Source organism: Streptosporangium album (assembly GCF_014203795.1).
In the GTDB taxonomy this organism is placed as follows: domain Bacteria; phylum Actinomycetota; class Actinomycetes; order Streptosporangiales; family Streptosporangiaceae; genus Streptosporangium; species Streptosporangium album.
The window spans coordinates 453003-507882 of record NZ_JACHJU010000004.1 but is presented as its reverse complement, the minus strand read 5'-3'; the positions used below and the strand labels follow the sequence as shown (position 1 = coordinate 507882).

Genomic DNA, 54880 nt, shown 5'->3' with positions numbered 1-54880 from the left:
TGGCGCTACGGTCTGGACAGCGCCGACGAGGACCTCGCCGAAGACGTCCGCCTCCGGCTGAACCGCGACGCCTGACCGTCTCGGCCTGGGTTGGCGGTCCGCGCCCCGGATCCCTCGGGGGCGCACCACGGCGGCTGGTCCGGAGGTCCGGCTCCTTCCGGACGCGCTCACCACCGGGCACGGCTTCCACCCGCCACGAGACCCCGCGGCCACACGCCGGAGCCGGCGGCGTCAGCGGGTGTGAGGCACAGCGGTAAGACGGGCCCGGCATGGGCTCATCCGACGCGCAGCGCCTCCAGCATCCGCGACAGGGCGGTCCTGGTGTCGGCCAGATCCGCAGGTTCCGCCGATCCCGCCAGCCACAGGGCCGCCTCGTTCATCGCGCCCGACAGCAGGTGGGTCAGCGGCGCGACCGGCTGTGAGGCGATCGTTCCCTCCTCGATCAGGCTGGTGAGCGCTTCGGCCAGGTGGCGAGCCGAGGCGGCCTCATCCAGTGCGCGCCATTCGTTCCAGCCCAGTACGGCGGGGCCGTCGACGAGCATGATCCGCTGGACGTCCGGGTCGGTGCTGGCGGTGAGGAACGCCTGGCATCCGGCGGTGAACCGCGTCCACGGATCGTCTTGGGCCTCGGCGGTCGTGGCCACCGTCTGGGCGACCTGTTGCTGCACCTCCTCCAGGACGGCACGGAACAGTGCGGCCTTGCTGTCGAAGTGGTGGTAGAGCGCGCCCTTGGTGACCCCGGCGGCGCGGACGATCTCCGACAGTCCTACCGCGCCGTAGCCCCGGGTCGCGAACAGGCGTCTGCCCTCGCGTAGGAGGGTCTGCCTGGTCTGTTCCCTCTGCCGTGTCCTGCTGCCGTCGGTCACCGCGCTCCCGTCCATTGACATACCGGTGGTACGTCAATATGTCACCTTCACATACCGACGGTATGTGAAGGGGTTCGCATGACACTGACCAGCTTCTATCCAGTCATCTGCACCTCGCGGCTCCAGGAGTCCCGTGATTTCTACACCGGGCTGCTGGGGTCCTGATCGACGTCATAACGCCTATCGAGCCCGCCGCGACGTATGCCGATCGGTACGTCAGCCCATGACGACGAGCCGGCGAGTTCCACCGCTGGCTTCGCCCCCGGCCTTGGCCGGCTGTGCCGTTGAGGCGTAGCGCCGGTTGCGATCAGTCGCGGCTGCGCCGGCGGCTGATCGCGTGAGCGATGTTGATCACGACAATGCCGCCCCAGGCCAGCAGCAGCCCCGCGGTGCCCGCGGTGCTCCCCGCGATCCCGGTCAGCGGGATGCCGAGGCCCATCGAGCCCAGCGCGATCGGGATGGACGGGTCGCCCCCCTTGCGCTGCCGGGGCGGCTGCTCAGGATGGGGGGCCTGGTAGGGCCGGCCTCCGGCGAGGTGCATCTCGGTCCGCACACGGGCGGCGATGCTCGCGTCGAGGCGGTCCACGAACGACTCCACCAGTGCGGACTCGTAGTCAGGGCCGAGTTCGCGGCGGGCCTCGATGGTGGCACGCATGTCCTGTCGGATATCTTGGTGATCCTGCACGTCCCGATTATTCACCGGCGCGTGTCTCGTGGCATCAGTCGTTAGGACGAGATCTGTGTCCACCCGGAGCGCCGCGTCCGTCATGGACCTCACGACCCCGCACGGTCCGGCTGTGGCGGAGATCGACGAGGTCGCCGACCCGCGGTTCCTGCTGGTGCTCACCCACGGTTCGGCCGGGGGAGTGGACGTCCCGGACCTGCTGGCCGTACGGGACGCGGCCGTGGGGATCGGTGGGGTGGTCGCGCGGGTGCTCCAGCCGTTCCGGATGCGAGGCGCCCGTGCTCCGGGCTCGGCGGTGAAGCAGGACGAGGCGTGGGCGACACTGGCGGGTGAGCTTCAGGGGCGCTATCCGGGTCTGCCTCTCGTGCAGGGAGGGCGGAGCAACGGAGCCCGGGTCGCCTGCCGTACGGCCCGCCAGGTCCGGGCCGAGGCGGTTGTCGCGCTGGCCTTCCCGCTGCACCCGCCGGGCAGGCCGGATCGGTCACGTGCCGGGGAGTTGCGCGCGGCGGGCGTGGACGTGCTGGTGGTCAACGGGGACCGCGACCCGTTCGGCGTGCCCGAGGCCGCGGACGCCACACGCCTGGTGGTGCTGCCGGGGGAGGGCCACGACCTCAAGAAAGACCCCGCCCGCGTGGGCGAGGTCGTCGCCGAGTGGCTCGGCGTGAGGATGCGGTCAGGCTCGGCGTGACGGTCAGGCGACGCCGGCCAGTGGCCGGTGCGGCTCGATGACGGCGCCGTCGGGCAGGAGCTCGCCGGTGTCCTCGAACAGCACCACACCGTTACAGAGCAGGCTCCACCCCTGTTCGGGATGGGCTGCCATCGTGCGGGCGGCTTCGCGGTCCAGCGCCTCGGCGGACGGGCAGGACGGCTGGTGCGGGCACATCGGCGTGCCTCCGGATCTCTGTTGTCGGCTCGCTGGAATCGGCATCGGACAGGCGGCGGGCACCGTCACCGATGGGACTCCGTTCCCACCGGCACGGGGGACGAGCATCTGGGTTGACATAGGGTCGTGCGCGCCTCGGGCTGGGTGAGGCCCGCACATCAAGCAGATCGAACATGCCATCAGATCACGCTCTCGAACGGGCGGATCTGACCGCACGCACCAGTGTGGGATCTGGTCGCACCCGGCGACATAGCCCGTTAGGACTGTTTACGAACGCGGAAAGGGTGAGTTCCCTGGGCCATGATGGGGTGTGACCTACGACACAGCATGCCTTATGGACTGATACCAGGCCAAGTGCGACACGCCGTCAGGCCGGTAAACGATCGATTGCATGTTCGTGACATCGCTCAGGGAGTGGCCAGGCCTGCCAGGAGCGCGTTCAGGCCAAGGTCGAAGTCGTCGTCGGCGGCCGCGCTGCCGCCGCCCTTCGACGGGGGCAGCCAGGGGCTGTCGTCGTCGCCCGACGGTTCGGCCCAGCCGGACTGCTGCACCTCCACCGCCACCGCGCCGAAGACGTAGGCCCGCATCGCCCGCACGGCCCGCGCCGCGTCGGGTAACCCCGCGTCGGCGAGCTGGTCGGTCTGTTCTCGCACGGCGATCGCCGTGCGGCCCTTGGCCGGCTTGGTGAGCGCCAGCGCCAGCACCCCGGGATGCTCCCTCAGCGCGGCCCGGCTCGCCCGGCACCACGCCCTCGCGCTGTCCTGCCAGGTCTCGCCGGGCTCGACATGGATGGAGGTGACGTGCTCGGCGAGGGCGTCCATGAGGGCGTCCTTGCCGCGTGGCAGATGGTGATAGATCGCCATCGCCTCGACCTGGAGTGCGTCGCCCAGGCGCCGCATCGTCAGCCGCCGCAGCCCCTGGCTGTCGGCGATGTGCAGTGCCGCCTCGATGATGCGCTCCCGGGAGAGCGGAATGGGCGGTCGCTTCGCAGGCATGAAGGTCATCCTGCCACCACTTACCTTACTGCGTAAAGGTAGGCGCGCCGGACAGGGCGACGCCTGAGTGCGTGAGGGGGGGACGGACGGCATAGGCTACGGCTGTGATCTGCCGGGGAATGCCCGGCGACGGGTGAGAGAGGGCAGACGATGGCGTTTTTCCGACCGAGCGTGAGCCGGGAGGCGGAGGTTCGCTACCACGCTGACCAGGAGGTCGGGAAGGGCTTCCCCGAACTTCTGGAGAAGGCGCGTGCGGCGGAGGTCGCGCTGCACCGGGTGCAGGAGGCGTCGACCTCCGCCGAGGAGCGCCGGGCCGCGGGCCTGGCCCTGGACAAGGCGCTGACCGAGGCGCTGCGCGCGGCCGAGGCCAGCCAGCGGGCGACGTTCGGTGTGAAGTCCTACGACGACCGGATCCGCCGCCGCAAGGGCCGGGCCACCCCGAAGGGCGCCGAGTGGACCGACGAGGTCAACCGGCTGCGCACTCTCCGCGAGCAGAACCGCCTGACCGGCATCGCCCGCGTCCCGCGCCCGGTGGCCGCGTCCGCACGCTGACCGCGGCCCGTTCTCGGAGCGGGTCTCTTGACACCCACCGCGTAGCTACGCGGTGGGTGTCTCTCTTTTTCCGGCGAGCCCATGGCGGGCGGAGCCTGGGGCGACCTCTGCGGATCAGAGCATCCGCCGAGACGCCCCCAGGCGTTCAGACGGTGGCGTAGCCGAGCACGTGATCGCGGAGCAGCCGTCCGGCGGCCGGGTCGCGCCGCCGGAACGCCTCCAGGATCGGCTCGTGATCTGCGGCGTTCTCGTGAAGCTCGGCGCGGAACAGGCGGATGGACAGGTGGGTCCATACCTCGATGCCGAGTGACTCCCACACGGCCCCCAGCACCCTGTTGCCGGAGGCGTGGACGATCTCGCGGTGGAAGGCCACGCCATACTCGACCTGGCCGGCCATGTCACCGCCGCGGGCGGCCTCGTGCAGGCGCGCCACGTGCCGGGCCAGGACCTCCGGATCCACGGACGGCAGGGCGAGATCGGCCGCCGTCTCCTCCAGGCCCGCCCTGACCTGGTAGATCTCGCGAAGGGATGGCGGCGGGATCACCGGTGTACCAGACGGTGTCGATGTGGATGCGGTCCATGACCCAGCGGGCTCCGTCGTGTACCAGGTCCACCGCGTAGCGGTCGTTGAGCATGGCTTGCCGGTTGTGGTCGGCCCTGAGCAGGTGCTGGGCCTGTACCGTCGCGGTGAGCCGGGCGGTGCCACCGTCCACTTGTACGCGGGGGTCGGTGACCGCGTGGGTGGTGTCGACCCGGTCGCCGAGCATGCCCAGGAGCAGGTTCACGATCGTGTCACGACCGACCATCACCGGGACGTAGGCCCCCCACGTGGCCGTCGAGGAGCGGGAGTCCAGCTCGGCATCGGCGGCGAGGGGCGATTCCAGCAGCTCCCGGCCCTGCAGGTCCAGCCCCAGAGCGAACCGATACAGCGCGTCAGTCGCCTCTTGACGATTCTTCAGCTCACCGACGACAGTCTCGGTCTCGCGAGTGGGCAGTGCCCGATCACCGGTCACGTACATGGCCTCCCTGTGTTTGTTCTCGCGGCGGCGGGCGAGGCGATGGGAGCGCCGGTGGCTTCGGTGCTGCCAGGACCCGAACGTCCCGCCCGCGTGGCCGTCAGGATCGATGCCGAGGAACGGACGGCCCCTCATCGGATTGACCCGATGAAGGGGTGCCGTCCTCAGGCGATGGCCTCCGCGCCGTCGCGCACCACGAACTCACCGGTACCTGTGGTGCCGAACCCTGCCTGACGCAGGGTGAGCGAGACCGCACCCGCACCCCCGCCCAATACCTCGGACTCGGTGATGCGGTAGGTCGCGGGGATGGCGCCGTCGGCGAACAGACGCTTGCCTTCGCCGACGACGACGGGGAACTGGATCAGCCGGTAGGTGTCGACGAGCCCGGCGTCGTGCAGGGTGCGCGCGAGCTGCCAACTGCCGTGCACCTGCAGGTCGCCGCCGGGCTGTTCCTTGAGCCTGCGCACCTGCTCGACGATGTCACCCCGCAGCACCGTGGTGCTCCCCCAGGCCGCGTCGGCGTCGGACAGGGTGTTGCTGACCACGTACTTCTGCCAGCCGTTGAGGGCGGTGGCCACGATGTTGCCGGGATCGGTCACCCGCGACCAGTAGGTGCGCATCATCTCGAAGGTGGAGCGGCCCAGCAGGAAAGCGTCGGCCTTCCTGAACCACTCGCCCATGGGGTCGAGCTGGCCTGCCTCGGTGTGGGGCACCATCCAGCCCCCGCGTTCGAAACCGTTGCTGGGGTCCTCCTGGACTCCGCAGGGCCCTGCATGACTCCGTCGAGGCTGACGAAGGTGTTGACACTGAGTTCCACGATGTTCTCCCTCGATATGCGGCTGTTAGCGCTAGATCAGGATGTAATGCGGCAGAAGACGCAACAAGGGGTGATAATGGAACGACCTTTTAACCCCATTCAACGATCGGGGGCCCAGTGCTCGAACGGCTTGAACTCGAAGCGTTCCTGGCGCTGGCCGAGGAACTGCACTTCGGTCGCACCGCCGAGCGCCTGCACGTGAGCACCGGCCGGATCAGCCAGACGATCAAGAAGCTGGAACGGCAGGTCGGGGCGCCGCTGTTCGAACGCACCAGCCGCAGGGTGACCCTCACCGCGATCGGCCGGCAACTTCACGAGGATCTACGGCAGGCCCATCAGCAGTTGGAAGCCGGACTGGCCCGGGCCGTCAACGCGGCCGTCGGCATCCACGGCACGCTACGCGCCGGCTACTCCGCCCCCTGGAACGGCAACCTGATGATCAAGGCTGCCGACGCCTTCCACTCCCGCCACCCCGACTGCGACGTCCACATCCAGGAGGTGCAACTGCACGACCCCCTCGGCCCCCTGCGCGCCGGCGCACTCGACCTCCAGCTCACCGAGTTCCCCATCGACGAACCCGACATCACCACCGGCCCCGTCATCGCCCACGAACCCCGCGCCCTCATCGTCTCCGCGGACCACCCCCTCGCCCGGCGTGACTCGGTCTGCCTCGAAGACCTCGCCCACTCCCCGCTGGTGACCATCACCGGAACCATCCCCCCATACTGGCTGGAGGAGCACTACCCACTCCACACGCCCGCGGGCCGGCCCATCACCCGCGGCCCGGGCGCCACGTACTGGCAGGAATTGCTCTCCCTGGTCGCCACCGGCAAAGGCATCTCGCCCATCTGCGCCCGCGCCGCCCACTACTACAGCCGTCCCGACCTCGCCTTCATCCCCTTCAGCGACGCACCGCTCATCGTGTACGGCCTGCTCTGGCCATCGGACAGGGAGAACGCCCGCGTCCGCGCCTTCGTCAAGACCCTCAGCGAGATCGCCGGCATGCCGCCCCCTCGGCCTGCGCTGCCCGCAGGTGGCCCTGGGTAGGAAGAGCCATGAGGATCGGCTCCGGCGGCCCACAGGACATGGGCCGCCGGGCTCATCCGTCCGAAGCCGGGGCCGGTCAGCCGGCCGGGCTCGCGTGACGGGCCACTACTTGAGGCAGTCCTGCGCGTTCAGGATCAGGATCACACCGACGACCATGTTCTTCGACGCTAGGAAGACGTAGGACGCCTTGGGGTTGCCCGGCACGGCGGCGAAGGTCCCGTACAGCGCGTTCTGCTTCAGGTTCGGGTAGGCGGCCTTCAACTGCGCGGGGGTGGAGCCCCTGCCGATGCCCTGAGGCGTCTTGACGTTGCCTGGCGCGGAGATCGTGACCACGCCCCGCTTCCTGGAGATGAACAACCCCGCCCGGTCGCCGCCGTACCGCTGAGCCTTCAGGTCCCAGGCCGAGCACGTGGTGGGGGCGTTGATGGTCTTGCGGACGATCTTCCCGGTCGCCTTGGCCCGCGCGGCGGACATCCCGAGCTTCACGCTGCCGTACCCGAACGGCCCGATCGTCATCTTCTGAGCCGCGGGGGCGGCTGAGGCGGCGTTCGCGGCGGGCGCGACGCCGGCCAGCGCGACCCCTCCAGCAAGCACCGTCACGAGCGCCGACCGGCCGATCCGCATGCCTATGGTCTGTTTCATAGTGTTTCCTCCATGATCACGAGCTCCACACCATAGTTCGGGTGCGGGGCCGCTCGCGGAGGATTCAGCGCTATGCCTCCATGCCGGGGGCGCGGGCGCAACTGCTGTCCAGCGGCACGGCGATGCGCTGGGCGCTGGACGCCCAGCGGATGCTCGCCGACGACTGGGAGGTGGCCTCCGACGTGTGGTCGGTGACCTCCTGGAGCGAGCTGCGCAGGGAGGCGATGGCGTGTGACGCGGACGCCCTCGCCGATCCGGGCGGCCGGTCGCGCCTGCCGTATGTCACCTCGGCCCTCTCGGGCGCGGCCGGACCGGTGATCGCGGTGAGCGACTGGATGCGGGCCGTCCCGGACGACCTGCCCGAGGCCCGCGCCCGAGCCCTCGCCACCTGGCGGACCCACATCGGCGGCCTGGCCAAGGGGCTGCTGGACACGGGGCCTGAGGAACATCGGAGCCGGATCGCGTGCTAAGCGCCTGTCCTGGGCGGGTTGCCGGCGGAGAGTATCTGTGCGGCAGCCGGGCGGTGCCCTGACCACACGTCCCCAAGAACATGACGGAGCGCCGCCGCGATCTGCTCACGGCGGCGCCTCATACGGTCCGGTCAGCTGGCCCAGTCGAGCAGCGGACGGGTGTTGCTGGGATGGCGCAGCTTGGAGAGGGACTCCTTCTCCAGCTGACGGATGCGCTCGCGGGTCAGGCCGAGGTGCTTGCCGATCTCGTCGAGGGTGTGGGGCTTGCCGTCGACGAGGCCGAAGCGCAGTGCCATGATCTTGGCCTCCCTGGGGGAGAGGTTGCCGAGCACTCCCCGCAGCTGCTCGCCGAGGAGCTGGCGGTCCACCACCTCCGAGGCCTCGGGCGAGTCGACGTCCTCGATGAGGTCGCCGATGGTGGTCTCACCGTCCTCACCGATCGTGGCGTTGAGGCTGATCGGCTGGCGGCTGGTGCGGAGCAGCTCCTCGATCTGGTCGGGAGTCTTGTCCAGCTCGACCGCGAGCTCCTCGGGCGTGGGCTCGCGCCCGAGACGCTGGTGCATGTCGCGCTCGATGCGCGACAGCTTGGAGAGCATCTCCAGCACGTGGACAGGGAGGCGGATGGTGCGGGCGGAGTCGGCGAAACCACGCTGGATGGCCTGGCGGATCCACCACATGGCGTAGGTGGAGAACTTGTAGCCCTTGGTGTAGTCGAACTTCTCCACCGCGCGGATCAGGCCGAGGTTGCCCTCCTGGACCACGTCGAGCAGGGCCATGCCACGGTCGGTGTACTTCTTCGCGACCGAGACCACCAGGCGGAGGTTGGCCTCCAGCATGTGGTCCTTGGCGCGGCGGCCGTCCTTGGCCACCCACTCCAGGTCGTCGCGCGTGACGGCGGAGAGCCCCGGCTCGGCTTCCAGCTTGGCCTCGGCGTAGAGGCCGGCCTCGATCCGCTTGGCGAGCTCGACCTCCTGCGCGGCGGTCAGCAGCGTGCGGCGGCCGATCGACTTGAGGTAGGTGTGCACCGAGTCGCCCATGGCCGAGGACTGGTCGTCCAGGTCCATGGTCTGCTCGGCCTCAAGATCGGTCTCGTCGGGGCCGGTCCACTCCTCGTCGTCGATCTCGGGCTTGGCGTCCTTGGCCGTGGCCTCGGTGCCGCCGGTCGCCTTCCCCTTGGAGACGGTCTTCTCCGTGGGGGCGGCCTTCGTCTTGCGGGTGGCCGTCTTGCGGGTGGCGGCCTTGGCCGCCGGCTTCTTGGGCGAGGCCGCGAGCGTGGGCTCGTTCTCGGCTGCCAGGCTGACGCCGGCCTCGGTGAGCTCTCGCAGAATCGACCTGCCCTCGGTCGGGCTGATCCCTGCCTCCGCGAAGGCGCGACGCAGCTCCGCGAGTGAAAGGTGGCCCTGGTCTCGCCCTCGGTCAATGAGCTGATCAAGGGTCGTCGGGGCCTCAGGTGAGGCCGCAGCGGCGGTTTGGGGCATGAGGACACCTCCTCCAACACGGAGTAGTCTGTTTACAGATTGTGGGGGGTGAGGCGGCGAGGGAGCCGCTCTGCGCACCCGTATCAATAACCCCACTCAAGAACTTTCTGTTCCCGACTTGACGGGGAAAATATGATGGGTGGATCGCGGTTGCCGCGATCCACCCATTAGCGGGTGCCTGGCAGGGCTATTCGGTGACGTTCACGTTGCCTTCGACCGCCGGCATGGGCAGCGGGTCGGCGTCCTCGAGGCGCTGTTCGGTCCAGTAGCGCCCGACCTGCTGCGGGTCGGGGTTGACGTCCTTGGAGACCACGTAGTCCTCCGCGGGCGGAGTCGTCCCCGGCGACGGTGGGGCCTCGGGCGGGCTCTGGGAGGCCGATGTGTTCTTCGGGGCGGGCTGGTCGCCCTCCACCGCGGGGGTGACGGGGTCGTGGCTTCTGCCGATCCCGCCCGCCGAGGCCGCCGCCGCGACGGATATGCCGCCGGCGAGGATCACGCTGACGATACCTGCGGAGACCCATGTCCTGCGGGTGACGTTCATCGAGCTCCTCCTTCCTGCTTCGGCTGTCTGTTGGACGTGCGAAAGCACCTCATGGTTCCCGTTGAAGACCATAACGGAGGCCCGCGAGGTCCGGCTTGCCATTGGGCAGAAGCGGTATTTCGGGTAGGACGACCAACTCGGCGGGGGCGGCGTAGGCGGGCAGCCGTTCCTTGGCGAAGGCGCGGAGCTCGGCCAGGGACGGGGGGGTGGCGGAGACGACGACGGCGACCACCCGCTCGCCCCATTCGGGGTCGGGGCGGCCGACCACGACGGCGTCGATGATCGCGGGATGTTCGGCCACGACGGCCGCCACGGCCGCGGCGACGACCTTCTCTCCGCCGGTGTTGACGACGTCGTCGGCCCGGCCCAGCACGCGGAGCCGGCCGCCGGCCAGGGTGCCGAGATCGGAGGTGCGGAACCGGCCGCCGTCGCGGACGGCGGCGGTGAGGTCGGGACGGAGCCGGTAGCCGGAGAACAGCATGGGGCCGCTGATGCGGATCCGGCCGTCGTCCCCGATCTTGAGATCTACATCGTGAAGGGGCTCGCCGTCGTAGACGCACCCACCGCAGGTCTCGCTCATGCCGTACGTGGTGATCACCCGCGCCCCGGCGGCACGGGCGGCCACGAGCAGGTCCGGGGGAGCGGCGGCGCCGCCGAGCAGGATCGTCCTGAAAACCGACAGATCCGCGGAGAGCAGCCGGCGCAGCTGGGTCGGCACCAGGGAGACGTGCTCGGCGCCGCTGGTGAGCACCGCCTCGGGGGAGAAGCCGTCGTGCACGATCGGCTCGGTCTCGCTCAGCAGCGACCTGACCAGCACCTGCAGTCCCGAGACGTGGGAGGGCGGCAGGCAGCAGAGCCAGCGCTCGCCGGGCCGCGCGTCCAGGCGGCGCAGCGAGGCCGAGGCGGAGGCGCGCAGGGCGGCGGCCGAGAGCTCGACCCCCTTGGGGGTGCCGGTCGTGCCGCTGGTGGCGATGACCACGGCCACCTCGGGGGAGACCCCCACGCCGTGCTCCTGCCGTACTCCGTTGACGTGGCTGGGGCGCAGCGCGGCCAGTGTGGCGCGCAGCGCCCGCGCGGGCAGGTCGGGGGAGAGGGGCAGCACGGCGGGCCCCCGGCCGTCGAGTGCCGCGGCGACGGCCGAGAACAGCTCGGGTCCGGGCGGCAGCACGACGGCGTGCAACTCCCGCGGAGGGGAAGGTCGCTCCGGGTGCACGGAACCTGTCATCACAGTCGTAAGGTTAGTGCCGACAAGCCAGAGGACAGCCGGGGCGGACCCCGGTGCAGCTGAGAGGGGCGAAACGATCGTGAGCACGGAGCGGGTCGAGCCGGGCACGAGCGAGCGGGTGGCGGGCGAGGCGAGTCCCGTGCCGGCGAGCGTCCAGGTGCGTGCCGCCGACTGGAAGCGGTCGGGCGACTACGAGGACATCGTCTACGAGACGGCCGACGGCATCGCGAAGATCACGATCAACCGGCCGGAGCGGCACAACGCGTTCCGCCCGACGACGCTCTTCGAGCTCAAGAACGCCTTCAACGTCGCCCAGGAGGACTCCGAGGTCGGCGTGATCGTCTTCACCGGCGCGGGGGACAGGGCCTTCTGCTCCGGCGGCGACCAGAAGATCCGCGGCAACGACGGCTATGTCGACAAGTCCACCCCGCACGTGGGCCGGCTCAACGTGCTCGACCTGCAGGTGCAGATCCGCCGCTGCCCCAAGCCGGTCATCGCGATGATCGCGGGCTACGCCATCGGCGGCGGCCACGTGCTGCACGTCTGCTGTGACCTGTCCATCGCCGCCGACAACGCGGTCTTCGGCCAGACCGGCCCCAAGGTGGGCTCCTTCGACGGCGGTTACGGCTCCTGGCTGCTCGCCGAGACCGTCGGCCTGAAGCGGGCCCGCGAGATCTGGTACCTGTGCCGTCAGTACGACGCGCAGACCGCCCTGAACTGGGGCCTGGTCAACGCGGTCGTCCCCCTCGAACGGCTCGAGGAGGAGACGGTCTCCTGGGCGCGGGAGATGCTGGAGAAGTCGCCGCTGGCGCTGCGCATGCTCAAGGGCGCCCTGAACGCGGTGACCGACGGGGCCGCGGGCATGCAGCAGTTCGCCGGCGACGCGACCCTGCTCTACTACATGAGCGAGGAGGCGCAGGAGGGCCGCGACGCCTTCAAGGAGAAGCGCGCCCCCGAGTTCGGCAAGTTCCCGCGCCGCCCGTAACGGCGCAGAGGGTGCCGGTCCGCAGGTGTGTCGTCCTCCCCGGACGGACACGGAGGCTCCGGCACCCCGTCAGATGGAGACACCCGCCCGGGTGCGATGGCTAGAGGAGGCAGTGCGGTTGAACCCCGCCACCGCGCTTGCGACAGTACTGGTCGACGAACTGGTGCGCTGCGGCCTTACGGATGTGGTGCTCGCACCCGGTTCGCGCTCGACGCCGCTGGCCCTGGCCGTGCACGCCGACAGCCGGATCCGGCTGCACGTTCGCATCGACGAACGCTCGGCCTCCTTCCTCGCGCTGGGCCTGGCCCGGCGCAGCGAGCGTCCGGTCGCCCTGATCTGCACCTCCGGCACCGCGGCGGCGAACTTCCACCCGGCGGTCATCGAGGCGCACGAGTCGGGGGTGCCGTTGCTCGTGCTCACCGCCGATCGCCCACCCGAACTGCGTGACACCGGTGCCAGCCAGACCGTCGACCAGATCAAGCTGTACGGCACGGCGGTCCGCTGGTTCAGCGAGGTCGGCGTGCCCGAGGACCGTCCCGGTCAGGTCGCCTACTGGCGGTCGCTGGCCTGCCGTGCCTACCAACGATCGCTGGGCCCGTCCGACCCCGGCCCGGTCCATCTGAACGTGGCCTTCCGCGAACCGCTGATCCCGGACGGCGACGCCTCCTGGTGCGAGCCCCTGGAGGGCGACGCCGGCGGGCCCCGGGTCCGGGCGCGGGTGGCGCCCCCCGCGGTGGCGCTGCATCTGCCGCCGACCAGGCGGGGTGTGCTGGTCGTCGGGGACGGGGCGTCCAACGTGCGCAGATACGTCGCGGCGGCGGGCATGGCCGGATGGCCGGTGCTGTCGGAGCCGAACGGCGGCGCCCGCTACGGCGACCACGCCATGTCGGCCTACCACTTCCTGCTCGGCACCCCCGAGTTCGCCGACCGGCACCGGCCCGAGCTGGTGGTCACCCTGGGGCGCCCGAGCCTGTCCCGGCCGCTGCTGAACTGGCTGAGGCACGCCGACGAGCACATCGTGGTCGCCCCCGACCTGACCCGCTGGCCCGATCCGACCCGCTCGGCCACCCAGGTGGCCCCGGCGGTGGAGATCACGGTCGCGGCGGGAGACGACACCTGGCTGCACTCCTGGCGCCGTGCCGACGGCGCGGTCAGGGCCGTGATCGACGAGGTGCTGGACGGTACCGGGTTCAGCGAGCCCCGGCTGGCCCGTGACCTGGTGGACCTGTTGCCCAACGGGTCGCTGCTGTTCTCCGGCTCCTCCATGCCGATCCGTGACCTCGACCAGGCGATGCGTCCCCGCAGGGGTGTGCGGATCCTGGCCAACCGGGGTGCCGCCGGGATCGACGGCGTGGTGTCCGCCGCGATGGGCGCGGCCCTGGCGCACAACGGCCCCGCCTACGCCCTGATGGGCGACCTGACCTTCCTGCACGACCAGAACGGCCTGATCCTCGGTCCCCGCGAGCCCCGCCCCGACCTGTGCGTGGTCGTGGTGAACAACGACGGCGGCGGGATCTTCTCGTTGCTGCCCCAGGCGGCGCTGCGTGATCCGTTCGAGCGGCTGTTCGGCACCGGGCACGGGGTGGATCTGGCCCATGTGGCCGCCTCCACCGGCACGCCGTACACCTCCGTCGACGCTCCCGACCAGCTGTCCAAGGCGCTGCGGGGCGAGGGGCCGCGCGTCGTGGAGGTCCGCACCGAACGGGAGTCCAACGCGGTGCTGCACTCCATGATGCGTGACGCGGCCCACGCCGCGATCAGCGAGGTCATGTGACGTCGCGGCGCAGCGTGATCAGGCGGGCGGCGAGCACGGTCGCCGCGACGTAGGCGGCGAACAGCAGCCCGCCGCCCCAGGCGGGCAGCAGCTCGCCGCCCCGCAGGGTCATGCCGCCGACCGCGCGGGCCGCCCCGGCCGGCAGCCAGCGACCGATTTCCGGCAGGAGCATGGTGAGCAGGTAGTCGCCGACGTTGAACCAGACCAGTGCGATGGTGACCGCCGCGATCTGGTTGCGGACGAGGGCGCCGAGCGCGACGCCGAACACGGCGTACAGGGCGGTGCTGAGCGTCGCCCCGGTCAGGACGGCCGGCAGTCCCGGCGTCGTCACCGGATGTCCCCCGGCGGCGAGCAGGGCGGCGCCCGCGACGGACGTCACCAGCGTGGACACGGCCGCCATGAGCAGGCCGATGATCCCGTAGGCGGCCAGCTTGGCCGTCACCACCCGGCCTCGCCCCGGGGTGACCAGGAAGGACCAGGTGATCGTCTGGTGGCGATACTCCCCGGACATGCCGAGGATTCCCAGGATGAGGGCGAAGACGTAGGCCTGCTGGGCCATGTTGTAGACGTTCTCCACCCTTTGGCCGAGCGGTATCGAACGGTCCAGGCTCATCAGCGACACCCCCGCCAGCGCCCACAGCGCGCAGAACACCGGGGAGATCGCGGCCAGGATCCAGGTGGTACGGCTCGCGCGGGCCTTGAGCAGCTCCGCGTGGATCAGGCGCTTCATCCGGTCACCTCCAGGTAGAACTCCTCCAGGTCGGAACCCGCGGGCGACGGGCCGGAGAAGAGGAGCCCCCCCGCCGAGATGATGATCACTTGGTCGGCGATCTGCTGGATCTCCGTGAGCACGTGGGTGGAGACCAGGACCGTGCGCCCCTGGTGGGCGTAGGCCCGCAGGAAGCCCCGCAGCCAGCGCATGCCCGCCGGGTCCAGCCCGTTGGCGGGCTCGTCGAGGACGAGGATGTCCGGGTCCCCCAGGAGCGCGGTGGCCAGGGCGAGCCGCTGACGCATGCCGAGAGAGAAGCCGCGCACCCTGCGATCGGCCGCCGCGGTAAGGTCGACCTGGTCCAGGACGTGCGCCACGCGTGCGGAGGCCAGCCCGGCGGCGACGCGGAGCGCCTCCAGGTGGGTGCGGGCGGTCAGGCCCGGATGGAAGGCCGTCGCCTCCAGCACCGCGCCGACCGTGGTGATCGGCCTGACCAGCTCGCGGTACGGCACGCCGTCGATGGTCGCGGTGCCCGAGGTGGGGGTGACCAGACCCAGGATCATGCGCAGCGTGGTGGTCTTCCCCGCTCCGTTGGGGCCGAGAAAGGCGGTGACCGTGCCGGGCTCGACGGTGAACGACAGGTCGTCGACGGCGCGGACGCCGCCGAACGACTTGCTCAGATGGGTGACGCCGATGGCTGACATGACCCCAACGGTGGTCGAACAGGGGGCGGGAGCGCATGGCGCCGGAAGTGGAGATCGGGACGTCCATCCGCCGGTACACGGACGTGCGCCCAGGGGTGGAGGGGTCTCCACCCCTGGGTCCATGGCCGCCATCCCGTGATGTCGGTAGTTTTACGGCGTGGCCTTCTTCCGTCGCCCCTCCGTGCGCTGGGCCTTCGCCGTCCTGCTGGTGGGGAATCTGCTCTTCAGCGTGGTCTTCGCGGTGGTGGACGCCACGGCGCGCTGGGGATGGCCGGGCCTCGCGCTGGTACTGCCCCTCGGGGCGGTCACCCTCCTGTGCTGCGTGTGGTCGCTGCCACGAGACGATCGCGCGCGCAACGCCGTGCTGCTGGCGGTGACCCTGCTCGGTGCCCTGGCCCTGCACGCGCTCATCCCCTACAGCGGCATGGCCTTCCTCTACACCGTGATCTACGTGGCGCCGTTCAGGACCGGCGTCCGCGCCGCGGTGGCACTGGTGGTGTGCGAGGTCGTGGCCTTCGTGGGAATCTCCCTGCTGACGGGGATGGGCCACATGGACGTGCTCGGCAACGCGCTGGGCCTGGCCTACTCGGTGGTCCTCGCCTTTTTGATCAGGCAGCTGGCGGTCACCCGGCGGCAGTCCGTGGAGGTCGCCGAGGCACGGGCCCGGGAAGCCGTGTCGGCTGAGCGGGCACGGCTGGCCAGGGAGGTCCATGACATCCTGGCCCACTCGCAGTCGGCCCAGATCGTGCATCTGGAGGGGGCCCGGCTGTTGCTGGAGCGGGGAGGGACGCAGGACGGCGTGGCGGCGCTGGACCGGGTCAACCGTGCCGTACGGCTGGCACGGAGCGGGCTGGAGGAGACGCGCCGGGCGCTGGACGTGCTCCGCGGTGAGGAGTTGCCGCTGACCGAGCGGCTGGAGCGGCTGGCCATGGAGTTCCGGTCGGCGACCGGAGGCTCCTGCGCGGTCTCGATCACCGGGGATCTCGACTGCCTGAACGCCGGGGCCAGGCTGGCGGTGGCCAGGACCGCCCAGGAGGCGCTGACGAACGCGCGCAAGCACGCGCCGGGCGCGGCGGTGTCGGTGGTGCTGCGCCGCCTTGAGGGCTGGTGCGAGCTCCAGGTGCGTGACACCGGCGGGTCCCCGGGCCGGCCGGCGTGGTCCGGAGGAGGGTATGGCCTGGTGGGCATGCGGGAACGGGCCGAGTTGATCGGTGGATCGCTGGCGGCGGGAGCGGGAGCCGAGGGGTTCAACGTGGTGCTGCGGGTGCCGGTATGACGTGGCGGGGGAGCGGCGCGCGGGCGGGCGCCGGGTGGTCGGTGAGCGGTGCTGCCGTGGGGAGCGGGGCGGTGCCGGCCGCGGGAGGCGGCGTCGCGGTGTGGAGGGAGAGCCGATGACCGTGCGGGTCCTGGTCGCCGACGACCAGACCGTCGTCCGGGAGGGGCTGGTCCTGCTGCTCGGCCTGCTGCCGGGTATCGAGGTGGCGGGGACCGCCGCCGATGGGCAGGAGGCGGTACGGCTGGCGGCTTCGCTCCGGCCCGACGTGGTGCTGATGGATCTGCGGATGCCCCGGATGGACGGGGTGGAGGCCACCCGCCGGATCCGGGCCGCCCACCAGGGCGTCCAGGTGGTCGTCCTGACCACCTACTCCGACGACGAGTCGGTGTTCGCCGCGCTGGGCGCGGGGGCGCGTGGCTACCTGACCAAGGACACCGACGCCGAGTCGCTGGCCTGCGCCATCGCCACCGTGGTCGGCGGCCAGGCCCAGTTCGACCCGGGGATCCAGCGACGGCTGGCGGACGCGGTGACCAGGATGCGCCGCGCGCCCGACCTGCCCGACGGGCTCACCCCCCGCGAAGGCGACGTGCTGCGGCTGATCGCGGAGGGCCGGTCGAACGGTGAGATCGCCGGTGAGCTGTTCATCTCGGAGGCGACGGTCAAGACCCACATCAACAACCTGTTCGCCAAGGCCGGCCTCCGTGATCGCGCCCAGGCGGTGACCTATGCCTTCCGCCACGGCCTGATGCCCGGACCGGAATAGCGGGGTCGACGGAATAAGGTGGCGGTCATGCATGTCGACGAATGGCTCCAGGCGATTCCCCCCGTGTGGATCTGTGCCCTGGTGGCCCTGGTGATCGGGCTGGAGAGTCTGGGCATCCCGCTGCCCGGGGAGATCGTCCTGGTCAGTTCCGCGCTGCTGGCGGCCAAAGGCGTGGTCGATCCGCTCTGGGTCGGGATCTGCGCCAGCGCCGGAGCCATCGTCGGCGACTCCATCGGTTACGCCATCGGCCGCAAGGGCGGCCAGCCCCTGTTCGACCGGCTGGGGCGCAGGTTCCCCAAGCACTTCGGGCCGGCCCACATCGCCAAGGCGGGGCACTACTTCCACCGCTACGGCATGTGGACGGTGTTCTTCGGCCGGTTCATCGCGCTGCTGCGCATCCTGGCAGGTCCGCTCGCCGGAGCCCTGCGCATGCCGTACTGGAGGTTCCTCGTCGCCAACGTGCTCGGCGGGGTGGCCTGGGCGGGCGGGACCACCGCTGTCGTCTACTACCTGGGCCGGGTCGCCGAGAAGTGGCTCAAGGGCTTCTCCTGGGTGGGGCTGGGGCTCGTGGTGCTGTTCGGTGTGGTGACCACGCTGCTCGTCAAGCGCCGCGCCGCCAGGCTGGCCGATCGGGAGAACGAGGAGTCCGCGGCGGCGGGGTGACTACCAGACCTGGGGATGTGCGGGGCGCGGTGATGCGGTCACGGTGAGGGAGTATCACTCATCGTGAAGGGAAGCGTCATGCGACCTGAGCCCACTATGGCCGCCCGTGAAACGGTGGCGACCTACAGCACCTACGAAGAGGCCCAGCGGGCCGTGGACAGCCTGTCGGACCAGCGGTTCCCTGTCGAGCACACCATGATCGTCGGAGTCGATCTCCGGCTTGTCGAAAGGGTGCTCGGGCGGCTGACCTACCTGCGCGCAGTCGGGATGGGGGCCGCGACGGGCGCGTGGATCGGCCTGCTGATCGGCCTGTTCCTCGCCATCTTCACCCCCGGACGGTTTCCCTTCCTCCTGGTGCTGTGGGCACTCATCTGGGGTGCCATCGCGGGGGCGATCTTCGGATTGATCGGTCACGCGCTGACCGGCGGCAAGCGGGACTTCCTGTCGTCCAGCGCGATCGTCGCCAACCGCTACGAGATCTTGGTCGATGCCGACCACGCGGCGGAGGCGCGCAGGCTCCTCAACATCGGCACCCCACACACGTTTTAGCTCTAGCGGCACGGTTCCGTGGCGGGAGAAGGCTCCCAGACAACGGAGGCGCGGGTCGGGCTGCTCGCCTCTCCCGGTGCGGTCACCGAACTCGCCCGGAACGTGCTGCCGGGGCTCGAAGATCGGATTCATGAGCGACTGCCAGGGGTCCGCCGGCGGGTCGAGGCCGCGTACACCTACCATCCGGACCCGCAGCTCACCGGGGAGCAGAACTACCAGGTCTGAGGATGTGGCGAGCGCGCCGGGCGACGAGTGTCGACAGTACAGCCCACACTGGAGGTCAGCATGGCTAGAGCTGTCGGGATCGACCTCGGCACCACCAACTCGGTGATCGCCACGATGGAGGGCAACCAGCCCACGGTCATCCCCAACGCCGAAGGGTCGCGGACGACGCCGTCGGTCGTGGCCTTCACCGAGCAGGGGGAGCGCCTGGTCGGACAGCTCGCCCGGCGCCAGGCCATCCTCAATCCCAAGGGGACCATCTACTCGGCCAAGCGGTTCATCGGGCGCCGTTACGACGAGGTCACCAGCGAGATGAACGCCGTGTCGTTCGACGTGGTGGCCGGGCCGGACGGGGCCGTCCGTTTCCAGGTTCACGGCAAGCAGTACGCGCCGGAGGAGATCGCCGCGCAGGTCCTGCGCAAGCTTGTCGACGACGCCGCGAAGTTCCTCGGGGAGAAGGTCACCGAGGCCGTCATCACCGTGCCCGCCTACTTCAACGACTCCCAGCGTCAGGCGACCAAGGATGCCGGGAAGATCGCGGGCCTGGAGGTGCTGAGGATCATCAACGAGCCGACCGCGGCCGCCCTCGCCTACGGTCTGGACCGCAAGGAGAACGAGACCGTGCTGGTCTTCGACCTGGGCGGCGGGACGTTCGACGTCAGCATCCTCACCATCGGCGACGGCGTCGTCGAGGTGCGGTCGACCTCGGGTGACACCCATCTGGGCGGCGACGACTTCGACCGGCGCATCGTCGACTATCTCGCCGACGAGTTCCAGCGGGACACCGGCATCGACCTGCGCAACGACCCCCAGGCGCTGCAACGGCTGTTCGAGGCGGCGGAGAAGGCCAAGGTCGAACTGTCCGCGGTCACCCAGACGCAGATCAGCCTGCCCTTCGTCACGGCGGACGCCTCGGGACCCAAGCATCTGAACACCACGCTGCGGCGGGCGACGTTCGAGGAGATCACAGCCGATCTGCTGGAACGCTGCAAGGGGCCCGTCAAGCAGGCCATAGCCGACGCCAAGCTCACCTCGGACGACATCGACGAGGTGATCCTGGTGGGCGGCTCGACCAGGATGCCCGCCGTGCAGAACCTGATCCGCCGCATGACCGGTGGCAAGGAACCGAACATGACGGTCAACCCCGACGAGGTCGTGGCGATGGGCGCGGCGGTCCAGGCGGCCGTCATCAAGGGCGAGGTGCGGGACGTCGTCCTGCTGGACGTGACGCCGCTCTCGCTCGGCATCGAGACACTCGGCGGGATCATGACCAAGGTCATCGAGCGCAACACGACGATCCCGGCCCGCCGTACCGAGGTGTTCAGCACCGCGGAGGACAACCAGAACGCGGTCGACGTGGTGGTGCTCCAGGGGGAGCGCGAGCGCGCCGCCGACAACCGGGCGTTGGGCCGGTTCCGGCTGGAGAACATCAGATCGGCGCCGCGCGGTGAACCCCAGGTGGAGGTGACCTTCGACGTCGACGCGAACGGGATCGTGAACGTCTCGGCCAAGGACAAGGACACCAACGCCGAGCAGCGCATCACCATCAGCGAGAGCTCCAACCTCGACCAGAGCGAGGTCGAGCGCATGGTCTCCGACGCCGAGCAGCACCGTGACGAGGATGTGCGGCTGCGGCAGGCGGTCGACGCGCGAAACGAGCTCGACAGCGCCGCCTACCAGGTGGAACGGCGGCTGAACGAGCTGGGGGACGCGGTGCCCGTCCATGAGAAGGCGCGGGCGGAGATGCTGGTGAACGACGCCCGTGAGGCGGTCAAGCAGCAGGACACGCCAATCGACCGGCTCCGGTCCCTGACCTCCGAGCTGCAGCAGATCTACCAGAGCCTCGCCGCCGTCTCCGTCGGCCAACCCGCGGGGGGAGCCCAGGGCGCTCCAGGAGCTCAGGGAGCTCAGGGAGCTCGGGGGGGCGGCGCGGGTGGGGACGATGATGTCATCGACGCGGAGTTCACGACCGATGAGTGACGAACCAGGACAAGAGGAGGCCGTCCAGGGAGCCGAGAGCACCCCTCCGGACGCGGCCGAACTCGAGGCCCGCGTCGCGGATCTGGAGGACCGGTGGCGGCGCGCCCTGGCCGATCTGGACAACCTGCGCAAGCGCGTCAGCCGCGACGCCGACCGGGTGCGGGCCGAGGAGCGGGCGCGGGCGGCTGCCGAATGGCTGCCCGTGCTGGACAACCTGGAACGCGCGCTGGAACACGCCGAAGGCGATCCGCCCTCCATCATGGAGGGGCTGCGGGCGATCCGGGACCAGGCTCTGGACGTGCTCGCCCGGCTGGGGTTCCCGCGCCGGGACGACGCCGGCACGGAGTTCGACCCGGCCAGGCACGAGGCGGTGGCCACGCTCGCGCAGGAGGGGGTGCCCGAGGGGACGGTCCTGCACGTGGTACGGCCGGCTTACGGAGACGGTGAGCGGCAACTGCGGCCCGCGCTGGTCGTGGTGGCCAAGGAGGAATGATGGCCACCGCGACCCGTGACTTCTACGAGAGCCTTGGGGTGCCGCGAGGCGCGAGTCAGGAGGAGATCCAGCGCGCCTACCGCAAGCTCGCGCGGACCTACCACCCCGACGTCAACAAGGATCCGGGCGCCGAGGACCGCTTCAAGGAGATCTCGGAGGCCTACAGCGTCCTGTCCGACCCCGGAACGCGCCGCCGCTACGACGCGTTCGGCGCCGATTTCCGCCAGGTGCCCGAAGACGTGGACCCGGAGACCTGGGCGCGCGCCAGAGCCGGGCGGGGCGGACGGAGCAGGCGGGCCGGAGCCGGAGCCGGAGCCGGCCCGGGCGGGCCGGCGGGTTTCGGAGAGGGCGTCGACTTCGAGGATCTCCTGGAAGGGCTGTTCTCCGGCAGGGCGGGCCGGGCGGGGCAGGCGGGCCGGGGCTGGGGGCCGATCCCCGGCGCCGACCAGGAGGCGGAGATCGAGCTGACCGTGGAGGAGGCCTACCGGGGCGGTCGCCGCTCGATCATCGTGGGGGGCCGCCGGATCGACGTCAACATCCCGGCGGGAGTGGCCGACGGGCAGCGCATCCGGCTGGCCGGGCAGGGCGGCCGGGGCAGTGAGGGCGCCGCCGCGGGAGACCTGTACCTGGTCGTCAGGATCATGCCGCACTCCCGTTACCGGGTCGAGGGGCGCGACATCTACGTCCAGCTACCGGTCAGCCCGTGGGAGGCGGCGCTCGGCGCGTCCGTCGTCGTCGACACCCCGGCGGGCGAGGCCAAGGTCAAGGTGCCCCCCGGGACCTCCAGCGGCCGGAGGCTGCGGCTGCGCGGCAGGGGGATGCCGAACCCGCGCGGCGTACCGGGAGACCTGTTCGCCGAGGTGAAGATCATGGTTCCGCACACGCTGTCGGACGAGGAGCGGCGGCTGTTCGAGCAGCTCGCCGCGGTCTCGACCTTCGACCCGAGGAGACGGCGATGATCTATGCCCTCACCCGGCCCCAACGGCTGGACCTGGAGTCGTTCGCCCGGGCCACCGGGACGCATCCGGACCTGGTACGGCGCCTTGTCACCCTGGGCGTGCTCGACGCGCAGTCCGACGCGGCCGGAGCCCTGTGGTTCCCGCTGCCCCAGGTGTACGCCATGGCGCGGATCCAGCGCCTGCGTGCGGGGTTCGCGCTCAACTACGCGGCACTCGGCCTCGTGGTGGACCTGCTCGACCGCATCGCGCGCCTGGAGGCGGCCCAGCGCAACCGTTCCCGCACTACAGGAGGACCGCAGTGGACGTGAACCAGCTGACACAGAAGTCGCAGGAGGCCCTGCACGACGCGCAGACCAAGGCCCTCCGCTTCGGGCACACCGATGTCGACGGGGAACATCTGCTGCTGGCGCTGCTGGATCAGCCGGACGGCCTGATCCCTCGCCTGCTCGTCCAGGCGGACGTCGACCTGGAGCGGCTCACCGCCGACCTGGAGGCCGAGCTGAGCCGCCGGCCCCGGGTCAGCGGGCCCGGGGCCGACCCCGGGCAGGTCCGCGTGACCCAGCGCCTGTCGCGTCTGCTGGAGACGGCCAAGAGGGAGGCGGACCGGCTCAAGGACGAGTACGTCTCGGTGGAGCACCTGCTCATGGCCCTGCTGGAGGAGGGCGGCGAGACCGCCGCCGGCCGGCTGCTCCACCAGCAGGGGCTGACCAGGGACGCCTTCCTCAAGGAACTCACCGCGATCCGCGGCAACCAGCGAGTCACCTCGGCGATGCCCGAGGTCTCCTACGAGGCGCTGTCGAAGTACGGGCGCGACCTGGTCGCCGACGCCGCCGCGGGCAAGCTCGACCCGGTGATCGGGCGCGACGGCGAGATCCGCCGCACCATCCAGATCCTGTCCCGCAAGTCCAAGAACAACCCGGTCCTGGTCGGCGACCCCGGAGTCGGCAAGACCGCCATCGTGGAGGGTCTCGCCCAGCGGATCAACAACGGTGACGTGCCCGAGGGCCTCAAGGACAAGACGGTCTTCAGCCTCGACATGGGCGCGCTCGTGGCCGGCGCGAAGTACCGGGGCGAGTTCGAGGAACGCCTCAAGGCGGTGCTCACCGAGGTCGTGGCCGCCGAGGGGCGGATCCTGCTCTTCGTCGACGAGGTGCACACGGTCGTGGGCGCGGGCGCGGCCGAGGGCTCCATGGACGCGGGCAACATGCTCAAGCCCATGCTGGCCCGGGGCGAGCTGCACATGATCGGGGCGACGACCCTGCAGGAGTACCGCAAGTACATCGAGAAGGACGCCGCGCTGGAGCGGCGGTTCCAGCCGGTGATGGTCGACGAGCCCTCGGTCGAGGACGCCATCTCGATCCTGCGCGGCCTGCGCGAGCGGCTCGAGGTGTTCCACGGGGTGACGATCCAGGACGCCGCGCTGGTGGCCGCCGTCGTGCTGAGCCACCGTTACATCTCCGACCGGTTCCTCCCCGACAAGGCCATCGACCTGGTGGACGAGGCCTGCGCGATGCTCCGTACGGAGATCGACTCGATGCCCACCGAGCTCGACGCGCTCACCCGCAGGGTGATGCAGCTGGAGATCGAAGAGGCCGCGCTGGCCAAGGAGGAGGACCAGGCGAGCAGGGCCCGGCTGGAGGAACTGCGCAAGGAACTCGCCGACCTGCGTGCCGAGACCGATGCCATGCGGGCGCAGTGGGAGGCCGAGCGGCAGGTCCTGCGCGCGGTTCAGACCCTGCGCGAGGAGATAGAGCACGTGCGCACCGAGGCCGAGCGCGCCGAACGCGACTACGACCTCAACCGCGCCGCCGAGCTGCGGCACGGCCGGCTGCCCGAGCTCGAACGGCGCCTGCAGGCCGAGGAGGAACGCCTGCGCGCCAAGCAGGGCGCCGGGCGGCTGCTACGCGAGGTCGTGACCGAGGACGAGATCGCGATGATCGTCTCCAGGTGGACCGGCATCCCGGTGAACCGCCTGCAGGAGGGGGAGCGGGAGAAACTACTGCGGCTGGACGAGATCCTGCACGAGCGGGTGATCGGTCAGGACGAGGCGGTGCGGCTGGTGGCCGACGCCGTCATCAGGGCCCGCTCCGGCATCAAGGACCCGCGCCGCCCGATCGGGTCGTTCATCTTCCTGGGACCGACGGGAGTGGGCAAGACCGAGCTGGCCAAAGCGCTCGCGGCGGCGTTGTTCGACACCGAGGACAACATGGTCCGCATCGACATGAGCGAGTATCAGGAGCGTCACACGGTCAGCCGTCTCATCGGCGCTCCTCCCGGTTACGTCGGGTACGACGAGGGAGGCCAGCTCACCGAGGCCGTGCGGCGCAAGCCGTACTCGGTGGTGCTCTTCGACGAGGTGGAGAAGGCGCACCCGGACGTCTTCAACACGCTGCTGCAGGTTCTGGACGACGGGCGGCTCACCGACGCCCAGGGCAGGACCGTCGATTTCCGTAACACCGTCCTGATCATGACCTCCAACCTCGGCTCCATCTACCTCCTGGAGGGTGTCACCCCGAGCGGGGAGATCAAGCACGATGCCCAGGAACAGGTCATGGCGGAACTGCGCTCGCACTTCCGCCCCGAGTTCCTCAACCGCGTCGACGACATCGTGATCTTCAAGCCGCTCACGCCGCAGGAGATCGAGCGCATCGTCGAGCTGATGTTCGGCGAGCTGCGGACGCGGCTCGACGAGCGGGGGATAGGGCTGGAGGTGTCCGAGGCGGCACGCGCGTACATCGCCGAGCGGGGATACGACCCGGTGTACGGCGCGCGCCCGCTGCGCCGGTTCATCGCCAGGGAGGTCGAGACCCGTATCGGACGTGCGCTGCTCACCGGAGACGTGCGCGAGGGCGGCGTGGTCCGGGTCGATCTGGCCGGGGGAGAGCTCGTCGTCACCTACGGATGAGGGGAAGCGGGCATGTCAACAAATATCGTGCAATGTAAGAACTGCGGGCAGAAGAACAGGGTGCCCGCGGTCGCGTCGAGCATTCCGCGCTGCGGTAAGTGCCGTCAACCGCTTCCGTGGATCGCCGAGGCCGGAGACGACGACTTCGCCGAGGTGGCCGAGGCCTCGACGGTCCCGGTGGTCGTGGACTTCTGGGCGGCCTGGTGCGGGCCCTGCCGGATGGTCAGCCCGGCGCTCGACCGGGTCGCCGAAGACCTCGCCGGCAAGGTGAAACTCGTCAAGGTCGACGTGGACCGGTCGCCCAAGCTCTCCGAGCGGTTCGCCATCCGCAACATCCCCTATCTGATGGTGCTGAGCGGCGGCCGGGTCGTGGCAGAGAGAGCGGGCGCGGCACCGGCCGCCGAACTCCGCACCTGGGTCGACGGCGCGATCGCGGCGGGGCGGAAGAGCGGCTGAGATGGACGCGTTCGCCGAGACACCCGACCACCACGGGGCCTTTCCCCGGCTGGATGACGAGCAGATCGCCAGGCTCGCGACCTACGGCGCCCGGCAGCCCACCCGGACGGGCGACATCCTGCTCCGCGAGGGCGAGAGCAGCTCCGACTTCTTCGTCATCCTCGCGGGAAAGGTGGCCGTCATCCAGGACGAGCGGGTCGCGCGGATACACGGGCCGGGTCGTTTCCTCGGTGAGCTCGGGATGCTCACCGGCCAGAAGGAGTTCACGACGGTGGTCGTCTGCGAGGCCGGCGAGGTCCTGGCGGTCCCCACCTGGCGCCTGAGGCAGATCGTCGCCCACGATCCGGAACTGGGAGATCTGATCCTGCGGGCCTTCATGATCCGCCGCTCGATGTTGATCAGCAGCGGGGCCGGGCTGAGGATCATCGGCTCCCGTTACTCGCCGGACACCCACCGGCTGCGGCAGTTCGTCGCCCGCAACCGGCTGCCGTACCGATGGATCGACCTGGAGGAGGACAAGGAGGCCGAGGCGCTGGTGCACAATCTCGGCATAACGGCGGCCGAGACGCCGGTCGTGATCCTGGGCGGGACTCAGGTCCTGCGCAATCCCAGCAACGCCGAACTGGCCCTCGCCATCGGCCTGCCGGTGCCGTCCGTGCCGGAGGATGTCGTCGACCTCGTCATCGTGGGAGCGGGACCGGCGGGCCTGGCCGCCGGAGTATACGGGGCGTCGGAGGGGCTGCGCACCGTGGTGCTCGACGCGGTCGCGACCGGCGGGCAGGCGGGCACCTCGTCGTGCATCGAGAACTATCTGGGTTTCCCCTCGGGGATCTCCGGCGGTGAGCTCGCCGAGCGGGCGGTCATCCAGGCCAGGAAGTTCGGCGCGCACCTCGGTGTGCCCGCCGAGGCCACCTCGCTCAAGCGGAAGAACGGGCACTACGTCGTCGGGCTCCGCGACGCGCCATCGATCGAGGGCCGTACGATCGTCATCGCCACCGGGGCCCGCTACCGCAAGCTCGCCGTGCCGCGGCTGGAGGACTTCGAGGGCAACGGGGTCTACTACGCCGCCACCCGTGCCGAGGCCGGGCTGTGCCGGGGCGAGCAGGTCGTGGTCGTGGGCGGCGGCAACTCGGCGGGACAGGCGACGATCTTCCTGTCCGAGCACGCCGTGTCGGTGCGCCTGCTCATCCGCGCCGATGACATCGCGCAGGACATGTCGCGCTATCTCATCGACCGGATCGAGAGCAATCCCAAGGTGGAGGTGATGCTCCACACCGAGGTGCGCGAGCTCGTCGGTCCTCACGCGCTGGAGGCCGTCCTCGCCGAGGACACGCACACCGGGGAGCGACTGCGACTGGACACGCGGGCCATGTTCGTCTTCATCGGCGCCGACCCCTGCACGACCTGGCTCGCCTCCGAACTCGCCCTCGACGACAAGGGATTCATCCTCACCGGTTTCGAGGGGGGACTGCCCCTGGAGACCAACCGGCCGGGTATTTTCGCGGTGGGCGACGTCAGAAGCCAGTCGATCAAACGGGTCGCCTCGGCGGTGGGTGAGGGCTCCATGGCGATCCGGCTGGTGCACGAGCACTTCGCACGTCAGGGGGAGTCCCGCTGACCCGGGTGGATGCTCTCCTGCACGGCGAGCCTGGCCAGCTCGACACGTGAGTGGATGCACAGCTTGCGGAAGACCTGGCGCAGATGGAAGGCGACGGTGTGCTCGCTGATGAACATCTGCTCGGCGGCCTGCCGGTTGGTCAGCCCCTGGGCGACGAGATCGCAGACGGCGCGTTCGGTACCGGTGAGGCTGGCCCACCCCGACACGGGATGATCGGTCCGGGTCCAGTGCCGGCGCCGCTCGCCCAGCACACGCAGCCTGCCCCGTACCCGCGCCACGTCGCGGACCGCGTCGACCGACGCGTAGCGGGAGAGCGCGCTGTTGAGGCTGTCGACGGCGAGGTCCCGAGTGTCGGCGTCGGTGCCGAGCAGCACGCCGAGATCCTCCGCCGCGGAGGCCCCGGCCCACGGGTCGGGGTGCTCGGCCGCGGCGAGGCCGAGCGCCCCGGCATCGCGGTTGCGCAGGCCGCGCGCGTGGACCGCGGACACCGAGAGGTTGGGCAGCCGGGGGTTGCGCCAGGCGATGCCCTCGGCCGCTTCCACCACGGCGTCGGCCCGGCGCTCGTCCCGTACGGCCAGCGCCATCCGCACGAGCCAGGCCGCGGCCGCGGGTTCACTGGTCAGCGCCCCGGCATGCCGGGGCAGCGCGTCGTAGACCCCGCTGAGCGAGCTCATCCCGCTCGCCGCCCCGTCGCGTGCCTCGCTGATCCGTCCCGCCGTCAGCTCCGACCGCAGCCGCGCGTACGACGGCGCATTCCGCGGCCCTCTGGCCTGATCGTTCTCCAGGTACCTGATCGCCCGGGGAAGGTCGCCCGCCCGCAGCGACGCGGTGCCCAGCACCGAGAGCGCCGTGGACGCGAGCACCGGGGCTCCCATGGTGTCGGCGGCGGTCAGCCCGGCCTCCGCCTGCTCGATCGCTCTGCCGAACCGGCCGGCGGCCAGATCCAGGCGGGCGCGCAGGATGGGGATCTCGGCGCTCCACGCCGGCTGCCCCACGGCCTCCGCCTCGGTCCTCGCCAGCGTCGCCTCCGCCTCGTCGAGCAGCCACAGGTCGGTCAGCATCGTGGTCAGGACGGCCCTCGGCTGCGAATGGCGCTCGCTGCCCGGGAGTTCGGCGGCCTCGCGGGCCAGGTCCAGCGCGCGCGAGAGCCTGCCCTCGTCCCATGCGATCAGGGACAGGGCCACGAGGGTGTCGGCGGCGGCGCCGGCCGCGTGCTGCCGTCCGGGAGCCGGGCGGCAGGGGGAGTCCCGTCCGATCTGCTGGCGCAACGCCTGTCGCACCGGCGCGGGCACCGTCTCCACGATCGACCGCCACACCAGCTCGTGCCGGAACGCCAGCTCATCGGGCGTGACGACGAGCACTCCGGCCGCCAGTGCCTCCTCCAGGGCGGGGAGCAGCGAGGCAGGGGTCTCGCCGAGCATCTCGGCCGCGTACGCCGGTGAGAACGAGCGTCCCAGCACCGCGGTCGCCTCCAGCAGGTACCGGGTCCTGACGCTCACCTCGTCGAGGCGTCTGCGGACGGCGGTGTGGACGCGCAGAGGGAGCGACGTCCCGGTCAGCCGGGCGAGACCCGAGCTCACCCGTACGGCGCCCTCCTCCCGCAGCCCGGTCAGGAGTTCGAGCAGGAGGAACGGGTTGCCATCCGCCTGAGCCGACAGGGCCGCCAGCTCCTCTCCGGGAGCCGCGTTCAGGGTGTCGGCGACGACCTCGGCCACGGCGCCGTCGTCGAGCGGGCGCAGCGAGATCCTGGTGGCCCCCTCCTCCTCCAGGAGATCGAACAGCCGGTCGCAGTCGCCGTGGCCGCACGTGGTGCGCCGGGCCAGGAGCCATGCCAGCGGGCGGGAGGCCAGCCGTGACGGCAGCGTCCGCAGGGCCATGAGTGTGGCGGGATCGGCCCACTGGAGATCGTCCAGGGTCACGAGCAGCGGTTTTCCGGCCGTCCGCCGCTCCAGCGCGGTCCGCACCTGCTCGGCCAGCCACATCAGCAGGCCCGGCCCGTCGGGGAAGTCGCTTCTGACGACGGCCGCCGCGGCCGGCGACTCCTCCAGGGCCCAGAGCAGGGGGCCCAGCGGCATCAGCCGTCCCATCTCGTCGGCCCGGCCGGTCGCGACCGCCGTCTCTCGCGAGGCCGCGATGGTCGCCGCCTCCGCGAGCAGCAGGCTTTTGCCTATTCCCGGCTCACCCTCCACGAGCACCACGTTGCCGGTCGTGTCCGCGACGGTCCCCAGCAGCCGGAGGATCGTCGCCCATTCAACCCCCCGGCCGCGCATCGTCTTCTCCCGGATCTGGGGTCATGAACTCAGCTTTCTGTCCGATGTTTTCTGACAGCATGTCCCGGGGGGCGGAACACTCCATCGGAAGAACTACCCAGATCGATGCCCTTTTTATGAGCTTCATCCTCAAAGGGTTGATTAAGACGGTCGATCCGGTCGCCCGTGGGCCGATCCGGAACGCTCAGCGCTCGATGAGCGTGACCTCAAGGGAGTAGTGGGAGGCGCGGTAGAGGTGGGAACCGTGTTCCACCGCCCTGCCCTGGTCGTCGTAGGTGGTGCGGATCATGGTGAGCAGCGGCACGCCACGCCGCTCGTCGAGCAGCCTGGCCTCGGTGGCGGTGGCCGCGCGTGCTCCGATGCGCTGGTTGGCCACGCGCATCCGCACCCCGGCCGAGCGGAGCAGCTCATACAGCCCGCGTTCCTGGAGACCCGCGGCGGTCAGCGGGGCCAGGCCGGCGGGCAGCCAGTTGTGCAGCAGGGCCAGCGGCTCCCCGGCGGCGTAACGGATCCGCTCCATGCGCAGGACCTCGGTGCCGGGGACGACGCCGAGGATGGCGGCCATCCTGTCGTCCACGGGGCCGGACTCCAGGGCCACCACCCGGGTGGCCGGTTCCTGGCCCGCCCTGCGCAGGTCGTCGTAGAGGCTGGTGAGCTCGACCGAGCGCTTCACCTGGCCGTGCACCACCTGGGTGCCGACGCCGCGCTTGCGGACCAGCAGGCCCTTGTCGACGAGATACTGGATCGCCTGGCGGATGGTCGGGCGGGACAGGCCGAGCCGGTCGGCGAGCAGGATCTCGTTGTCCAGCCGGGACCCGGGGGTCAGGTCGCCGCGCTGGATGGCCTCGGATATCTGCTCGGCCACCTGGAAATACAGCGGCACCGGGCTGGACCGATCCAGATCGATGACGAGGTTCGCGGTCATCTGCCCTCCCGTGGACACGCTCCGTGATCAGGCTAGCGGACATCAGAATGTCATGACAAATAGCGATGCAACGCTCCGATGACGCCGTCGGTCCGGCGGACAAGCCGGCCGCGTAGTAACCTGCCCATGTGCTCATGGCGGCCGGTGCGGCGTCTCGGTACCGACATTACCCATTGATCATGTAGGAAATAGGGGTAAAGTGGTGGTCTGGTCACACGAAGGAGCCGCCATGAGCCCGGAATCGGGGGCCGAGAGCCCGTTGCGCATCGCCGTCGACGCCGCGCGCTGGATCCGCTCCGCGGCCGTGGACGGCGGTCAGGGAAGGCACTGGCAGGCCAACCCTGACACGCAGGGCCGGTCCGCCATGCCCGGTCAACCACTGTCGCTGTACTCCGGGGCGGCCGGCGTCGTCCTGTTCTTCCTCGAACTCGCCGCCGCCACCGGAGACGACGGCTACCTCGGCGACGCCGTCGCCGGAGCCCGCTACCTGGCCGCCACCTGGCGGGAGCAGGCCGATCTCTCCCTCCACCATGGTCTGGCGGGGGTGATGTTCGTGCTCGCCGAGGTGGGGTGGGTCACCGGCGAGAGCGTCTTCGAGGTCGAGGCCGGCGCGATAGCCGACCACATCGTGCGCAGCGCCCGTCCCGTCGACGGCGGCCTCGGCTGGACCGGTGACCCCGCGCAACGGGGCGACGGCGGGATCATCCTGGGACTCCTGCACGCCGCGGGCATCCTGGGCGTCCCCGCCTACCAGGAGATCGCCGTCGAGGCGGGCGCGCGCATCGCCACGCTCGCCGTACCCGGCCACCGGTTCGGTCACGGCGCCTGCGCCGACCTGCCGCTGGACGCCGTCACCCCCGGTTTCCTGCCCGGCACGGCGGGCACGGCCTTCCTGCTCGCCCGTCTGTACGGCCTGACGGGACAGGCCGACTTCCTGAAGGCCGCCAGGAGAGGGGCCGACTTCGTCCGGGCGGTCAGCGCCGTGACCAAGCGGTGCGCGGTGGTCCCGCACCACATCCCGCAGGGCCGCGACCTGCACTACCTGGGATTCTGTTCCGGCTCCGCCGGGGTGGCGCGGATGTTCTACGAGCTGTACCGGGTCGCGGGCGACGCCGGAGACCTCGACTGGGTGGAGCGGCTGGCCGCGGGGATCGTCCGCAACGGCACTCCCGGCCGCCAGACGGCGGGACACTGGAACGTGGCGTGCCAGTGCTGCGGCACGGCCGGCCTGATGGAGCTGTCCGTGGGACTCTGGGCGGTGACCGGCCACGAGGCGCATCTGGAGTTCGCCCACGAGCTGGGGAGAGACCTGATCGGCCGGGCCACCCGGCACGACGGGCGGGGCTCCCGGTGGTACCAGGCCTATCGACGGCTGCGCCCCTGGGAGGTCACCGCCGACACGGGTTACATGGTCGGCGCGGCGGGGATCGGGGCGGCCCTGCTCCACCTGGACGCCGCCACGCGCCCGCAGGAGGTCCGGCGGCTCGTGCTGCCCCCCGACAACCCGTTCCCCGCCATCCCGCTGCCCACCACGACGCTCCGCCGTCCGTGAGCGCCGTGGGACGCCCGGGCGGCCGGGCGCCCGGCCGCGAGAGGCACCGAGAACGACCTGAACCGGCGGTCGTCAAAAGGCGATCAAACTTGTGGCCACGATTGGTGATTCCCGATGAGTGCGAAGGAAGCGTTGTCTACGGTCGGTACCGTGCCGACCATCGAAGACTTTCTCCCTGCCCCTGACCGTTCCGTGGTGGCGATCGAGTCGGCTGAGCCGGGCCCGGGCCACTGGGCGGGCGCTCCGAGCGCGGTGGCGGACGACGGGGTGATCTACCTGGCGTACCGGTTGCGCCGCCCGATCGGCGAAGGGCGCGGTTACGCCGTCGTCGTCGCCCGGTCGGCGGACGGTGAGCGGTTCGAGACCCTGCTCACGATCGGCAGGCAGGAGATGGACACCGAGTCGCTGGAGCGTCCCACCCTGGTCCGCACCCCCGAGGGCCGCTGGCGGCTCTACCTGAGCTGTGCCACTCACGGCACCAAGCACTGGCGGGTGGAGGTGCTGGAGGCCGACGATCCGTCCGGGTTCGACCCGCGGCACCGCCGGACCGTGCTGCCCGGCGACCCCAAGACCGGGGTCAAGGACCCGGTGATCGTACGGCGGGGCGGCGTATGGCATCTGTGGGCCTCCTGCCACCCCCTGGCCGAGGCCGAGGAGGCCGACCGGATGGTGAGCGACTACGCCACCAGCTCCGACGGACTGGAGTGGATCTGGCAGGGTACGGCGCTCAGCGGCAGGCCCGGTGCCTGGGACGCCCGGGGCGCGCGGATCGCGGCGGTCCGTTTCCTGGACGACGGGATCGTCGCCCTCTACGACGGCAGGGCCACCGCGGCGGAGAACTACGAGGAGAAGACCGGGGTGGCCGTCGGTACCGATCCGGCCGAGCTGACCCCGATCGGCACCGGGCCCGCCGCCGTCTCGCCGCACGCCGGCGGTGGCCTGCGCTACATGGACATCGTGGACCTGCCGGGGGGCGGGCGGCGGCTTTACTACGAGTACACCCGCCCGGACGGGGCGCACGAGCTCCGCACCGAACTGCGCTGACACCTCCGGCGGGGCCAGGGGTGGTACGGCCCCGACCGCGCAGCCGGCGGGGCCGTACCACCCGTCCTGTCCGCTCCTGTCTCCGCTATGCCTGTTCTCCGCTGTGGTGCGGGCGTCCGTTGCGGGCCTGGCGCTGACCGGCGGGGCGGACGCCGACCAGGCCGCCGGACCGTTCCCGGGGGCGCAGCCAGTCGCTGAAGTCCTCGCCGGTCACCTGCTGCAGCAGCGCCACGTCCTCGGCGAAATAGCCGATCAGGCGCTCCCGCTGTTCCCAGGTCAGCGGTCGGCGGGAGCGGGCCCGCTGCTGGAGCCGGCGCTCCAGCGGGTCGGTCAGCGCCCCGCTCAGCCGCGACGGCAGGAACCTGCCCACCGCCGCTCCGGTCCGCAGTGCCCGCGACAGCAGCAGGTGGGCGCCCGTCGGTTCCGGATGGGCGGTCACGTTCTCCCGTGGGACCTCGGTGATGACGCCGGTCTCGACGTCGAGGAAACGGCAGATCCGGTCCAGGGTGTCGATCGGCCGGTCGACCAGGTCGCGGTAGCGGAAGACCAGCACCTGCTCCCGGGGGAACAGGGTGAACAGGTGTGCGAGCTGCTCGCCGTACCGGCCGATCCTGCGGTAGTGCCAGAACGGGGCCCAGCCCGCCGCGATCCGCCGCTCCTCCTCCTCGCATGCCCGCACCATGTCGCCGACCGGCTCGAGCCCGGCCGACCACAGATGAGTCCAGTTGGAGTGGGCCCGCTCCACCGGGTCGCGCAGCACCACGATCAGCCTGGCTCCGGGGATCGCCGCGCGGATGCGCCGTTGCGCGGCCAGGTCGTACAGGTAGAACGGGGTGGACTCGCCGGTCAGCGTGCCCGGGGGAGCCGCACCGAACAGGGCCCCGTAGTCCTCGCGGCGCCAGACGTGCTCACGGTAGGTCTGGGCGTCGCCGGGACCGCCCCTGGTCGGCGGCGGGCCGTCGGTGAGGAAGAACTTCGGTTCCTTCACCCGTGACAGAAAGAGCCCCGGGTGACGGGCCAGCGCCGCGTGCAGTGCGGTCGTCCCGGCCTTCGGGGCACCGATTGTCAGGAAATCCGGCAGGGATGTCATTGTTACCCCTAATTCCTACTCCGATTAGGGCAAATATAGCCCCTGCTGAGGTAAAAACAAGGGTCCGAAGGTGGGAGGTCGCCGGGCGGGTTGCGGCCCGGGTAGTGGTGACGCCGCAGGCGACGGGCCGGCAGCAGTGGCACGACCCGCTCCCCTGGCGAGTCCGGGACAAGATCTTCAACCATGCCGGGAGGGCGGCCGACCTCCGGTTCCTGGTCGCCGGCCAGATCGGCCGCGGACGCCTCACGCACTCCTTCGAATCCCGGTGCGGTATTCCCGCCGATTTCGGGCATGCGTCATCGCCTTCCGTGTGGGGTGTCGCCGGGAAGCGCTACCTACGCCATTTCTCGATGAGCCAGGCGCAGATTTCCGGCTCGGTCATCTCGGGAAACTCTTCGGTGAACGTGACGAGTGCGCGCACCGCTTCGTCTCGGTCCAAGCCGCGAACCGCCGCTGCCCTGAGATACTCCTGACGTGCGGCGGAAGGACGGCCTCCGCCTGCGCCGCGACCCGGTAGGCCGTTGCGCCACCGCACTATTTCTTCCAGTCGATCAGCCCGCCAGCCGGGAGCTCCGTCGACCTCGACGTCGGGCTCGGGAAACGGGTGACTCGAATCGCTCGGATAGCGGGAGCGCCACTTGTGCACCGCGTGCCGACTCACCCCCAGCGCCTCGCCGATGCCGAGAACGCCGAGGAAGTGCTCGGTCATGGTGCACCAACTTGTCTGTCCGGCCTCCTCCGCGGGTCTCATTACTACCACGCCCGACGCGGAGTCCTGCGTCCACAGGATACGTCGAACGTTGTCTCTACCAGAGACAAGATCAGGGTAGGCATTGAAATATCGTCAACAACGAAGACGAAGTTCTCCTTGAAGATTCAGGGGCGAGTCGGTGCTCTGCGCCTCGCGACATCGGTGGATGCGACCACGCCCTGCACCCAAGATGGACACCTCGAGCTCATTGTGAAACCAGGTCTAAGTCCTAATGTCACGACAAATCGTTGACAGCCAGGTAATGCGATGGTTACAAACCAGAGGCGGGGGGATCCGGCGAGGCGACGCGCGGAGGTTATCGATGAAATGGACGACAGGGCTGGTCCTCACGGCTGTGCTGGGTCTCTCCGCCCTGACCGGCTGCTCAGCCGGCTCGGGCGGCGGACAGGACGGTGCGGGGCCGGCGGCCGGCTCGGCTCCGGCGGCGGCGGCCAAGGCGGGCGCCTTCGCCGTCATCACCCACGCAAACTCGGGAGACGCCTTCTGGGACGTGGTCAAGAACGGCGCCGAGGCCGCGGGCAAGCGGTACGGCGTCACGGTGAGCTACCAGGGCGACGGCGACCCGGCACGCCAGTCCCAGCTCATCGACCAGGCCGTGAGCCAGAAGGTCGACGGCATCGTGGTCTCCATGGCCAACCCGGATGCGCTGAAGGAGGCCGTCGGCAAGGCCGTGGCGGCGAAAATCCCGGTGATCACGATCAACTCCGGCGGGGACAGGTCCCGGGAGTTCGGCGCGATCACCCACGTCGGCCAGTCCGAGGACGTGGCCGGGCGCGGCGCGGGGGAGAAGCTCAAGGCCGAGGGTGTCACCAAGCTGCTCTGCGTCATCCATGAAGCCGGGAACGTGGGCCTCGACCAGCGCTGCAAAGGCGCGACCGAGGGCATGGGCGGCACGGTCGAGCGGCTCCAGGTGGACGTGGGCAACCTCGTCGACGCCACCTCCAAGATCAAGGCCAGGCTTCAGTCGGACCCCTCCCTCAACGGCGTGCTCACCCTGAACCCCGCCGTGGCCATCGCCGCCCGGGACGCGATCGCCGACAGTGGCTCCAAGGCCAGGCTCGGCACCTTCGACCTGTCGGCCGATGTGGTCACCGCCATCAAGGACGGCGAGGTCCTGTTCGCCGTCGACCAGCAGCAGTATCTCCAGGGCTGGCTGCCGATCACCTTCCTGGTCCTCTACCGCGACAACCTCAACACCGTCGGCGGTGGCCTGCCGGTCAACACCGGCCCGGGATTCGTCACCAAGGACAACGCCGAACAGGTGGCCAAGCTCGCCGAGAGCGGCACCCGGTGACGGTGGCGGACGAGCGGCTCGTCCGCACCGGCCTGGCCCGGCGGCTGCTGATCCGGCCGGAACTGGGCGCGGCGGTGGGCGCGGTCGCGGTCTTCGTGTTCTTCGCGAGCCAGTCGGCCACGTTCCGCTCGATCGAGGGCGTGGCCAACTGGCTGGACCCGGCCTCCACCCTCGGCATCATGGCGGTGGCGATCGCGTTGCTGATGATCGGTGGCGAGTTCGACCTGTCGGCCGGGGTGCTCACCGGCACCACCGGTCTGATCATGGTCCTCCTCGCCACCCGGTACGGCTTCGCGGTCTGGACGGCGATGCTCGTCGCCCTCGCGGCGGCCCTGGTGATCGGCTTCCTGAACGGGCTGATCGTGGTCCGGACCAAACTGCCGAGTTTCATCGTCACGCTCGGCACGTTCCTGATGCTGCAGGGCGCCAACCTGGGCGTCACCAAGGCCCTGACCGGGACCGTCCAGGTCAGCGGGCTGCGCAAGGCCGAGGGATACGAGGGGGCGCGGGCCGTGCTGGCCGGGACCGTCTCGGCAGGCGGCACCGACTTCCGGGTGGCCATCCTGTGGTGGCTGGGCGTCACCGCGCTGGCCACCTGGGTCCTCATGCGGACCAGAGCCGGAAACTGGATCTTCGCTGTGGGGGGCGATGATCAGGCCGCGCGTGCCGTCGGGGTCCCCGCCGAACGGACGAAGATCGCGCTGTTCATGACGACCGCGGCGGCCGCCTGGCTGGTCGGCTCGATCCTGGCGCTGCGCTTCACGTCGGTGCAGGCCAACTCGGGCATCGGCCAGGAGTTCGTCTACATCATCGCGGCGGTGATCGGCGGCTGTCTGCTGACCGGCGGGTACGGCTCCGCGATCGGGGCCGCGATCGGCGCTGTGATCTTCGGTATGGCGGACAAGGGCATCGTGTTCGCCGGCTGGGACGCGGACTGGTTCACGTTCTTCCTGGGCGCCATGCTGCTGCTGGCGACCCTCGCCAACCGGCTCGTCCGTCGCTACGCGGAGGAGGCGAAACGTTGACCGCAACCGATGGGAGATCCTCGGACGCCGTGCCCGGGCGGCCCGCGCGCGGGGAGAGTGCGGCCGGCCCACCCGGCCAGGAGCCCCCCGGCGCGGGCGCGTCACGGGCGGCGGGCGCGGGGGAGGCCGCCGCCCGCCTCCTGGAGGTGCGCGCCGTGGGCAAGACGTTCGGCGGCGTGATCGCGCTGCGGGACGTCTCCATGCGGGTGTGCCCGGGGGAGGTGACCTGCGTCCTGGGCGACAACGGCGCGGGAAAGTCCACACTGATCAAGATCTTGTCGGGCATGCACGCGCCCGACTCGGGGGAGTATCTGGTGGACGGGGCGCCCGCGGCCTTCACCAGCCCCCGCGACGCCCTCGATCGGGGCATCGCGACGGTCTACCAGGATCTGGCGATGGTCCCGCTGATGTCGGTCTGGCGGAACTTCTTCCTCGGCTCGGAGCCCGTGCTCGGCCGGGGCCCGTTACGCCGCTTCGACGTGGCCGGGGCCAAGCGCGTGGTCCGCGAGAAGCTGCGCTCCATGGGCATCGACATCCGTGACGTCGACCAGCCGATGGGCACTCTGTCCGGCGGCGAGCGCCAGTCCGTGGCCATCGCCCGCGCCGTCCACTTCGGCGCCCGCGTGCTCATCCTGGACGAGCCGACCTCCGCCCTGGGGGTCAAACAGGCCGGGGTCGTGCTCCGCTACATCGCCCAGGCCCGCGACCGGGGGCTGGGGGTCGTCTTCATCACCCACAACCCTCACCACGCCTACCCGATCGGCGACCGGTTCCTGCTGCTCAACCGGGGCGCGAGCCTCGGGGAGTACGGCAAGGGGGACGTCACCCGCGAGGAGCTGACCTCCCTGATGGCGGGCGGTGCCGAGCTTGAGCAGCTTGCCCACGAGCTGAGCCGGGGTGAGCCGCCCGGCTGAGTGGCCCCCGGCGCGGCACCGGGGACGGCGTGCCCTTCCGCCGCAGATCTACTTTGTAAAGGGAGAAGGGCGGGACAGTAGACCTCTAACGTGGAAGGACAACCACTCTGCGAGGGAGATGCGAACGTGCCACGCGAAGCCGTCTGGGCGGTCATCACGGCGATGTACGACGCCTACCGACGCGGTGACCGCGCCGGGATCGACCGGCTGCTCCACCCGGAGGCAACGATCTGGGACTCGGCGGATCCCACACTGATCACCAGCGGGGCGCAGCTCGACAAGGTCCGGGACGCCCGGCCCGTCGACGGCCCCGAGGAGACCGGCGTGCGCGCCCGTGACGAGATCGTCGACGTCTGGGGGGAGACCGCGCTCGCCCGTTACCTGCTCCAGGTGGACTTCGCCGAGGGTGAGCCGGAGATCGTACGGACCACCGCTGTGCTGCGCCTGGTCGAGGAGGAGTGGCTCATCGCGCACATCCACGAGAACACGATCTGACCTGCGGTCATCCTGAGGCGACGGGGCCGGGTGCGCGCCCGGTGGGGAGCCGGCCGGGCGATCCGCACTCGCCGATAGCCTGTCCGGATGGCTGAGCCGTACCTCACGTTGGAAGACGTCATCGAGCACGAGATCGAGATCAAGCGATCACGGTTCATCTGCGCGGTCGCTCCGGTGGCCTCGGAGGAGGCGGCCAGGGAGTTTCTCGCCGGGCGCAGGCGGCTGCACGGCGACGCCACGCACAACTGCTCCGCCTACGTGATCGGCGGAGACCGGCCGGCGCAGAGGGCCGACGACGACGGGGAGCCCGGTGGCACCGCCGGGACCCCGATGCTGGAGACGCTGCTGCGCCGCGGGCTCGGCGACGTGGCGGCGGTGGTCACGCGCTACTTCGGCGGGGTCAAGCTGGGTGCGGGCGGGCTGGTCAGGGCATACGGCTCGTCGGTCGGCAAGACGCTTGACCTCGCGTCCCTGGTCGGGATGGTGCCCGCCAGAGTCATGTCGGTGACCGTGGACCACGTCCAGGCGGGGCGGTTGGAGAACGACCTGCGTGTCTCGCCGTACGAGGTCAGGGGGGTCGTCTACGGAGCCGAGGTCGGCTTCCAGGTCGCGGTGCGGGAGGCGGACCTGGCCGTCTTCCCCGACTGGGTCGCCACCCTGACGGCGGGCCGGGCGGAGGTCGAGACCGGAGAGACGGTCTATCTCAGGGAGACCTGACCGATGCCCGCCCGGTGAACCACGCCCAGGTGCGCGTCATGTCCCACCGGGGTAAATATGGGATAGATCACACGCTGTCGCGGAACTTTACGGCCCACATGCCCGGCCCCCCCGCCCCTCCGGTGCCGGAATCCGGCCCCCACCCTGGGCCGTCGTCCTCCCCCGGCCGCCGAGAGTGCCCTTGACGTGCGGAAACCTGCGGAATCGCGGGTGGTCCGGGCAGTGGTCCCGTCTGTGTGGCCGGCACCTGAGGTTTTCCCCATCCCGCACCCTGGGGTGCGCGCGAGGAGCACTCGATGGTGATCCTCATTTCTGACATCTCATGCTTTCTTTAGCCTTACCGCCATGAGTGCAACCGATGTTGGCGGAATCGCCGGGTGGGCGATCAACCTTATGGAGACCCTGGGAGCGCCCGGGGCCGGAGTGGCGATCGCCCTGGAGAACCTGTTCCCGCCGCTGCCGAGCGAGGTGATCCTGCCGCTGGCGGGGTTCACCGCCAACAAGGGGAATATGACCCTGTTCGACGCCATCCTGTGGACCACCCTGGGTTCCGTGGTCGGCGCGCTGGCACTCTACGGGATCGGGGCGTTGCTGGGCCGTGAACGGGTGGTGGCCATCGCCGGGAGGCTTCCCCTGATCAGTGTCTCCGACATCGAGAAGACCGAGGCCTGGTTCGCCCGGCACGGCAGGAAGACCGTCTTCTTCGGCCGGATGATCCCCATCTTCCGCAGCCTCATCTCGATTCCGGCTGGGGTCGAGCGCATGCCGGTGGCGGTCTTCACCCTTCTCACCACACTGGGCAGCCTCATCTGGAACACGGTCTTCGTGATGGCCGGATACCTTCTGGGAGAGAACTGGTCGCTGGTCGAGGGCTACGCAGGGATCCTGTCCAAGGCCGTTCTGGGCATCGTGGTGCTCGCCGCGGTGGTCTTCACCGTGGTCCGGCTGAAGGACAGGCGCAAGGGCAGGCACCACGCGCAGCGATGACCATGGTGACAAGGGCCGGCCGTGCGCTGGCGGGACTCGCACTCGGGATTCCCTCGGCGCTGATCGAACTGCTCTTCCTCCTGGCCGCGGCCCCGGCCCTGGCCGTCCCCCGGGCGCGGCGGCACGTGTTCGCCGCGGCCGTACGGCTGGCCGACGCCGAGATGTGGCGGCTGAGCCTGCTCGGCGATGCCGATGTATCCGGCTACGACGGACGGCGGGCGGTGCGCTACCTGCTGTGGCGCTGGCCGGTCGGGGTGCTGGGCGGCCTGGTGCTCGTGCTGCTGGTGACCGGGATCGGCGTCGGGACGCAGCTCGCCTGGCGCTGGGGACGGGGCGAGCCGTTCGACGGTATGGAACCGACCGTGCCGCTCGCGTTCTACTTCGCGGTCGCCGGGCTGGTGCTGCTCTTTCTGGAGATCATGGGGCTGGTCGGGCTGGTCACCCTGGAACGGTGGGTGGCCCGGCGGGCGCTCACGCCGAGCTCCACCGAGCTGCTCGAACGCCGGATCACCGAGCTGGCCGAGACCCGCGCGGGCATCGTGACGGCCGTCGACCAGGAGCGCAGGCGCATCGAGCGCGACCTGCACGACGGCGTGCAACAGCGGCTGGTCGCGCTGGCCATGCTGATCGGCCGCGCCCGCAGGGGGCGGGCGCCGGAGCTCCTCGACGAGCTGCTCCGCCAGGCCCACGACGAGGCCAGGGCGGCGCTGGGCGACCTGCGGGAGGTGGCCTGGCGGGTCTACCCGGCCGGCCTGGACTCCCTGGGGCTGAGAGACGCCCTCGCAGGTGTCGCCGAGCGTGCCGGGATGGCGGTCACGGTCCACTACGGTCTTGCCGAACGTCTCGCCGGGCAGGTGGAGACGGCGGCGTACTTCGTGGTCTGCGAGGCCGTCACCAATGCCGCCAAGCACGCGGCGGCCGGTGCGGTCACCGTGGAGATCTTCAAGGAAGGAACGGTGGTGGTCGTGCGGACACGGGACGACGGGCGCGGTGGCGCCGACCCGTCGGGCGGGGGACTTTCCGGTCTCGCCCGCCGGGTGGCGGCGCTGGATGGGCGTTTCCACGTGGACAGCCCACCCGGCGGTCCCACCACGGTCACCGCGGAGCTCCCATGCGGGTGATCCTGGCCGAAGACTCGACGCTTCTGCGCGAAGGACTGGTCCGGCTGCTGGTGGAGGAGGGGCACGAGGTCCCGGCCGCGGTCGGCGACGGCGCGTCGCTCATCGAGGCGGTGGCCGAGCACGGGCCCGACATCGTGGTCGCCGACGTGCGGATGCCGCCGACCCACACCGACGAGGGGCTCCGGGCGGTCCTGGAGATCCGGCGCCGCCGGCCCGGGACACGCGTGCTGGTCCTGTCGCAGTACGTCGAGAAGCGCTATGCCACCGAGCTGATGAGCGGTGACGTGGACGGTGTGGGTTACCTGCTCAAGGACCGGGTGGCCCAGGTCGGCGATTTCCTCGACGCGCTCGACCGGGTCGGCGCCGGAGGAGCGGCCTTCGACCCCGAGGTGGTGCGCCAGCTTCTGGCCCGCACCACCCATGTCGACCCGCTGGCCCGGCTCACCCCCCGCGAACGGGACGTGCTGGACCACATGGCCCAGGGCTGCACCAACGCCTCCATCGCCCAGCGGCTCAGCGTCTCCCAGAGCGCCGTCGAAAAGCACGTCAACGCCATTTTCGACAAGCTCGGGCTCCTGCACGTCACCGGCTACAGCCGCCGGGTGCTCGCCGTACTGCGCTATCTCGGATCCTGATCACCCCCCGCGCGGAACCCGGCCTCCCCGTGGGCCGGGTTCCGCGCGGGCGGGAAGGTGTCAGCCCTCCAGGGCGTACTGCATCACCCGGAACTTGGCCTGGGCCTCGGCGAGCTCCGAGGCCGGCACGGAGTCGCCCATGATGCCGCAGCCGGCGAACAGGCGGGCCCTGGAACCCCTGATCTGGGCGCAACGCAGCGCGATGCCCCACTCGCCGTCTCCCCGGGCGTCGATCCATCCGACCGGACCGGCGTAACCGGCGCGGTCCATGCCCTCCAGCTCGCGGATGACGCCGAGCGCCGTCTCCGTGGGCGTGCCGCCGACGGCGGCGGTCGGGTGCATGGCCGCCACCACGTCGAGGACCGAGGCGCCGGCCGACAGCCGTCCCGTCACCGGACTGGCCAGGTGCTGGACGTTGGACAGGAGCAGGAGCTCGGGCTCCTCGGGCACCTTCAGCTCCGAGCAGAGCGGGTCCAGCGACTCCCGGACCGACTCCACCGCGCAGGTGTGCTCGTAGCGGTCCTTCTCCGAGGCGAACAGGGCGGCGCCGCGGGCCTCGTCGTCCGCCTGATCGGTGCCCCTGGAAGCCGTTCCGGCCAGCACCAACGACTCGATCGTCTCGCCGGTGTGCCGGACCAGCAGTTCGGGGGTGGCGCCGACCAGGCCGGCGCAGGAGAAGGTGTAGCACTCCGGATAGCGACGGGCCAGACGTGACAGCAGCAGGCGGACGTCGATCTCCTGCTCGGCCGTGGCGGTCAGGTCACGTGCGAGCACGGCCTTCTCCAGACGGCCCGACCGGATCCGCCGTACGGCGCGTGCCACGACGTGCTCCCACTCGGGAGCGGTCAGGCTGCCGTCGCCGTAGCGGATCCTGCCGGGGTCGCGGAGCGGGGTGATCAGGTCGAGTCGCTCCTCGCCGAGGGTGGTCAGCCAGGCGCGGCCGTCGCGGCGGGCCAGGACGACCTGCGGGACGACGAGGACCGAGCCCCGGGCATCCGGATCGAAGGTGAAGGAGCCGAAGGCCACCGGACCCGAGCCGGGGGCGCCCACCTCGTCCTCGACATGGGCCTCACCGAAGATGTCCGACAGCCAGGCGCGGGCCCACTCGAAACGCCGGGGACCGGGTGGCACGGTCACCCGTGCGGCCTCCCCCCAGGCCACCAGACCCTCGCCATGCCTGATCCAGGCGTAGGGGGCGGCCTCGGGAAGTCGCGCGAGCAGGTCGCCAGGGTCGGCGACGAGTGTGGTTCTCACCACGAGGGGACGGGTCAATCCGAGCGCGACACTCACCGGAATACTCTATGCCGGAAACTGAACGTGTTCGACGGCTATTGCCCACTCCGCACAGCGGACCGCGTGGACGCCACGCTCCGTCAAGAAAACCAAGGCACCCGGTCAACGGAGAGCACCACGCTGTCCTGCGGTGATACATCCGAAGCGGACCTGATCTCTCAGCCGGAGGTGCCATGGCTCGCAGGACTGTGACCGCATTCACAGGGGTCGTGACGCTCACGGCCGCCTGGGCGACGTCACCGGCGGCCGTGAGCGCCGCCGAGCCGTGGCGGCCCGTGGTGATGGTCGCCACGGGAGACTCGATCAGCGCCGGGTTCAACGCCTGCGGCTGGTACGTTCCCTGCGCCTCGCGCTCCTGGGCCGCGGGTGACGGCCAGGCCGTCCTGAGCCACTACCTCAGGCTCCGGAGCCTGGACGAGGGCATCACCGGGCACAACGTGAACCTCGCCGTCCCCGGTGCGACCAGCGCCAACCTCGCCGGGCAGATGGCCGGGGCCGTCGCGCGGCGCGCCGACTACGTGACGGTCCTGATCGGCGCCCAGGACGCCTGCGTGTCCGAGGAGCGGCTGATGACTCCGGTGGCGGTCTACCAGAGCCGGGTGACCGAGGCGTTGAAGCTGTTCCAGGCCGGACGTCCCGGCGGCAGGGTGTTCGTGGCGAGCATCCCCGACCTCAAGCGGCTCTGGCGGGTCGGCAGGGACAACGTGGTGGCGCGTGGATTCTGGGCGCTCGGCCGGATCTGCCCCACCATGCTGGCCAGGCCCACCTCGACCGCCGCGGCCGACCGGGCCCGCCGCGACCGGGTGCGCGACAGGGTCGTCGCCTACAACGCCGCCCTGGCCAGGGTCTGCGCCGCGTACGGCCCGGCCTGCAGGTTCGACGGCAACGCCCTGTTCGCCACCCGGTTCACGCTGGACCACCTCAGCAGATGGGACTTCTTCCATCCCAATGCCGCAGGTCAGCAATTGATCGCCCAGCGGACCTTCGAGACGGTCCGCGACTGGGCCGGGGAACCCGTGTGGAATCTCGGGATCCAGTCCTGACCCGGTGCCCGCCCGGCTCGAAGGCCTCCTCCCGGCGGGCCGCCGGGGAGAGGCCGTGCCGCCCCCGGCTGATCTCAGCCTGTCAGTGCGGCGAGCGCGGCCGCCGTCTCCGCGGGCTTGGAGAACATCGGCCAGTGGCCTGTGGGGACCGAGGCGAAGCTCCACTCCGGTCCCGCCAGCGCCGCGAAGAGCGGGTGGCCTGCCGCGATCATCGCGTGGACCTGCTCAAGGGGGAAGGAGCACGTGATGAGCGTCTTGGGCAGCCCTTCCGCTCCGCCCTTGAGCGCCAGCGGCTGGGTCATGGCGCCATACGGCTGGACGCTCGCCCGGGAGGCGAACCACTCGCGCTCGGCGTCGCCCAGCCCTTCCAGGCTCACCCCGGCCCGCTCATGCTCCTCCCAGGAGGGCGGCGGGTAGCCCGTCCCGCCACCCTGCTCGGCGACCCGCCGCTCGATGAACGCGTTCTGTTCGGGCTCGGTGACGTCCATGTGCGCCATGCCGTCGGCCAGCGGGCCGCCGTCGAGGTAGACGACGCGCGCGATGCGCTCGGGGATCCGGTCGGCCGCACCGGTGACGGAGTTGCCCCCGCCGCTGTGGCCGACCAGGATCACGTCGTGCAGGTCCGCGAAGACGATGACGTTGACGATGTCCTGGATGTGCGTCTCAAGGTCGACCCCGGGGCCGGCCAGGTGTTCCCGGTCGCCGAGGCCGGTGAGGGTGACCGGGTGGACCTCGTGGCCGGCCGCGCGCAGCGGCGGGACGACCTTCTCCCAGGCCCATGCGCCGAGCCAGAAACCGGGGACCAGAACGTAGGTGCTCATATCGTTTTCCTCCGTGGTTGCCTGACTTCACCCTAGGATCGAATCCGGACATAATCAGTCCTGATTTTCGAGGAACTTCCATGACCGTCATCCGGGTGCTCACGCTGCTGGAGTTGTTGCAGGCCAGTCCTGGTCTGACCGGCCCCGAACTCGCCGACCGGCTGGAGGTGGACGAGCGTACGGTGCGCCGCTACGCGGTGAAACTGTCCGAGCTCGGGGTGCCCGTGGAGGCCGAGCGGGGGCGCCACGGCGGCTACCGGCTGCTGCCCGGCTACAAGCTGCCGCCGCTGATGCTCACCGACGACGAGGCCACGGCGGTGGTGCTGGGATTGCTCGCCGGGCGGCGGACCGGGCTCGCGGTGGGGGAGACGGCCACGGAGAGCGCACTGGCCAAGATCCAGCGGGTTCTCCCGCAGGCGCTGCGCGAGCGCGTCGCCGCGGTCTCGGCGACGCTGGGGCACACCAGAGCGCCGGCGCCGGTGAGCACCCCGAAGGCGGGGCCGCTGCTCGCACTCGCCGATGCGGTCCGGCGCAGGCAAACGGTGCGGCTGTCCTACCGGTCCTGGCGGGGCGAGCCCTCCGAGCGCGATCTGGATCCCTACGGCATCGTCTTCCACTCCGGGCGCTGGTACGTCGCCGGGTTCGATCACGACAGCCGGGAGATACGGACCTTCCGCGTGGACCGGGTGGCGAGCGCCGTGGGGACCGGGCGGCCCTTCGACGACCCGGGTGAGTTCGACCCGGTGGCCCACGTGCTGGAGTCACTGTCGGCGGTGCCGTACCGGCACGAGGTGAAGGTGCTCCTGGCCACCACCATGGAGGAGGCGGCCAGGCGGATCCCGGCGTCCACGGCGACGCTCACCGAGACGGCCGACGGTCTCCTGCTGGAGACGAGGGCCGAGCACCTGGGCGGGATGGCGCAGATGCTGGCGGGGCTCGGCTGGCCGTTCACCGTGATCACGCCGGACGAGCTACGTGGAGAGATCACGGCGCTGGCCGGCCGGCTCCTCGAGGCGGCAGGCGCGGAACCATGAGCCGGGGCCGGTCCGCCGGGTTGGGGGTGTGGGGAGGATGGGTGACCAGGCGGTCCAGGGCCACCTCGATCGCCCGCTCGAGCTGGGTGTCCACGCCCCGGGCGTAGTCCTGCGGGGTGATATCCACCTCGATGTCGGGGTCGGTGCCGTAGTTCTCCACCCGCCAGCCCACGTCGTCGAAGGCGAAGGAGAACTCCGGCTGGGTGGTGACCGTGCCGTCGGCGAGCTGGTGGCGGGGCCAGATGCCGATCACCCCGCCCCAGGTGCGCTTGCCGATCAGCGGGCCCAGGCCCAGCAGCTTGAAGGTGTGGCTGAAGATGTCGCCGTCGGACCCGGCCCACTCGTTGGTGACGGCGACCATCGGGCCTCGCGGGGACTCCTCGGGGTAGGGCTCGGGCACGCCCCACCGAGGGAAGTTGTAGCCGAGGCGGCGGCGGGAGAGCTTCTCCAGCAGCAGGGCCGACACGTGTCCGCCGCCGTTGAAGCGGACGTCGACGATCAGGCCCTCACGGTCGTACTCGGTGAGGAAACCGCGATGGAACTCGGAGTAGCCCTCCGGGCCCATGTCGGGGATGTGCAGGTAGCCGATCCGGCCGCCGCTGCGCTCGTGACAGTGGGCCCGGTTGGCCTCCACCCAGTCGCGGTAGCGGCCCGGCTGTTCGTCGCCGATGGCCCTCACGTCGAAGGTCCGTCGCTCCTGCCCGCGTCCTACGGTGAGCTGGACCTCCTGGTCGGCCTGGTTGACCAGGAGCTCGTCCGGCCCGGCCTGTGGCCCTACGGGCTGGCCGTTGACGGCCAGTACGGTGTCGCCGGGCCGGACGTCCACCCCGAGACGGTTGAGCGGTGAGGTGGAGTCGGGGTCCCAGCGGTCGCCGCCGACGATCCGGGCGATCCGGTAGAGGCCGTCTTCGACGGACCAGTCGACGCCGAGCTTGCCCTGCCGGTAGTGCGGCCGGGAGCGGTAGGCGCCCCCGCTCTCGTAGGCGTGGGAGGTGCCGAGCTCGCCGAGCAGCTCCCACAGCAGGTCGGAGAACTCTCCCCGGGTGGTGACCCGGTCCACCAGCGGAAGGTAACGCCGGTAGACGCCCTCCCAGTCGATCCCGGCCATGTCCTGGGCCCAGAAGTTCTCCCGCTGCAGCCGCCAGGCCTCGCGGAACATCTGCCGCCACTCGGCCTCCGGGCGGATGGACACCTTGACCCGCGACAGGTCGATCCATCCGCTGTCCCGGCCGATGCCGTCGTCCTCCTCGGGCGCCTCGTCCGTCTTGATCATCCGCAGCCGTTTCCCCGACTGGTAGAGCAGCGTGGCGCCGTCACGGCCGAGCTGGAACTCCGAGACGTCATCGACCAGGGTCTCCTGCTTCTGGTCGGTGAAGTCGTAGACGTGCAGTGTGCCGTCGGAGGAGTCGGCGTAGTCGTCGCCGAGGCTGCCCTCGACGGGGAAGGTGAGGTAGACGGCCTTGCCCTTGATCCCGGCGATGCGGTCGTAGCGCCCCTCCGGGACGGGGAAGGTGACGACGCGGTCCCAGATGCCCTCCAGATCGATGATCACCTCGGTCTCCTCCTCTCCGTCACCGTCGTCCTTGTCGTCGTCGTCCTTGAGAGGGCGGGGCTCCGGGACGAAGGGAGAGCGGACGTCGGCGCGGAGCCCGATCGCGTAGGGGCGGGAACCGAGGGGAAAGCCCAGATCGAACTGGAGCTCGTCGTAGACCGGGTTGAAGACGCGCTGGCCGATGAAGTAGAGATAGTCGCCGCCGGGGTCGAAGGCGGGACAGGTGTCCGACAGCACCGGTCGGGTGGCGGGGAACGTCTCCCCGGTCTCGACCCGGCACAGCTTGATGGCCGTGGTCTGCGCGGTGTCGCAGCAGGCGTAGGCGAGCCAGCGGCCGTCGGGGGACCAGGCGAGATCCTCGATGGCGCCGAACCTGCTGGAGTCGATCACCACGCTCGTGGAGTCGGTCGGCTCTCCCTCGGAGAGCTCGACCATGAGCAGCTCGTTGCGGTGGTTGGCGACCGCGACCCTGTCGCCCTTCGGGGAGACCTCCAGCGCGGTGACGCGGCCGGTGTCGAGGTGGGCGAGGCGGACCGGTCCGGTGACACCGTCGGCGGTGAGCACGACCAGCACCTCCCGGTCGCCGTCGTCGCTGGCCGCGGCGATGAGCCGTTCGCCGTCGTTCAGCCAGGCCAGCAGTCGGTAGCGGACACCGTACAGCGCGCCGTGCTGGCGGACCGGGCCCTCCCAGGCGGCGAAGGAGAACGCCTTGCCCCGGGTGGTGATGGCCAGGCCGGTGCCGTCGGGGTTGAGTGCGGCGCTGTCGAGGAAGTCCTCGGCAGGGGCGAAGCGCCGGTTGCGCTGGGTCCGGGAGCTGCGCAGGAACACCTCGATGGGACGTGACTCCCCGTCCTCGACCAGATAGAGCTCTGCTCCGGCGTGGTAGACCAACCGGCTGCCGTCACCGGACAGGTTGCGGGCGTAGTAGTCGGTGTGGTCGGAGTGCCTGCGCAGGTCACGACCGTCCGCGGTGCAGGAGTAGACGTTGCCGACGCCCTCGTGGTCGGAGATGAAGTAGACCCGGTCCCCGGCCCAGCAGGGGGAGGCCAGGTTGCCCGGCAGCGCGATGAGCCGCCGGAACTCCTCGTCGCCGATCCACAGGTCGCCCACCGTGCCGCCCCGGTAGCGCTTCCAGCGTGCCGGGTCGGCGGTGTTGCGGCCGAGCACGATCTGCGGGCCGTAGGAGATGGAGTTGGCCGGGCCGTACGGCAGGCGCTCCGCGACACCGTCCGGCCGGACCCTGTGCAACCACTTCTGGCCCTCGAAGGGCTGGGACTCGTCGCTGGCGTACAGGATGGCGCCATCGGGATCCCAGCCGGCGACGGTGGAGCGGGCTCCGTGGTAGGTGATCCGCTGGGCCGCTCCGCCGTCGGCGGGCATCACGTAGACCTCTTCGGGCCCCTCCTCGCGCCCGGCGAAGGCGAGCTGGTCGCCGTGGGGGGAGAATCGGGGATATCCCGCCTCGGCCACCCCCGCGGTCAGCCGGAAGGCCCGCCCGCCGCCGGCGGACACCATCCACAGGTCGTCCTCGGCGGCGAAGACGACCGCGTCGCCGAAGATGGTGGGGAATCGCAGGTAGGCGGGCATCGTGGCACTCCATGATCGAGTGACCGGGTGGGGGCTCGCTCCGGTCGCCCGATCATGATTCCACGGCTGTGGCGGTCCGGCGCGCTCCGAGTGCTATGACCGTTTTATATGTTTTTGAGAAAATCGCCGTTCTTCTTGACCTGCTTGGCGGCGCGCGTCGCCCTGATCGCCGCCTTCTTCTGCTTGCCTGAGGCCTTGACGGATTTCTTCTTCGGGTCGGCCATGGCTTCCTCCGTTGCATCAAGCACCGCGATGATGCCAATTTTTCGCATCAAGGTGATTAATACCCTCACAGGCATTAATCACCCGCTTCTCAGGCCGTCCACAACCCGGGGCGACGGGCGGGCGCCGGCGGCGGAGTGCGGATCTTCCGGCGGCGGCAGGCCGTCGCCGGCGCGCCGCCCGATCCCGTGCGCCCACCGCCGCGCTGTCCTGGGTCCAGCCTGCGGGCCTGTGGTGGTGGAGTGGATGGCGCGCGTGAAAAGAAGCGGTAAATCACGGGTCTCGGAATGGATAATGATCTTCACGATTGGGCAGGAAATTCGCACACGCCTTGCGTTCCGGGGAGGTACGGCATGGCCTGGTCGCAAGACGAAGAGCGACTACTGCTGCAGATCGAGCGGCACCTCACCGACGAGGACCCGCGACTGGCGGCACGACTGGAGTCGTTCAACGAGCGTGTCCAGCGCAAGGAGCACGGCCGTCGTAAGAACGACGCGAAGAAGAAGAGGCGGGCGCCCCGCCGTCCTCGCCGATCAACGATCATCATCATGGTCAGCTGGGTGTTGATGGCCACTCTGATCGCCACCCTGCTCGTCCTGGCTCTCCGCCACGAGGCCGCCGCGCTCCCCTTCTAGGGGCCCGCCGCGCACTCGGAGCCGTGGCCGGCGGGGAGTGGTGGAAGCCGGTCGCCCGGGGCCGTGTCCGTCCGTGGCTCTACGACGCCCCGGAGGGGCCGGTCGGGAGGGTCCGTCTCGCTCGAACGCCTTCGACGCCAGGGCGGTCCCGCGCCCGAGTCGAGACGGACCGTATCGGTTCGCTGGGTACTAGGATCGAGGGCATGAGCCAGAACAGGACGGCGCCCGACGCCACCCGGCGCAGCGAGAGGTCACGGCGGGCGATTCTCGCCGCCGCCTTCGAGCTCGTCGGCGAGGTCGGATACTCCAAACTCAGCATCGAGGCCATCGCGGCCCGCGCAGGTGCCGGCAAGCAGACGATCTACCGCTGGTGGCCGTCGAAGGGGGCGGTGCTCTTCGACGCCTTCCTCATGCTCAGCGAGGGGGAGACCGGGACAGCGGCACTCCCCGACACCGGAGACCTGGAGGCCGATCTGAAGACCGTCCTGCGGGCCACCGCCGAGGAGCTGTCCGATCCCCGCTACGACGGCCCGATGCGGGCACTGAACATCGAGATCCTCAACGATCCCGTGCTGGCCGCCGACTACCTCCAACGGCTCGACCTCCCCATGAAGGAGATCAAGAAGGAACGGCTGCGCAGCGCCCAGTGCGCCGGGGACCTGGCCGCCGATCTGGATCTCGACGTCGCCGTCGACCTCCTCTTCGCGCCGCTGCTCAGCCGCTGGATGTTCCGGAGCGGCCCGCTGAGCGCCGAGTTCGCGGACACAGTGGTGGAGACGGCGCTACGCGGCATGCGCCCGGCGGGCGGAGGCTGACGCCTCCGCCGAGACGCCCGGTCAACGCAGGGCGTCGACGAAGGCCATGACCTGAGGGCGACGGTCGCCCTTTCGCCAGGCGATGGCCGGCTCGCCCGGAGGCAGGCCCGTCACCGGCCGGTAGACCATGCCCGGCCGGTTGTAGAGCGTCGCGTTCCCCTCGGCCACGAGCACCACGCCCAACCCGCTGGTCACGGCCTCGAAAACCTCCTCAGGGGTGTTCGCCGTGACGCCCACGACGGGCTCGCCGGCGCGGGCATCACGGCCGAGCCAGTAGTCACGTAGCGGTCCCGCCGTGGTGGGCAGCGCGATGAAGGGCTCGTCCCGCAGCGCGGAGAACGGAATCTCCGCACGCGGGGCCAGCGGGTGATCCGCCGGCAGGGCGACCCCCCTGCTCTCGGTGACCAGCACGTGGGTGTTCAGCCCTTCGGGGACCGGGAGCCGGGTAGAGGTAGGCCAGCGCACCATATCGACAGCGCTCCTGCAGGCCGAACAGGATCTGAGCCTGAACCAGCGAGGCCAGGCCCTGCGGCACGACCTCGTGCCCACTGGCCACCAGGGCGCTCGACCGGCACCAGGCGCAGGCGTCGAGCCCGGCAACTGCGGCCTTCCCTGCGCGGTGTTGCTCCCACCAGCGGACGTCGTGCGCGCGGCAGAGCCCACGACGTCCATGTGCCTGCCGGGTGCAGGCCGTGGCCAGGCATGGACCGAAGCCCGGCCTGCGGGCCTCTCAGGACGAGCTGTGGAAGCGGCGGTGCAGCTCGTGCACCTGCTCCGCGAGATCGGGGATCGGGCCCTCCACCACGAGATCGGGGACCACCTGGTGGATCGGCAGGGTCCGCACGGGAGGCGCGGGGACTCCCAACTCGGCGAGCCAGGTCGCCAGCTGCTCCGAAGAGCTCACGTACACGATGCGGCCCAGCCCGACCCAGCCGTGCGCGGCGGCGCACATCGGGCAGTGCTCACCCGAGGTGAAGACGGTCGCCGCCGCACGTTCGGCAGGGGTCATGTTGGCCGCCGACCAGCGTGCCAGCTCGAACTCCGGATGGCGGGTCCGGTCGCCGGAGGCCACCCGGTTGTGGTCCTCGGCCAGGACGGTCCCGTCCGCGGCGACGAGAACGGAGCCGAACGGCTCGTCACCCACCTCCAGGGCCTCGGCAGCCAGCTCCACACAGCGGCGCAAATGCCGCAGCTCGGTCTCCTTCACCATGATGACCTCCCCAAAATGTGATCTTCAACGCATCATGCCAGGCCTTGGCCCCCGCTGAGCACGCGAACCCGGGCCGGCGAGGACGAGTGATCGAGCTGTGCCGGGGCGCGCGGAACCGCGGACGCTTCCCGGGGGCTGTTCTCCCGCGCTCCCGGTCGCGTCCGCCGGTTGGGAACGCCTGCCGTACGGCGTCAGCCGAGGGCGCGCAGGAAGTGCGCGGCCACCGGGGCGGCGACCGTCCCGCCGCCCGTGCCCTCCTCCACGATGACCGCGAAGGCCAGGTCGCCCCGGAATCCGATGAACCAGGCGTGGGTCTTCAGCGCGTCCTGCGAGCCGAACTCGGCGGTGCCGGTCTTGCCCCGGGTGCCGGCCGGCAGGCCGGCGTCCTTGGCGGTGCCCTTGGTGACCACGGCGGACATCATCTGGTGGATCGGGGACGTGACGCCCTCGGGAAGCTTCTGCGGCTCGGCCTTCTGCTTGACGGAGGGGACCAGGGTCGGCGGGCGCCAGGTGCCGTCGGCCAGCGTGGCGGCGACCGAGGCCATCAGCAGCGGGCTGGCGGTGATCCGGCCCTGGCCGAAGGACTCGGCGGCGAGCTCGGCGTCGCTCTGGGCCCGGGGGAAGCTGCCCTTCGTGGCAGGGACGCCGATGTTGAGCTGGCTGTTGAAGCCGAACAGCTCGGCGGTGCTCAGCAGCTTGTCGGCGCCCAGCCGCTCCTTGGCCAGCGGGGCGAAGGTGGTGTTGCAGGAGTAGGCGAACGCGTCGGACAAGCTCACCGAGCCGTATCCGGCGTGGTGGGAGTTACGGATCGGCAGACCGCCGACCTTGACGTCCTTGGGGCAGGTGGTCCGTTCGGCGGGCGTCATCCCCTCGGCCAGCAGCCCGACCCCGGTGATCGCCTTGAAGGTCGAGCCGGGAGGGTAGTTGCCGTCCAGGGCCCGGTTGAAACCGCCCTGGTTGTTCACGACGGCCAGGATCTCGCCGGAGGACGGTCTGACCGCGACCAGTGAGGCGGTCTGTTTCAGATCGCGGACCGCGTCGGCGGCGGCTTTCTGGACCCGCAGATCCAGGCTGCTCTCGACCGCCTCGCCGTCCTTGCCCTCGATCTTGCCGATGGACTTGACGGTCTTCTTGTCCGCGCCGACGAGCTGGATCTCGGTGGTGGGCGTGCCGGCCAGACGTTGCTGGAAGGTCTGCTGCAACCCGCTCCGGCCGATCGCGTCGCCCTTCTTGTAGGAGGAGCCGAGAGCCTTGACGTCCTTGTCGGTGGCCTTGTCCAGGTAGCCGACGAGCTGCTGCACCGAGCCGCCCACGTCGCCGCCGTCGATGCGCTCACCGCCTGCGGCGGTGATCTTCGCCCGCTCCGGCCATCCGGTCTTCAGCGCGAACGCGTCACCGGCGGCCATGTCGGGATGCACGGCCTTGGGGGACCACTTGACCCGCCAGGTGCGGTCGACGACCGCCAGGTCCAGGACACCGGAGTAGCTCCACTCACCGATGTTCTTCAACGTCAACGTGGTGGTGTAGGCGGCCTCGCCGGTGCCGTCGCCGGTCTCGCGCACCGAGTCCAGCCGCACCGCGGTGCCTTCGACCGCGAGATTCCTGCGCATGTCCTCGTACGCCTTGGCGAACGCGGGATCGGTCACGCCGAGCTCGGCGCGCATGGCGGTCAGGTCGCCGCCCTGCCACGCCCGGGCGAAGCGCTGGGCGGTCTCCTGCGGGGTGCCCCGGGTGTGCAGGAACCACCACGCCCCGCCTCCGGCGGCCCCCGCCACCAGCACGACGGCCACCGATGTGATCGCGATCGTCTTACCACGCTGCACCTGACTACCCCCTGTTCTCCGGCCCAGGGGCCGCAGTTTAGCGTGGTCAATGCGACATATGCCGACAAATGACTACTCGTCTGTAGTGCGTTTGGGCGCGTAGCTCGGCACGTACTCCTGTCCCGACAGTTCCTGGATCGCCGCCATGATCTCGTCGGTCACCTGACGCCGGTCCCGTGCGCTGGTCTCCGAACCGGTGAACGTCAGCGGCTTGCCGATCCGCACCCCCACCCGGCCCAGTCTGGGGGTCGAGGCCCCGATCGGGAGCACCTTGTCGGTGCCGCTCATCGCCACCGGGACCACCGGTGCCCCGGTGGCCAGGGCCAGCCAGGAGACCCCGACCTTACCCCGGTAGAGACGGCCGTCGGGGGAGCGGGTGCCTTCGGGGTAGATGCCGAACAGCTCGCCGTCCCGCAGCACCCGCGCCGCCGTGTCCAGCATGTCCTGCGCGGCGGTGGGACTCTGCCGGTCGATGCTGATCTGGCCGGTGGCCCGCATCCACGCCGCGGTGACGGGATTGCCGGTGAAGTATTCGGCTTTGGCGACGAACCGGACCTGACGGGGGAGCACCAGCGGCAGGAAGGTCGAGTCGAGGACGGACAGGTGGTTGGACGCCAGGATGGCCGGGCCCGCCCCGGGCACGTGCTCGGCTCCGATGACCTCGGTGGGCCACAGCAGATGAAGGAAAGGGGCACTGACGATCTTGGTCAGGCGATAGAGCACGGGCTCTC

General features: G+C 70.5%; 57 protein-coding genes and 1 pseudogene (1 of these 58 running past the window's edge). 33 read left to right on the top strand and 25 right to left on the bottom strand.

Annotated elements, in window-relative coordinates; translation table 11 throughout:
* Positions 1 to 75 (top strand): annotated as a pseudogene (locus FHR32_RS36285) (hypothetical protein) (its annotated part extends 404 nt beyond the left edge of the window); the annotation flags it as partial.
* Positions 76 to 275: 200 nt separating this feature from the next.
* Here FHR32_RS36285 and FHR32_RS36280 read toward each other — a convergent pair.
* On the bottom strand, positions 276 to 881 hold the full coding sequence (locus FHR32_RS36280; protein ID WP_184759055.1) for a TetR/AcrR family transcriptional regulator: 606 nt from the start codon (positions 879 to 881) through the stop codon (positions 276 to 278).
* Positions 882 to 1173: 292 nt separating this feature from the next.
* On the bottom strand, positions 1174 to 1521 hold the full coding sequence (locus FHR32_RS36275) for a hypothetical protein (RefSeq protein WP_184759006.1): 348 nt from the start codon (positions 1519 to 1521) through the stop codon (positions 1174 to 1176).
* A 112-nt stretch (positions 1522 to 1633) separates the two neighbouring features.
* On the opposite strand from FHR32_RS36275, the gene FHR32_RS36270 reads away from it, so the two are divergent.
* Positions 1634 to 2239 (top strand): alpha/beta hydrolase family protein, encoded by a 606-nt coding sequence (locus FHR32_RS36270; protein ID WP_184759054.1) that lies wholly within the window; start codon positions 1634 to 1636, stop codon positions 2237 to 2239.
* A 3-nt stretch (positions 2240 to 2242) separates the two neighbouring features.
* Here the strand turns inward: FHR32_RS36270 and FHR32_RS36265 are convergent, their stop codons facing one another.
* Positions 2243 to 2434, bottom strand: coding sequence for a DUF5999 family protein (locus FHR32_RS36265; RefSeq protein ID WP_012890661.1), 192 nt, complete (start codon positions 2432 to 2434; stop codon positions 2243 to 2245).
* A gap of 407 nt (positions 2435 to 2841) precedes the next feature.
* Positions 2842 to 3429, bottom strand: a complete 588-nt coding sequence (locus FHR32_RS36260; RefSeq protein ID WP_184759005.1) for a TetR/AcrR family transcriptional regulator C-terminal domain-containing protein — start codon at positions 3427 to 3429, stop codon at positions 2842 to 2844.
* A gap of 150 nt (positions 3430 to 3579) precedes the next feature.
* Between FHR32_RS36260 and FHR32_RS36255 the strand changes: the two genes are divergently transcribed.
* Positions 3580 to 3981: a hypothetical protein gene (locus FHR32_RS36255; protein ID WP_184759004.1), complete on the top strand. Its 402-nt coding sequence runs from the start codon at positions 3580 to 3582 to the stop codon at positions 3979 to 3981.
* A 145-nt stretch (positions 3982 to 4126) separates the two neighbouring features.
* Here FHR32_RS36255 and FHR32_RS36250 read toward each other — a convergent pair whose 3' ends face one another.
* Genes FHR32_RS36250 through FHR32_RS36240 form a run of 3 tightly spaced genes read right to left on the bottom strand, consistent with a single transcriptional unit; the run spans position 4127 to position 5713 of the window.
* Positions 4127 to 4441, bottom strand: a complete 315-nt coding sequence (locus tag FHR32_RS36250) for an FCD domain-containing protein (RefSeq protein ID WP_312882857.1) — start codon at positions 4439 to 4441, stop codon at positions 4127 to 4129.
* Positions 4380 to 5132 carry a nuclear transport factor 2 family protein gene (locus FHR32_RS36245; RefSeq protein ID WP_246468319.1) on the bottom strand — a complete coding sequence of 251 codons (753 nt, stop codon included), beginning with the start codon at positions 5130 to 5132 and terminating at the stop codon, positions 4380 to 4382. Before FHR32_RS36245 ends, FHR32_RS36250 begins: the two co-directional genes overlap by 62 nt.
* Before the next feature lie 29 nt (positions 5133 to 5161).
* Entirely contained in the window at positions 5162 to 5713 is a 552-nt protein-coding gene (locus FHR32_RS36240; RefSeq protein WP_221466695.1) for a dihydrofolate reductase family protein, read from the bottom strand.
* 218 nt (positions 5714 to 5931) lie between these two features.
* Between FHR32_RS36240 and FHR32_RS36235 the strand changes: the two genes are divergently transcribed.
* The gene (locus FHR32_RS36235) at positions 5932 to 6861 is read left to right on the top strand and encodes a LysR family transcriptional regulator (RefSeq protein ID WP_184759002.1); all 930 of its coding nucleotides are present in this window, start codon (positions 5932 to 5934) and stop codon (positions 6859 to 6861) included.
* A 105-nt stretch (positions 6862 to 6966) separates the two neighbouring features.
* On the opposite strand, the gene FHR32_RS36230 is transcribed toward FHR32_RS36235, so the two are convergent.
* Positions 6967 to 7503: a hypothetical protein gene (locus FHR32_RS36230; protein WP_184759001.1), complete on the bottom strand. Its 537-nt coding sequence runs from the start codon at positions 7501 to 7503 to the stop codon at positions 6967 to 6969.
* A gap of 41 nt (positions 7504 to 7544) precedes the next feature.
* Between FHR32_RS36230 and FHR32_RS43535 the strand changes: the two genes are divergently transcribed.
* Positions 7545 to 7973, top strand: coding sequence for a transketolase-like TK C-terminal-containing protein (locus tag FHR32_RS43535; protein WP_221466694.1), 429 nt, complete (start codon positions 7545 to 7547; stop codon positions 7971 to 7973).
* 131 nt (positions 7974 to 8104) lie between these two features.
* On the opposite strand, the gene FHR32_RS36220 is transcribed toward FHR32_RS43535, so the two are convergent.
* The 3 genes from FHR32_RS36220 to FHR32_RS36210 form a co-directional block, all read right to left on the bottom strand.
* The gene (locus FHR32_RS36220; RefSeq protein ID WP_246468318.1) at positions 8105 to 9451 is read right to left on the bottom strand and encodes an RNA polymerase sigma factor; all 1347 of its coding nucleotides are present in this window, start codon (positions 9449 to 9451) and stop codon (positions 8105 to 8107) included.
* A 187-nt stretch (positions 9452 to 9638) separates the two neighbouring features.
* Positions 9639 to 9992: a hypothetical protein gene (locus FHR32_RS36215; RefSeq protein WP_184759000.1), complete on the bottom strand. Its 354-nt coding sequence runs from the start codon at positions 9990 to 9992 to the stop codon at positions 9639 to 9641.
* A gap of 49 nt (positions 9993 to 10041) precedes the next feature.
* On the bottom strand, positions 10042 to 11217 hold the full coding sequence (locus FHR32_RS36210) for an AMP-binding protein (protein WP_184759052.1): 1176 nt from the start codon (positions 11215 to 11217) through the stop codon (positions 10042 to 10044).
* A 157-nt stretch (positions 11218 to 11374) separates the two neighbouring features.
* Here FHR32_RS36210 and menB point away from each other — a divergent pair, with 157 nt between their 5' ends.
* Both menB and menD read left to right on the top strand, forming a co-directional pair.
* The gene (gene menB, locus FHR32_RS36205) at positions 11375 to 12202 is read left to right on the top strand and encodes a 1,4-dihydroxy-2-naphthoyl-CoA synthase (protein ID WP_184759051.1); all 828 of its coding nucleotides are present in this window, start codon (positions 11375 to 11377) and stop codon (positions 12200 to 12202) included.
* Between the two features lie 118 nt (positions 12203 to 12320).
* Positions 12321 to 13976 (top strand): 2-succinyl-5-enolpyruvyl-6-hydroxy-3-cyclohexene-1-carboxylic-acid synthase, encoded by a 1656-nt coding sequence (menD, locus tag FHR32_RS36200; RefSeq protein ID WP_184758999.1) that lies wholly within the window; start codon positions 12321 to 12323, stop codon positions 13974 to 13976.
* Here menD and FHR32_RS36195 read toward each other — a convergent pair.
* Together FHR32_RS36195 and FHR32_RS36190 are read right to left on the bottom strand one after the other, a co-directional pair.
* Positions 13969 to 14706, bottom strand: coding sequence for an ABC transporter permease (locus FHR32_RS36195; RefSeq protein ID WP_184758998.1), 738 nt, complete (start codon positions 14704 to 14706; stop codon positions 13969 to 13971). The two genes, menD and FHR32_RS36195, sit on opposite strands and share 8 nt — an antisense overlap.
* Positions 14703 to 15389, bottom strand: coding sequence for an ABC transporter ATP-binding protein (locus FHR32_RS36190; protein WP_184758997.1), 687 nt, complete (start codon positions 15387 to 15389; stop codon positions 14703 to 14705). The genes FHR32_RS36195 and FHR32_RS36190 overlap by 4 nt, the downstream gene beginning before the upstream one ends.
* Positions 15390 to 15546: 157 nt before the next feature.
* On the opposite strand from FHR32_RS36190, the gene FHR32_RS46925 reads away from it, so the two are divergent.
* The 12 genes from FHR32_RS46925 (at position 15547) to FHR32_RS36130 (ending at position 27273) form a co-directional block, all read left to right on the top strand.
* Positions 15547 to 16665, top strand: coding sequence for a sensor histidine kinase (locus FHR32_RS46925; protein WP_221466693.1), 1119 nt, complete (start codon positions 15547 to 15549; stop codon positions 16663 to 16665).
* A 115-nt stretch (positions 16666 to 16780) separates the two neighbouring features.
* A complete protein-coding gene (locus FHR32_RS36180) occupies positions 16781 to 17428 on the top strand; it encodes a response regulator (protein WP_184758996.1) in 648 nt (215 codons plus the stop codon).
* A gap of 27 nt (positions 17429 to 17455) precedes the next feature.
* Complete coding sequence (locus tag FHR32_RS36175) at positions 17456 to 18091, top strand: DedA family protein (protein ID WP_184758995.1); 636 nt, start codon at positions 17456 to 17458, stop codon at positions 18089 to 18091.
* 78 nt (positions 18092 to 18169) lie between these two features.
* On the top strand, positions 18170 to 18640 hold the full coding sequence (locus FHR32_RS36170) for a general stress protein (protein ID WP_184758994.1): 471 nt from the start codon (positions 18170 to 18172) through the stop codon (positions 18638 to 18640).
* An 18-nt stretch (positions 18641 to 18658) separates the two neighbouring features.
* Entirely contained in the window at positions 18659 to 18865 is a 207-nt protein-coding gene (locus tag FHR32_RS36165) for a hypothetical protein (protein ID WP_184758993.1), read from the top strand.
* 60 nt (positions 18866 to 18925) lie between these two features.
* Positions 18926 to 20842, top strand: coding sequence for a molecular chaperone DnaK (gene dnaK / locus FHR32_RS36160; RefSeq protein WP_184758992.1), 1917 nt, complete (start codon positions 18926 to 18928; stop codon positions 20840 to 20842).
* A complete protein-coding gene (locus FHR32_RS36155; protein ID WP_246468317.1) occupies positions 20835 to 21335 on the top strand; it encodes a nucleotide exchange factor GrpE in 501 nt (166 codons plus the stop codon). The genes dnaK and FHR32_RS36155 overlap by 8 nt, the downstream gene beginning before the upstream one ends.
* Positions 21332 to 22294 (top strand): DnaJ C-terminal domain-containing protein, encoded by a 963-nt coding sequence (locus FHR32_RS36150; protein ID WP_246468316.1) that lies wholly within the window; start codon positions 21332 to 21334, stop codon positions 22292 to 22294. Before FHR32_RS36155 ends, FHR32_RS36150 begins: the two co-directional genes overlap by 4 nt.
* The gene (locus FHR32_RS36145) at positions 22291 to 22602 is read left to right on the top strand and encodes a chaperone modulator CbpM (protein WP_184758991.1); all 312 of its coding nucleotides are present in this window, start codon (positions 22291 to 22293) and stop codon (positions 22600 to 22602) included. The genes FHR32_RS36150 and FHR32_RS36145 overlap by 4 nt, the downstream gene beginning before the upstream one ends.
* A complete protein-coding gene (gene clpB / locus FHR32_RS36140; protein WP_184758990.1) occupies positions 22593 to 25199 on the top strand; it encodes an ATP-dependent chaperone ClpB in 2607 nt (868 codons plus the stop codon). Before FHR32_RS36145 ends, clpB begins: the two co-directional genes overlap by 10 nt.
* A gap of 12 nt (positions 25200 to 25211) precedes the next feature.
* Positions 25212 to 25655, top strand: a complete 444-nt coding sequence (gene trxA / locus FHR32_RS36135; protein ID WP_184758989.1) for a thioredoxin — start codon at positions 25212 to 25214, stop codon at positions 25653 to 25655.
* Between the two features lies 1 nt (position 25656).
* Complete coding sequence (locus tag FHR32_RS36130) at positions 25657 to 27273, top strand: FAD-dependent oxidoreductase (RefSeq protein ID WP_184758988.1); 1617 nt, start codon at positions 25657 to 25659, stop codon at positions 27271 to 27273.
* On the opposite strand, the gene FHR32_RS36125 is transcribed toward FHR32_RS36130, so the two are convergent.
* Together FHR32_RS36125 and FHR32_RS36120 are read right to left on the bottom strand one after the other, a co-directional pair.
* Positions 27255 to 29543: a helix-turn-helix transcriptional regulator gene (locus FHR32_RS36125; protein WP_184758987.1), complete on the bottom strand. Its 2289-nt coding sequence runs from the start codon at positions 29541 to 29543 to the stop codon at positions 27255 to 27257. The genes FHR32_RS36130 and FHR32_RS36125 overlap by 19 nt on opposite strands.
* A gap of 184 nt (positions 29544 to 29727) precedes the next feature.
* Positions 29728 to 30468 (bottom strand): GntR family transcriptional regulator, encoded by a 741-nt coding sequence (locus FHR32_RS36120; protein WP_184758986.1) that lies wholly within the window; start codon positions 30466 to 30468, stop codon positions 29728 to 29730.
* 229 nt (positions 30469 to 30697) lie between these two features.
* Here FHR32_RS36120 and FHR32_RS36115 point away from each other — a divergent pair, with 229 nt between their 5' ends.
* Positions 30698 to 32020 carry a lanthionine synthetase LanC family protein gene (locus FHR32_RS36115; RefSeq protein ID WP_184758985.1) on the top strand — a complete coding sequence of 441 codons (1323 nt, stop codon included), beginning with the start codon at positions 30698 to 30700 and terminating at the stop codon, positions 32018 to 32020.
* 150 nt (positions 32021 to 32170) lie between these two features.
* Positions 32171 to 33064 (top strand): hypothetical protein, encoded by an 894-nt coding sequence (locus FHR32_RS36110; RefSeq protein WP_312882856.1) that lies wholly within the window; start codon positions 32171 to 32173, stop codon positions 33062 to 33064.
* 85 nt (positions 33065 to 33149) lie between these two features.
* Here FHR32_RS36110 and FHR32_RS36105 read toward each other — a convergent pair whose 3' ends face one another.
* Both FHR32_RS36105 and FHR32_RS36100 read right to left on the bottom strand, forming a co-directional pair.
* Positions 33150 to 34154 carry a sulfotransferase family protein gene (locus tag FHR32_RS36105; RefSeq protein WP_184758983.1) on the bottom strand — a complete coding sequence of 335 codons (1005 nt, stop codon included), beginning with the start codon at positions 34152 to 34154 and terminating at the stop codon, positions 33150 to 33152.
* 331 nt (positions 34155 to 34485) lie between these two features.
* A complete protein-coding gene (locus FHR32_RS36100) occupies positions 34486 to 34863 on the bottom strand; it encodes a hypothetical protein (protein ID WP_184758982.1) in 378 nt (125 codons plus the stop codon).
* Between the two features lie 364 nt (positions 34864 to 35227).
* Between FHR32_RS36100 and FHR32_RS36095 the strand changes: the two genes are divergently transcribed.
* From FHR32_RS36095 to FHR32_RS36060, 8 genes are all read left to right on the top strand, one after another.
* The gene (locus tag FHR32_RS36095; RefSeq protein WP_184758981.1) at positions 35228 to 36220 is read left to right on the top strand and encodes a sugar ABC transporter substrate-binding protein; all 993 of its coding nucleotides are present in this window, start codon (positions 35228 to 35230) and stop codon (positions 36218 to 36220) included.
* The gene (locus FHR32_RS36090) at positions 36217 to 37245 is read left to right on the top strand and encodes an ABC transporter permease (protein WP_184758980.1); all 1029 of its coding nucleotides are present in this window, start codon (positions 36217 to 36219) and stop codon (positions 37243 to 37245) included. The genes FHR32_RS36095 and FHR32_RS36090 overlap by 4 nt, the downstream gene beginning before the upstream one ends.
* Positions 37242 to 38159: an ATP-binding cassette domain-containing protein gene (locus FHR32_RS36085; protein ID WP_184758979.1), complete on the top strand. Its 918-nt coding sequence runs from the start codon at positions 37242 to 37244 to the stop codon at positions 38157 to 38159. The genes FHR32_RS36090 and FHR32_RS36085 overlap by 4 nt, the downstream gene beginning before the upstream one ends.
* Positions 38160 to 38285: 126 nt before the next feature.
* The gene (locus tag FHR32_RS36080) at positions 38286 to 38654 is read left to right on the top strand and encodes a nuclear transport factor 2 family protein (RefSeq protein ID WP_184758978.1); all 369 of its coding nucleotides are present in this window, start codon (positions 38286 to 38288) and stop codon (positions 38652 to 38654) included.
* 87 nt (positions 38655 to 38741) lie between these two features.
* Positions 38742 to 39371: a YigZ family protein gene (locus FHR32_RS36075; RefSeq protein ID WP_184758977.1), complete on the top strand. Its 630-nt coding sequence runs from the start codon at positions 38742 to 38744 to the stop codon at positions 39369 to 39371.
* 345 nt (positions 39372 to 39716) lie between these two features.
* Positions 39717 to 40358, top strand: coding sequence for a DedA family protein (locus tag FHR32_RS36070; protein WP_184758976.1), 642 nt, complete (start codon positions 39717 to 39719; stop codon positions 40356 to 40358).
* Positions 40355 to 41479 carry a sensor histidine kinase gene (locus FHR32_RS36065; protein ID WP_184758975.1) on the top strand — a complete coding sequence of 375 codons (1125 nt, stop codon included), beginning with the start codon at positions 40355 to 40357 and terminating at the stop codon, positions 41477 to 41479. Before FHR32_RS36070 ends, FHR32_RS36065 begins: the two co-directional genes overlap by 4 nt.
* Positions 41470 to 42114 carry a response regulator gene (locus FHR32_RS36060; RefSeq protein ID WP_184758974.1) on the top strand — a complete coding sequence of 215 codons (645 nt, stop codon included), beginning with the start codon at positions 41470 to 41472 and terminating at the stop codon, positions 42112 to 42114. Before FHR32_RS36065 ends, FHR32_RS36060 begins: the two co-directional genes overlap by 10 nt.
* 60 nt (positions 42115 to 42174) lie before the next feature.
* Here the strand turns inward: FHR32_RS36060 and FHR32_RS36055 are convergent, their stop codons facing one another.
* Entirely contained in the window at positions 42175 to 43404 is a 1230-nt protein-coding gene (locus FHR32_RS36055) for an isochorismate synthase (protein ID WP_184758973.1), read from the bottom strand.
* 191 nt (positions 43405 to 43595) lie between these two features.
* Between FHR32_RS36055 and FHR32_RS36050 the strand changes: the two genes are divergently transcribed.
* Entirely contained in the window at positions 43596 to 44450 is an 855-nt protein-coding gene (locus FHR32_RS36050; RefSeq protein WP_312882855.1) for a GDSL-type esterase/lipase family protein, read from the top strand.
* A gap of 74 nt (positions 44451 to 44524) precedes the next feature.
* Here the strand turns inward: FHR32_RS36050 and FHR32_RS36045 are convergent, their stop codons facing one another.
* Positions 44525 to 45271 carry an alpha/beta hydrolase gene (locus FHR32_RS36045; RefSeq protein ID WP_184758971.1) on the bottom strand — a complete coding sequence of 249 codons (747 nt, stop codon included), beginning with the start codon at positions 45269 to 45271 and terminating at the stop codon, positions 44525 to 44527.
* 80 nt (positions 45272 to 45351) lie between these two features.
* Between FHR32_RS36045 and FHR32_RS36040 the strand changes: the two genes are divergently transcribed.
* Entirely contained in the window at positions 45352 to 46305 is a 954-nt protein-coding gene (locus FHR32_RS36040; RefSeq protein ID WP_184758970.1) for a helix-turn-helix transcriptional regulator, read from the top strand.
* On the opposite strand, the gene FHR32_RS36035 is transcribed toward FHR32_RS36040, so the two are convergent.
* Positions 46256 to 49444: a S41 family peptidase gene (locus FHR32_RS36035; protein WP_184758969.1), complete on the bottom strand. Its 3189-nt coding sequence runs from the start codon at positions 49442 to 49444 to the stop codon at positions 46256 to 46258. The genes FHR32_RS36040 and FHR32_RS36035 overlap by 50 nt on opposite strands.
* Before the next feature lie 104 nt (positions 49445 to 49548).
* The gene (locus FHR32_RS36030) at positions 49549 to 49716 is read right to left on the bottom strand and encodes a hypothetical protein (RefSeq protein WP_184758968.1); all 168 of its coding nucleotides are present in this window, start codon (positions 49714 to 49716) and stop codon (positions 49549 to 49551) included.
* Positions 49717 to 50019: 303 nt separating this feature from the next.
* On the opposite strand from FHR32_RS36030, the gene FHR32_RS36025 reads away from it, so the two are divergent.
* A complete protein-coding gene (locus tag FHR32_RS36025) occupies positions 50020 to 50301 on the top strand; it encodes a DUF3040 domain-containing protein (protein ID WP_184758967.1) in 282 nt (93 codons plus the stop codon).
* A gap of 203 nt (positions 50302 to 50504) precedes the next feature.
* Positions 50505 to 51116 (top strand): TetR/AcrR family transcriptional regulator, encoded by a 612-nt coding sequence (locus FHR32_RS36020; RefSeq protein ID WP_184758966.1) that lies wholly within the window; start codon positions 50505 to 50507, stop codon positions 51114 to 51116.
* A 21-nt stretch (positions 51117 to 51137) separates the two neighbouring features.
* Here the strand turns inward: FHR32_RS36020 and FHR32_RS36015 are convergent, their stop codons facing one another.
* The 4 genes from FHR32_RS36015 to FHR32_RS36000 all read right to left on the bottom strand — a co-directional run bounded on the left by FHR32_RS36015 (position 51138) and on the right by FHR32_RS36000 (position 54872).
* Positions 51138 to 51584, bottom strand: coding sequence for a LysR family substrate-binding domain-containing protein (locus FHR32_RS36015; RefSeq protein ID WP_221466692.1), 447 nt, complete (start codon positions 51582 to 51584; stop codon positions 51138 to 51140).
* 262 nt (positions 51585 to 51846) lie between these two features.
* Complete coding sequence (locus FHR32_RS36010) at positions 51847 to 52326, bottom strand: nucleoside deaminase (protein WP_184758964.1); 480 nt, start codon at positions 52324 to 52326, stop codon at positions 51847 to 51849.
* Between the two features lie 191 nt (positions 52327 to 52517).
* Positions 52518 to 54149: a penicillin-binding transpeptidase domain-containing protein gene (locus tag FHR32_RS36005; protein WP_184758963.1), complete on the bottom strand. Its 1632-nt coding sequence runs from the start codon at positions 54147 to 54149 to the stop codon at positions 52518 to 52520.
* Positions 54150 to 54221: 72 nt separating this feature from the next.
* Positions 54222 to 54872, bottom strand: a complete 651-nt coding sequence (locus FHR32_RS36000) for a lysophospholipid acyltransferase family protein (protein WP_184758962.1) — start codon at positions 54870 to 54872, stop codon at positions 54222 to 54224.
* Positions 54873 to 54880 lie beyond the last annotated feature (8 nt).

What these genes read in the sequence shown, in the direction of transcription:
- FHR32_RS36280 (WP_184759055.1), bottom strand. Translation starts at nt 881, where the DNA reads ATGGACGGGAGCGCGGTGACCGACGGCAGCAGGACACGGCAGAGGGAA.
- FHR32_RS36275 (WP_184759006.1), bottom strand. Translation starts at nt 1,521, where the DNA reads ATGCGTGCCACCATCGAGGCCCGCCGCGAACTCGGCCCTGACTACGAG.
- FHR32_RS36270 (WP_184759054.1), top strand. Translation starts at nt 1,634, where the DNA reads ATGGACCTCACGACCCCGCACGGTCCGGCTGTGGCGGAGATCGACGAG.
- FHR32_RS36265 (WP_012890661.1), bottom strand. Translation starts at nt 2,434, where the DNA reads ATGTGCCCGCACCAGCCGTCCTGCCCGTCCGCCGAGGCGCTGGACCGC.
- FHR32_RS36260 (WP_184759005.1), bottom strand. Translation starts at nt 3,429, where the DNA reads ATGCCTGCGAAGCGACCGCCCATTCCGCTCTCCCGGGAGCGCATCATC.
- FHR32_RS36255 (WP_184759004.1), top strand. Translation starts at nt 3,580, where the DNA reads ATGGCGTTTTTCCGACCGAGCGTGAGCCGGGAGGCGGAGGTTCGCTAC.
- FHR32_RS36245 (WP_246468319.1), bottom strand. Translation starts at nt 5,132, where the DNA reads ATGAGGGGCCGTCCGTTCCTCGGCATCGATCCTGACGGCCACGCGGGC.
- FHR32_RS36240 (WP_221466695.1), bottom strand. Translation starts at nt 5,713, where the DNA reads ATGGTGCCCCACACCGAGGCAGGCCAGCTCGACCCCATGGGCGAGTGG.
- FHR32_RS36230 (WP_184759001.1), bottom strand. Translation starts at nt 7,503, where the DNA reads ATGAAACAGACCATAGGCATGCGGATCGGCCGGTCGGCGCTCGTGACG.
- FHR32_RS36220 (WP_246468318.1), bottom strand. Translation starts at nt 9,451, where the DNA reads ATGCCCCAAACCGCCGCTGCGGCCTCACCTGAGGCCCCGACGACCCTT.
- FHR32_RS36215 (WP_184759000.1), bottom strand. Translation starts at nt 9,992, where the DNA reads ATGAACGTCACCCGCAGGACATGGGTCTCCGCAGGTATCGTCAGCGTG.
- FHR32_RS36210 (WP_184759052.1), bottom strand. Translation starts at nt 11,217, where the DNA reads ATGACAGGTTCCGTGCACCCGGAGCGACCTTCCCCTCCGCGGGAGTTG.
- FHR32_RS36195 (WP_184758998.1), bottom strand. Translation starts at nt 14,706, where the DNA reads ATGAAGCGCCTGATCCACGCGGAGCTGCTCAAGGCCCGCGCGAGCCGT.
- FHR32_RS36190 (WP_184758997.1), bottom strand. Translation starts at nt 15,389, where the DNA reads ATGTCAGCCATCGGCGTCACCCATCTGAGCAAGTCGTTCGGCGGCGTC.
- FHR32_RS36180 (WP_184758996.1), top strand. Translation starts at nt 16,781, where the DNA reads ATGACCGTGCGGGTCCTGGTCGCCGACGACCAGACCGTCGTCCGGGAG.
- FHR32_RS36175 (WP_184758995.1), top strand. Translation starts at nt 17,456, where the DNA reads ATGCATGTCGACGAATGGCTCCAGGCGATTCCCCCCGTGTGGATCTGT.
- FHR32_RS36170 (WP_184758994.1), top strand. Translation starts at nt 18,170, where the DNA reads ATGCGACCTGAGCCCACTATGGCCGCCCGTGAAACGGTGGCGACCTAC.
- dnaK (WP_184758992.1), top strand. Translation starts at nt 18,926, where the DNA reads ATGGCTAGAGCTGTCGGGATCGACCTCGGCACCACCAACTCGGTGATC.
- FHR32_RS36155 (WP_246468317.1), top strand. Translation starts at nt 20,835, where the DNA reads ATGAGTGACGAACCAGGACAAGAGGAGGCCGTCCAGGGAGCCGAGAGC.
- FHR32_RS36150 (WP_246468316.1), top strand. Translation starts at nt 21,332, where the DNA reads ATGATGGCCACCGCGACCCGTGACTTCTACGAGAGCCTTGGGGTGCCG.
- FHR32_RS36145 (WP_184758991.1), top strand. Translation starts at nt 22,291, where the DNA reads ATGATCTATGCCCTCACCCGGCCCCAACGGCTGGACCTGGAGTCGTTC.
- trxA (WP_184758989.1), top strand. Translation starts at nt 25,212, where the DNA reads ATGTCAACAAATATCGTGCAATGTAAGAACTGCGGGCAGAAGAACAGG.
- FHR32_RS36130 (WP_184758988.1), top strand. Translation starts at nt 25,657, where the DNA reads ATGGACGCGTTCGCCGAGACACCCGACCACCACGGGGCCTTTCCCCGG.
- FHR32_RS36125 (WP_184758987.1), bottom strand. Translation starts at nt 29,543, where the DNA reads ATGCGCGGCCGGGGGGTTGAATGGGCGACGATCCTCCGGCTGCTGGGG.
- FHR32_RS36120 (WP_184758986.1), bottom strand. Translation starts at nt 30,468, where the DNA reads ATGACCGCGAACCTCGTCATCGATCTGGATCGGTCCAGCCCGGTGCCG.
- FHR32_RS36115 (WP_184758985.1), top strand. Translation starts at nt 30,698, where the DNA reads ATGAGCCCGGAATCGGGGGCCGAGAGCCCGTTGCGCATCGCCGTCGAC.
- FHR32_RS36105 (WP_184758983.1), bottom strand. Translation starts at nt 34,154, where the DNA reads ATGACATCCCTGCCGGATTTCCTGACAATCGGTGCCCCGAAGGCCGGG.
- FHR32_RS36100 (WP_184758982.1), bottom strand. Translation starts at nt 34,863, where the DNA reads ATGACCGAGCACTTCCTCGGCGTTCTCGGCATCGGCGAGGCGCTGGGG.
- FHR32_RS36095 (WP_184758981.1), top strand. Translation starts at nt 35,228, where the DNA reads ATGAAATGGACGACAGGGCTGGTCCTCACGGCTGTGCTGGGTCTCTCC.
- FHR32_RS36075 (WP_184758977.1), top strand. Translation starts at nt 38,742, where the DNA reads ATGGCTGAGCCGTACCTCACGTTGGAAGACGTCATCGAGCACGAGATC.
- FHR32_RS36070 (WP_184758976.1), top strand. Translation starts at nt 39,717, where the DNA reads ATGAGTGCAACCGATGTTGGCGGAATCGCCGGGTGGGCGATCAACCTT.
- FHR32_RS36065 (WP_184758975.1), top strand. Translation starts at nt 40,355, where the DNA reads ATGACCATGGTGACAAGGGCCGGCCGTGCGCTGGCGGGACTCGCACTC.
- FHR32_RS36060 (WP_184758974.1), top strand. Translation starts at nt 41,470, where the DNA reads ATGCGGGTGATCCTGGCCGAAGACTCGACGCTTCTGCGCGAAGGACTG.
- FHR32_RS36045 (WP_184758971.1), bottom strand. Translation starts at nt 45,271, where the DNA reads ATGAGCACCTACGTTCTGGTCCCCGGTTTCTGGCTCGGCGCATGGGCC.
- FHR32_RS36040 (WP_184758970.1), top strand. Translation starts at nt 45,352, where the DNA reads ATGACCGTCATCCGGGTGCTCACGCTGCTGGAGTTGTTGCAGGCCAGT.
- FHR32_RS36035 (WP_184758969.1), bottom strand. Translation starts at nt 49,444, where the DNA reads ATGCCCGCCTACCTGCGATTCCCCACCATCTTCGGCGACGCGGTCGTC.
- FHR32_RS36030 (WP_184758968.1), bottom strand. Translation starts at nt 49,716, where the DNA reads ATGCGAAAAATTGGCATCATCGCGGTGCTTGATGCAACGGAGGAAGCC.
- FHR32_RS36025 (WP_184758967.1), top strand. Translation starts at nt 50,020, where the DNA reads ATGGCCTGGTCGCAAGACGAAGAGCGACTACTGCTGCAGATCGAGCGG.
- FHR32_RS36020 (WP_184758966.1), top strand. Translation starts at nt 50,505, where the DNA reads ATGAGCCAGAACAGGACGGCGCCCGACGCCACCCGGCGCAGCGAGAGG.
- FHR32_RS36015 (WP_221466692.1), bottom strand. Translation starts at nt 51,584, where the DNA reads ATGGTGCGCTGGCCTACCTCTACCCGGCTCCCGGTCCCCGAAGGGCTG.
- FHR32_RS36010 (WP_184758964.1), bottom strand. Translation starts at nt 52,326, where the DNA reads ATGGTGAAGGAGACCGAGCTGCGGCATTTGCGCCGCTGTGTGGAGCTG.